Below are 57,671 nucleotides of genomic sequence, written 5' to 3' on the forward strand. Positions count from 1 at the left end.
TGCTTGTGTCTTTATCTGGTTGCCACTCATTTGAATTCTATACACACCCTAATCCTTTCTGTAAAATAAATTAACCTGAATTCGGGATAAATATGGCTTTATCTCGAATTCAGGTTTCTATGATGACGAATAATTATCGGTGACTATCGGCGGTCGGGCTTGCAATATACAGGCTTTTAGCGACTAACTTTCTAACTTATAAGCTTCATCCTCAGATGGCACGATGATCCACAATTGTGGTTTGCCAAATTCTCTAAAGGCATCCTCAATGATGCTTTTAAAGACATTGAAGTCCTCAGTGTTTATTCTTTTGACGTCTGTCAAATCCAGCCTTAAATGAATTACCTCACTGTCTGTTAGACAATCCCATGCACTGTCCCAGTTGTGCGAAAAATGACTAGGAAAATCACAAGCCTTAGCCAAACTCGTCAATAGCTCAGTTTTTTCGAGCGTGTCACCGACGGCTATAGTAACAGCCTGCGCAGGAATGCTAGTACCCAGTGCTGTACCGTTTTGGTTAATGTGGTCCTGATTAACATGGCTTTGACTAACATAGTGGATGGCTTGGTTCATACTTTCTCGATTCATATCGGCTTTGTCCGTATTCGCTTGTTTCATATCAGCTCGTTTCATATTAAGGCACCTGTAGTCTTTGGAAACTATCATAATGGTCGACAGTCAAGTAATAGACAGTAGGTGGGTTGCCACCAGTGACGATACGCCGTGCGCCGCGATGAGAGACACCAGGGGTGGGTACGGTATATTCGCGGTAGTAACCTTGTGACTGGGTGGGTAGTCTGCCTTCACGGTTATAAAATGTCGTGCCATCTTTATTTGGATACGGAAACGGGCCGCCTTGCTGAATAAGCGCAATCGTATTATCGACCTGTGCGTCACCTGTTATTCCTGATACTGCGGCCTGACTCGTATTATTAGCGACGTCCTGCGATACCGTTGTCGACTCGATGCTATCAGCAAGCAATGTCGAATTTAAATCGCCAAAGAAATAGAAAGCGACGGCGATTATAGCGATAAGGCTAAATAGCGTAGAGCCTAAGCTTCTTTTATTGGGTCTGCTATTGTGACTGCTACGATTTGAGTTACGAGTGCGTTGATTGCTATTTCTATTAGCATTAGTAGGTGTATAGTTTGGAATATCTGATGCAGTATCTTGGTCAAGGCTCAATGAAGACGAGGTCACTTCAGTGGCTCTTAATTGATTTTTGTCGTTACGGGCACTGTTAAAATAGACGTTTTGACCAACCGTTATAGGCTTCGCCAACTGTGCTTTGCTAATATGAAAGAACACATCTTCACTTTGATTATCTACATCGATAAAGCCATAGCCTTTATCTTCGTTCCAGTGCTTAATCTTGCCACTTTGCATGCTCGTACCGCTCCCTATAATTTAAATGCCTTAACTAAAATACTTATGATGCAAACGAAGAAACGCCAGCATAATTGCTGACGTTTCTGATTACTCGTTTCGATAGTCGATGCTAGTATGATTAAGCACGGGTTTCGCCATGACCATAAACGATCCATTTCTGTGAAGTCAGACCTTCGAGACCGACAGGGCCGCGCGCATGGATTTTGTCCGTTGAGATACCAATCTCAGCACCGAGACCGTATTCAAAACCATCAGCAAAACGGCTAGAGGCGTTAATCATAACGCTGGCCGAGTCCACTTCACGGATAAAGCGTTGCGACTTGGTATAGTTATCAGTGATGATGACATCGGTATGATGGCTGCCGTGCGTATTGATATGCTCAATCGCTTCGTCAATACCTGCGACCACTTTTACCGCTAGGATAGGAGCTAAATATTCAGTATCCCAATCCTCAGCCGTGGCAGCGGATAAATGACCTTCAAGCTTAGCGTTTTCATTTAGGATAGCTTGTGACTTGTCATCAAGGCGTAGTTGCATTGCATCATCAGCAGCGACGATGGCCTCTGCTATTTTAGACAATAGCTCATCTGCGACTGTTTCATCGACCAGTAGCGTCTCCATCGTATTACAAGTGCCGTAGCGATGTGTTTTGGCATTGACGCTGACCTTAATCGCAATCTCAGGATCCGCATCACTATCGATAAAGGTATGACAATTACCGTCTAAATGCTTAATTACAGGTACTTTGGCATCGTTGCTAATACGCGCAATCAGACCTTTACCGCCACGTGGTACGATGACATCGACATATTCAGTCATGGTAATCAGCTCACCAACGGCTGCACGATCGGTCGTCTGTAGCACTTGTACACTATGTTCCGATAGATCAGTATGACTAAGTCCTTTGATGATACATTTGGCAATCGCTTGGTTAGATTCAAATGCTTCAGAACCACCGCGCAAGATAATAGCATTGCCTGATTTGAGTGCCAGTGAGGCAGCCTCTAAAGTCACATTAGGGCGCGACTCATAAATCATACCGACTACGCCAAGTGGCACCCGCATTTTGCCCAAATGAATACCCGATGGCTGATAGGTCATGTCAGTGACTTCACCGATTGGATCAGGAAGGCCAGCGACGTCTTTAAGACCTTGTAGCATACCGTTAAATCGTGCTTCGTTTAGCTCCAAGCGATCGAGGAGTGCGCTATCAAGATTGTTTTTTTGACCGTTGTCCATATCGATTTTATTGGCAGCCAAAATATCTTGTTTGGCATTGACCAGCTCATCATGAATGGCCAAGAGTGCTGAATTTTTATCGCCAGTATTGGCAGCAGCGAGTGCGCGAGAAGCAGCTCGTGCTTGCTTGCCGACAGACTGCATATAGGTCGTAATATCCGTAGTATTCGATTGACTCATAAATTATTTTCCTTATGTGGTACAGGTTTTTTATAACTAAAAGCGCCCAGTTTTATATAGGTAAAAGTACCTAAAAAGGCGAAAAATGTCGCAAAAAAAGAAGTTTTGAATGCCTACTGAAATAGCGATAGGTCATTATGCTATTTAACATAGAGCAGATTGAGGCGATAGTAAAGATGATTTTGTGAACAGAATCCGCTTTGTAGCGCTCTTGTAGGGGCTTATTCAAAGTAATATTGTTCATGCTAAGCAATATTTATTTAAGATAGCCGCGTTATCAGTACTACACTATATCTTTACGTGTTTTTAACAGAATTGCGCTGTAAATACTAAGGTAGCTGCGAGATATCCTCAGTATAGTAAGCATTAAAACAGCAAGGCTATCAGTAGATAGTACTTAATCTTATTATGATGAGTGATGGAGAACGAACATGGCTACGAAAAATACAACTTATAAAAATTGGTTAACGGTTGGCTTGGTAGCAGGCGCTCTGGCATTAGGTGCTTGTAGCAAAAAAGACGAGACACCGATGGAGACTGAAGCTGATACTACTGTAGACGCTCAAACCTCTGTAGAAGAAAGTGCAACAGCAAGCGACAATGATGATGTGGCCGTTGCTAGTGCCGATGATGAAGGTATGGACGTTACCAATAACGATGATGTGGCAGTGGCGACAGCAGAAGATGCGGATGTGATGGATGGTACTGAAGACTCAGAGCATGTATCGACGTATTAATCGCATATTATAGAATATATTAGCTACATCATAAGTGTACTAACTAGATACTATAAATAGGCAGTTATCAGATAACACAACGTCTCGTATTCTAAAGTGATAAAATAAAGCCCAGAGCGATAAATGCAGTCTGGGCTTTTTTGTATTCGCGGTTTGCTAAAAACTGATTAACCCGTTGGTTAAATACAATATTTGCCTTTTTACTGTGTAATAAGAGACAATATGGCATTTTTCTCTTTGCCTCATCAGGCATATTACGATAATGCATCTAGATGCTTGTACTATATATAGATATAGCTCTTATTTTATTCGTGTTTTCACTCATATTTATTGGAAGTCTGCTGAACCATGCTTGATACTGCAAAAAACCCGACTCGGCCTATCGCCCTAGACTTACAAGACATCCATAAAAGCTACGGCTCATTAGAGGTACTAAAAGGGGTATCCCTGACTGCCTATGATGGCGATGTTATCTCTATTTTGGGCTCATCTGGCTCAGGTAAGTCGACGTTGCTGCGTTGTATTAATCTTCTAGAAAACCCAAATCATGGTCGTATCTTGATCGGTAATGAAGAGCTGATGCTAAAGCCTGCCAAATCAGGTGAGCTACAAGCGGCAGACGTGAAGCAGCTAGAAAGCTTGCGTGCACGCGTCGGGTTTGTCTTTCAGAGCTTTAATCTGTGGCCGCACAAGACCATTTTGCAAAACATCATCGAAGGGCCAACGCAGGTCTTGAAGATTAAAAAAGACCAAGCGATTAGCGATGCGGAAAAACTACTCGATAAAGTCGGCCTGCTCGACAAAAAAGACGCTTATCCTGCGAACTTATCTGGTGGTCAGCGTCAGCGTGTCGCTATTGCTCGTGCGCTTGCTATGCAGCCACAAGTTCTACTATTTGATGAACCAACCTCTGCGCTAGATCCTGAACTGGTCAACGAAGTACTTGCGGTAATGCGTGAGCTAGCAGAAGAGGGGCGTACAATGCTTATCGTTACTCACGAAATGCGCTTTGCCCGTGAAGTATCAAGCAAAGTCGTCTTTTTACATCAAGGTGTGGTTGAAGAAATTGGCACACCTGAGCAAGTCTTTGACAACCCTACCTCTGAGCGCGTCAAAGACTTTATGGCATCACACCGTCCTACTTAGTTATTAATTATTAGTTTTTCGCTTAATATCATGTCCAATACAAATGGTGGCAACACGCTTGCCACCATTTACCCTACCAAATGTAAAATCACTGTAACGTAACCATTGTTGACTGTTTATTGCCCAATGATAACTATGAGTATGCAAAACGTTTGTTTTTGATATTTTACTCAGGTATTATCAAAAGGTTTATAGGTCGTCACGTCTCGTGGCTGTCTGTTATTCTGCTATCTATATTGCTTGTCTGGCAGGGACGTCAGAGAACAAAATATCAGCACCCTAAGTCAGAAAATCCTGTCAAAAACTTATGTAAAACCCATCAGAATTTAAGGAACGTATGATGTCGAATTCTCGCCTATTGTGGTCATCGATGACCGTTACTGCTGCATTGATGTTGAGCGCTTGTAGCCAACCTGCCGATGAAACTACCGATACCAACGCTGACGCCCCTGCAGCAGAAACCACTGGTAAAACCATTCGTATCGCTACCGAAGGCGCTTACCCTCCATTCAACTATACCAACGCCGACGGCAGCTTGGCAGGTTTTGATATCGATGTTGCCAATGCATTATGTGATCAAATGCAAGCCAAGTGTGAAATCGTTGCACAGGACTGGGACGGTATTATCCCAGGTCTATTGGCACAGAAATATGATGCGGTGATTGCAGGTATGTCTATTACCGCTGAGCGTCAAGAAAAAGTTGATTTCAGCGAGCCATACTTTGCCAATACGATGGTATGGTTGACCAATACGGATGGTAGTTTTGATCCTATGGCGATTAAAGACGCAACGCTTGGTGGTCAACGTTCTACTACGCCAGGTGCTTATCTACAGGATAACTACGAAGGCAAAGAAGGCAACACAGTTCAATTGTATGACAACTATGACAATGCCTATCTAGATCTAAAATCTGGTCGTAGCGATGCCGTATTGGCCGAAAAAGTTTCTGCCAAATCATGGTTAGCAGAAAATGCAGCGGGCTTCGGTATCGTTGGTGATGAAATTGATAACGATGACAATATTGCCATTGCTGTACGTAAAGGTGACTCACTCAAAGCTGACTTTGACAAAGCATTGAGCGAAATCCGTAGTAACGGTGAGCTTGCACGTCTTGAGCAGATGAACTTTGGTCAATAATGACTCACTGAAGATTTATGCTTAGAACAAGTAACGTTTGATGCGAGTAATGCTAAAACTGGGCATTTTTCAAATAAACGGTGTTTATAATCATAAATCAGCAAGCAGTGATTGACGATACAGCTGGTAAATATATTAAGGAATAAAACTTATGACAATTTCAATGACATCATCAATGAGTAAAAAAGCATTGTGGCTAGCACCGCTTAGCGCAGCAATGCTAATGCTGGCAGGTTGTAACAATAGCTCAGCACCAGCAGAAAATGCTGAAGCTGATACCGCTACTGAAGCGCCTTTAAATATCAAAATCGCTACAGAATCAAGCTACAAGCCTTTTAGTTATACCGATGCAGATGGCAAGCTGATTGGTTACGAGATTGAGCTAGTTGACGCACTATGTGCACAAATGAAAGCTGAGTGTGAAGTCATCTCTCAAGATTGGGACGGTTTGATTCCAGGGCTTAACGCACAGAAATTTGATGCAGCTATCGCAGGTATGTCTATCACGCCTGAGCGTAAAGAAGTGGTTGATTTTAGCGACCCTTACTTCCATAGCGGTATCATCTTGATCGGCAAAAAGGGTGATGACTTAAGCGTTGAGTCGCTAACAGGCTTACCAATTGCCTCACAGCGCTCAACTGTTGCCTCGCAATACCTACAAGACGAGCATGCAGATGCTGATATCAAACTATACGATACGCAAGACAATGCCTATCTAGATCTAACCTCAGGCCGTGTGCGCGGTATGATGTCTGACAAAGTAACGGGTATCGACTGGTTAAAAACAGACGCAGGCAAAGGTTACGAAGTTAAAGGTGAAGAAATCAGCACCAATGATGACGCAATGGGTATTGCTTTCCGTAAAGGCGATCCGTTAATTGCTAAGTTCAATGCAGCATTGGCTGAGCTAAAAGACAACGGCACCTATGATCAAATCACGGGTAGCTATTTTGGTACTAGCTCAACGGCTGCTGCGCAAAAAGCTGTGGCAACAACTGATAGTGTCGAAGAAGTAATGGTCGCTGAAGAAGAAGCGCCAGCTAACTAATACGATATCTAGTAGTTTGACTGCTGTTGTTTGAAAACGTGTTGTTTACTCAAGAAAAAACCAAGGATGATCATGAGCAACCATTGTGCCCCAATCTGTGCCACGACTGGCAAATCTAACATTACTGTAGCCAGTCGTCTGTCTATGTCATTGCTCGCACTAGCGACGGCCTTTACCGTTGCTGGCTGTAGCAATAGCCAAGAGAGTGCAGCTGATACCAATCCAGAGGCTACCAAAACAACGGCAGCGTCTACAGGTGATGTATTACGCATCGGTACAGAAGGGGCCTATGCACCTTTTAACTATACCAATGCCGATGGGACACTGGGTGGTTTTGATGTTGAGATAGCAAATGCACTTTGTGCGGATATGCAGGTCACTTGTGAGATTGTGGCGCAGGACTGGGACGGTATTATTCCTGGTCTAAAAGCAGGTAAGTACGATGCAATCGTGGCCGCGATGTCCGTTACTCCAGAGCGTTCGCAGCAGGTGAGCTTCACCGATCCGTACTTTAGCAATGCCTTGGTTTTTTTGGCCAAAAAAGACAGCAGCTTTGATCCTAGCAACAACAGCGATATCGACTCGCATTCTATTGCTGCACAGCGTTCAACTATCTCATCGCAGTGGCTAGAAGACACGTATCCAAAAGCCGATATGAAGCTTTATGATACGTTGAGCAATGCGTTTTTGGATCTCGGTTCAAACCGTGTCGATGCGATGATTTCTGATAAGCTGCCTGCCATAGAATGGCTGAGCTCAAATGCTGGTAGCAAATATGCGCTAAAAGGTGATGAGATCGATATTAATGATAACTTTGCGATAGCGGTACGCCCAGGTGATCCGCTACAAGCAAAGATCAATCAGTCTCTTGCCAATATAAAAGCAAACGGTACTTACGATAAAATCAACCAAAAGTACTTTGCGGTGCCAGCGTCTGCAACGAGTACAGTTGATGAAGACGCAAATACAGGCACAGATACAAATACTGCCGAGCAACCAGCGACAGAAAACGCTAGTTAATAGCTAACAGTAGTTAGAGATAGCAGTCAAAAAATATTGTTTTGATCAATAAAAGGATATCGCCTTCATGGTGATGTCCTTTTTTATTTGTCGTTATATCAACAAATATACATCGTAGCGGCCTACCAATTTTGCTCAAACTTAGTCGGCTTATTGTATGTCTCTAGAGGCAAGTGTCTGTTTAAGTACGGTTTAGGCGCAGCTTTTACGCGTCAGTATTAACATCATGGCGAGTGAATATGATAAAATCAGCGCTCATTTCTACTGTGTCAATTATCGCAGCGTTAATCGTATTCTTCTGACGTCATTTTTTGATGCCGACCATCCCTATTGATTTGGTATAAAATACGGTGTTTTGCCGCGTTCAGCTATTGATGCTGATTCTTTTAACTCATATTTTGCTAGGGCGTGTCTTCATTTTAAAAATGGTAATAAAAATGAGATAAATTGCAGTCAAACAAGGAAAATAGCGCAAATAATATCGAGATATTAGTCAGCTATTTGACGCCGTTTGGCAAGATTTAGCCGTTTTTAAACCATTTAGATGTCTATCGATTGAATTGAAGACATGCCCTAACTGCTAATATAAAGAGACTGAGTGGATAATCGTGTTTGACTTACAAGGATTTGGCGCGCTTTTATTAAGCGGCGCTACCGTCACCATACAGCTAGCTGTGACCAGTTTAATTATTGGTCTGGCTTTAGGCTTGCTCGGCGCAACCGCAAAGATGTCCAATATCTGGTTGCTGCGTAAACTTGCGACTGTCTATACTGCGACGATGCGCGGTATTCCTGAGCTGCTATTGGTGCTCTTTATTTATTATGGCGGCTCTATCTTATTGATGAGCATCCTCAAAAAGTTCGGCTATAACGACTATGTCGAGATTAGCGCTTTTTGGGGTGGTGTCATGGCACTGTCTATTGCTTTTGGTGCATATGCGACTGAGATTTTTCGCATGTCCATTCAAGAGATTCCAGTAGGGCAGCGAGAGGCTGCGCAAGCGATTGGTATGCGTCCTTTTCAGACTTTTTATCGCATCACGTTGCCGCAAGTGTGGCAGATTGCTTTGCCAGGTTTGGGTAATTTATTTCTGGTACTGCTCAAAGATACCGCATTGGTATCGGTCGTGGGTCTCAAAGACATCATGTATCAGTCATCGCGTGCGGCACAGTCTACACAGCAGCCATTTACCTTTTATATGGCAGCAGCGATTATTTATTTGGGTCTGACCATGTTGATTACTGGCTTTATGATGTGGCTTGAGTGGCGCGCCAATCCTGCGGCACGCTATGCCAAAAAGATAAGCCGTCAATCCACTCACAGTCAATCGACCATAGGGTAGAGGAGAGATACTATGGATTGGAATTGGCAGGTCATTTTTGACCATATCCCTGATTTACTAGGCGGCGCGGTATTGACCGTACAGCTGGTTTTGTTTTCAGGTGTGATTGGATTGCTGTTTGGTTTGGTTTTGGCGTTATTACGACTGTCTAAGAATTGGGTGGTACAGATACTACCATTCCTGTATATCTTCTTTTTCCGTGGTACGCCGCTGCTGGTACAGATATTCCTGATTTATTATGGTTTAGGTCAATTTGAGGCCGTACGCGAGTCGTTCTTGTGGGAGCCGGTACTTAGCCAAGCATATTGGTGTGCCATCATCGCCTTTACCCTCAATACCAGTGCTTATCTCGCAGAGATTATACGCGGGGCGATTCAGACGATTCCGATTGGAGAGCTTGAAGCGGCTGATGCGCTTGGTATGTCAAAATGGCAAAAGCTAACACGGGTTACACTGCCGCGCGCATTTGGTATTGTGATTCCAGCGTACAGTAACGAAGTTATCTTTATGCTAAAAGGTAGTGCGCTAGCTTCAACTATTGCATTGATGGATATCACAGGTGTTGCTCGTACGATTAGTGCGCGTACCTATACCTTGATGGAGCTATTCTTTGCCGCTGGTATCGTCTATCTACTGCTGTCGTGGGTTATCTTGTTTAGCTTTAGAATGTTTGAAAAACGTATGAACCGCCACGCCAGTTATGTACCACCAGATGTCGTGACCAATACGATTCCATAGTTAGCAGTTAGCAGTTAGCAGTTAGCAGTTAGCAGTTAGCAGTTAGCAACTAAAAACCGTCAAAGTCACTGTAGACAATATAGTATGGACTGCTGATAAAATAGCCATCATTTACAGGGAGAGTTTAGTATGAGCCAATCGCCACACGAGTCATTAGCGAACGCCATTGCAGCTGGTGTCAATGCCGAGCAGGGCGCTATCAATCATAATAAAAGCCTACGTACCTCTATTGGTAAGGTAGTTTGTGTTGGTCGCAACTATGCGGCACATGCTGCAGAATTGGGCAATGAAGTACCAACCACGCCGATACTGTTTATGAAACCTGCGTCTTCAGTGGTCTCTATCCGTAGTGATGTGGTTCGCCCAAGTCCAGAGCTGTTTGGTGAGACTCACTACGAGGCCGAGCTATGTATTCAGTTATCAGCTGATTTATCTATGGCGACGATTGAGCAAGCTCAGCAAGCCATTGGTGGGGTGACATTGGGACTGGATTTGACCTTGCGTGATTTGCAAAGCAAGCTAAAAGAAAAAGGTCATCCGTGGGAGCGTGCTAAGTGTTTTGACGGAGCTTGCGTCCTTGCTGATTGGCTCGACCCGCAAGCGTTTGGCAATCTGCAGAATGTACAGTATCAGCTGTCTATCAATGATAAATTAACGCAAGATGGCGATAGTGCCTTAATGCTATTTCCTGTCTATGAATTACTGGTCAATATCAGTCACGCCTTTAGCTTGCAAGCAGGGGATGTGATTATGACTGGTACGCCAAGCGGTGTTGGTGTGTTGCAAGCAGGCGATCAGCTTAAGCTAAAACTGGGTGCTCATGAGTGGGTATCACAAGTACAGTGAGCTTGATTGCAATAACAGACGCATATTAAAAACCCTGAGCAATTGCTTGGGGTTTTTGCTTTTAAGACTTTATATTTATTTCTAAAATTTGCTAACGGCCAAACAATGCTAGCTATCTAATCATTCTATTTTTCAATAATCGTCAGTACATTCGATTGTCATCAGTTTGTCACCTATTGTTCAGCGTGCTGTCATAAAGGTTGAGTAGACTTAAGCGGAATTCGTATTTTTGTGGTCGTAATGATAAAGCCGCGATCAACTCTCTGCCAATCTAGCCTAATAGCAAGGTGACTGATAATGACATTATTGAACAATGAGCGAACGCTTGCCCACGAAGTGGTTGAAGACTCCAATCCTACTAATAATACTGACTTTCAGACGATTATCAATCGTCGATTGAACCGCCGTAGTATCCTAAAAGGTGGCACAGGGTTGACGGCTGCTGCGTTTTTTGGCGCATTACCTTTGGTCGGTTGTAGTGAAGACGACGATAGCAGTATTGTTGGTGATGACAATAATGCCGCTATCCCTGCACAAGGTGATCTAAAGCGTCCTAATACCCTAAAGTTTGAGGCAGTCGCGCATTCAACAGCTGATACGATGACCGTAGCAGCAGGCTACAAGGCAGAGATGATATTACCGCTGGGTACACCGCTGAACTCTGGTATTGAGGATTGGAAAGACAATCGCGAGCAATCAGCAGAGTCATTTGAATGGCGTATGGGTGACAACCATGATGGGATGTGGTTCTTTGGCAAAAACGGTAACGCTTACGATGCCAAAGCGTCAGAAAACAGCTTGTTAGTCATGAATCATGAATACGTTAATAGCAGTGAGCTTAGCCCATTTGGCTATTACGTCACTCAAGATAACGAAGCTGCGCCTATCTTTCAAAACCGCCGTCTCGCAAGCGACGTCCGCCGTGAAGTCAATTGTCATGGCGTCTCAGTGGTCGAGTTAACTCGCCGTGCAGATGGTATGGGTTATGAGATGGTACCTGACTCTAAATACAATCGTCGTATCACCAGTAGTACAACAGCACAATTGGCTGGCCCTGTGGCAGGCTCTGCTCTGGTCAAGACCAAGTTTGATCCGACAGGCTATCAGACTCGCGGCATCAATAATAACTGCGGCGCAGGTCTGTCACCGTGGGGTACTTATCTGACTACCGAAGAGAACTTCTTGGGGGTGTTTGCCCGTGGACAAGATGCCAGCCAATTGAGCGCTGGTGATAACTATGCGCGCGAGCGCTACGGTGCGGTGGAGGACTTCCCAGGTTGGGAGTATCTATGGCATACCCCAGAGGCAAAGGATGCCAAAATAGCAGACGAGTTCTCACGCTGGGATATGACAGCTGTCGGTGCGAGTGCTGCTGAAGATTATCGCTACGGCTTCAACACTTTTGGTTATATTACTGAGATTGACCCATTTGACCAAAACTCTATACCGCAAAAACGTACCGCACTGGGCCGATTCGCTCATGAAAACTGTGCGTATGCTCCTGTTGAGCAAGGTAAGCCAGTGGTGTTCTACATGGGTGATGACGCCCGAGGTGAGTACATTTATAAGTTTGTCTCCAAAGCGATGTGGTCAAACTCGGACATCGGCGGCGGACTAAAAGCAGGTGACAAATATCTGAATGACGGCACGCTATACGTGGCGGTATTTAACGAAGATGGTAGCGGTGAATGGAAAGCTCTCGTCCATGGTCAAAATGGACTGGATGCTTTTAATAGTGTACTGCCATTCAATGGACAAGATGAGGTATTGGTCTTTGCTCGTGCAGCTGCCGATGCTGCTGGTGCTACTAAGATGGATCGACCTGAATGGGTATCGGTCAGCCCTATGACGGGTGATGTCTATGTGACATTGACCAATAATAAATATCGCGGTGTGCGTGACGACCAGCCTGTCTCAGCTTCCAATCCGCGTAGCTATCAATCAAGCGGAAAAGCGCTTGGTAATGACAATGGTCACATTATTCGCTGGGCAGAAGCGGGCGGCGACCATGCCGCAACGAGCTTTGAGTGGGATATTTATCTGTTTGGTGCGCCAAGTGATTTATCGGCAGAAAACTTATCTCAGCTAAATGATAATAATGACTTTTCTTCACCTGATGGGCTATATTTTGACCCGCGCGGTGTCTTGTGGATTCAGACAGATGACGGCGCTTATACCGATACCAGTAGCTGCATGTTGCTCGCGGCTCTACCAGGCAAAGTCAGTGATGGCTCGATGACGACCACATCGGCAGGGCAGTCGACCCGAGTCGGCACATCTGCTAGCAATGACAATATTAAACGGTTCTTTGTTGGTCCTGAAGGATGCGAAGTAACAGGTATTACCATGGCACCAGATTTTAAGACGCTGTTTATCAACATTCAGCATCCTGGCAACACATGGGGCGCTGTCGCTGGCGGTAGTATACCTCGCTCAGCGACTGTGATGATTACTCGCGAGGATGGTGATGTCATACTGGCAGAATCATTTGTTACAGCTGATAGCACGACATAGATAGATAAGCTGTAAGCGAATAATAGAAATAACCAAAATGCTCACGACCATAAGAATCCCAAGTTAAGGCTTGGGATTTTTTATTGTCATATTGATTTGATGGCTAACGAGACCGTCTATCACTCATCTGGCTCTGCTAATCGTCATCTCGCTCTAAAGTCAAACCATTCACTTCTCTTTGCTGCCGTTACAGGATAATATAGACCATTACTTCTCTCGCTGAATGTGCAAATATTATGAGCAGTCCAAATGTGTTTTATAACAACGGTGTTAGTGACAGCGACGCTCAAAACGATAGCAGCTATACTCGTACTCACCATGAGCTCGATGCGCATTTTGTCCCAGATGCGAGTGTACCGCTACACAGTCATCTATATGAGCAAATCGACCAACTCGAAGCCATCGATATGGATGAACTGGTTAAGCTACTAGCAGATTCAGATGACAGTGATGAAATCAACAAAACACCTGTATCTCTGGCTGATTTTTTTGAAGGATTGGCGCAGCTTGCTACCATGGGTGTGGTTGAGGTTACAGAAATCGTAGAAGCCATCCACCGTGAAGTTATTCTGCGTCCGCTAGGCCGCTTCAATGACAAACATTTAAATAAATGGTCGCGCGGATTTACTGGACGTATCTATGGCACGATACGTCATGTCATGCAAATGGTCGGTAATAATCTGGCGTCTGTACTACGCATATACAAAAACCTGATTCTCCAAAAGTCAGTGCAGCCACTACCAGACTCACTAAAAAAACTGGTCAATGTACTCAATGGTGTCATGGGTGACCATCTTGTCAACAATCAAAATGCGCTCGCCATTCCGATGATGCTATACACTCAAGACGGCAAACCACAGAATGAAGTGCTATCAGGCCGTATCGCTATTTTGTGCCATGGTCTATGCATGAGTCATTTGAGCTGGCAAGCCCAAGCGGATAATGATTTAGGCGAGGCCATTCATGTCAGCCAGCCTGATACCACGGTGTTATATTTGGATTACAACACAGGTCGCCGTATCTCGCGTAGCGGCCGTAAGTTCTCTCAATTGCTACAAGCGCTGGTCGCTGACAACCCAAATATCAGTCAGATAGATCTTGTTGGACATAGTATGGGCGGTTTGGTCTCTCGCAGCGCACTGTTTTATGGTGAGCAAGATCGCCTAGACTGGACCAAGCGCGTGGGCAATCTCATCACGCTAGGTTCGCCGCATCATGGGGCAGTCCTTGAGCGTATCGGTAATTATGTGCAAGACGTCATTGCCAAGCTACCGTTTGCAGGCTCACTGGCCAAGCTCGGTGATATGCGCAGTGCCGGTATTATCGATCTGCGTCATGGCAGTATTCGTGATGCGGATTGGAAAGCATTAGAAGGACGTAGCGTACTACCACAAGACTTTCGCCATCCTGCACGGCTGCCAAGTGGTATCAAAACTTACTTTGTCGCCAGTGCGTTGCTTGAGACGCATTATGATTCTAAGGTAACGGATCTGCTAGGAGACAGTTTGGTATCCGTCGCTTCAGCATTGGGTGAAGATGACGCTGAGCATGCCTTATTTGTGCCAGATGGTAATAAAGCGGTGTTTTATGGTGTTAATCATATGAACTTGATTCATAGTAGACGGGTGCGCGAGCAGGTTGTTGAATGGCTACTTGATAATGGTCGAAATGACTACGCCGGACGTCCGTGCATACATTCTTATCCTAGAAGTTTGGATGTGGCGGTGTAGTGATTTAATGTGAAAAACAAAAACCCTCAAGCATGACGCTTGAGGGTTTTTTTATAAACATTGACTTATAGTAAGTAAGAAAACTTACTCAGCAAATATCGCTGCTACATCATCTTTATTGAATTTATAGACTTCACCGCAGAATCCACAATCCATCTCAAATGTACCGCCTTGCTCTTCGACGATGTCTAATGCTTCTGCTTCACCAATTTGCTCGATTGCCATTTCACACTTCTCGCGTGAGCAAGTGCAACCAAATGATAGAGGCGCAGGCTCAGGGGCAACAATGTTTTCTTCGTGATACAAGCGATAGAGTATTTCGTTAGCATCCAGTGTCGTTAGCTCTTCTGGTTTGACCGTGCGCGTCAATACAGACAAGCGCGTCCATAAATCATCATCGATACCCGCATCTTGGTTTTGCTCAACTTCAGACGTTTCTTCAGCAGTACGCGGTAGCATTTGTACCAAGATACCACCAGCTTGCAGGCCATCAGATGCCAAGTTAATTAACGTTGGAATCTGGGCTGATTGCTTTTGATAATGCGCTAAGCAGTCCGCTAGATTGTCATGGCTACGCTCAACGATACCTTGGTATGGCTCACCGCCATCAGGCTGAATATTGATAAACAATACGCCTTGTCCCATCGCACCAAGCTCAGCAAAGGCTTCTTTGGCATGGGTCATATTGTCCCACGCTTGTACTTGCTCATCCGTCTCGCCTTTCCAGCTAGCAAGCGCACGAATGATACCGTCTTGATCGCATTCTGCCATCGCCCAGTTTAGTAAGCTGTCACTGTCTGATGATTGCAACTGAATAGACAGGCGACCATTGATTTTGACCGTACTGATTAGCAAACTCGCTGCGGTCAGCATCTCACCTAATAAGCGTTTGATGGCTTCTGGGTAGGGCTTTTGTGCAATCGTGCTTGCGTAGCTGCGTGATAGACGTACCACATCACCGCGCACGGGAGAGTCTTCAACAAAGAAACGTTGGCGAATGTCGTTGCTGCCATGGTTGCCAGTAGTTTGGCTGTCCGTATTTGGGACTTGGATATCTTGAGTCATAAGTCATTTGTAATATAGAGAAGTTGTTTGCTTTATGGGGATTACTGCCGATTTATCAATCTCACTTAGCAGACTGTTTTGATGATTATGAGTAGTAATTGTCAATAATTAGCTTAAACAACCAAGCAGCTGTTTGTACAAAGTTCTGAGTAGATAGCCGCTATGAGCCAACATTTTATAGCCAGAATATAAACATATTCATAAATATGTACTCTCTCAAAAAAAATTCACCCTCTACTGCAAATTTGTTGTACAGTAACATTAAGTTGCATTGTGATAAACAACAGCAACAACCGTACGGATGCGGGGCAGTCGGGTCAATCAGACCTATGTCGTCCAAGCACTCACTCAATCTTGCGATAAAAGGATGTATTTCATGACATACTCATTTTCCAAACCGTTGACTTTAGCTGCTGTTATGGCATTAGGTTTAGCGGGATGTAATAACAGCAGCCAGACCAGTACTGATGCGCCAGCAGATGATGCAGCGACGACAGAAACCACGACCAACGGTACGCTACAGAAAATCAAAGACTCTGGCACTATTGTCGTCGGTCACCGTGATTCCTCTATTCCTTTTTCTTATATCGCTGATGATCCTAACCAACCGATTGGCTATGCACACGACTTGGAAATGAAAGTGGTTGAAGCCGTTAAGCAAAAGCTAAACATGCCAGACCTTAACGTTCGCTATAACCTAATTACTTCGCAAACTCGTATCCCATTGGTACAAAACGGCACAGTAGATTTTGAGTGTGGCTCAACAACCAATAACGAAGAACGTCAAAAGCAAGTCGCTTTCTCAAACGGTTTCTTTGAAATCGGTACGCGTCTGTTGACCAAAAAAGATTCTGGTATTCAAGATTTTGAAGACCTAAAAGGTAAAACTCTGGTAACGACAGCAGGCACGACTTCAGAGCGTTATATCCGTCAGTACAACGATGATAATAAAATGGATACCAACATCATCTCAGCCAAAGATCATGGCGAAGGCTTCCTAATGCTAGAGAATGGTCGCGCTGATGCCTTTATGATGGATGATGTATTGCTCGCGGGCGAAAAAGCCAAAGCAAAAAATCCTGATGAGTGGGTCATCGTCGGTACGCCGCAATCGTTTGAAATCTATGGTTGTATGATGCGTAAAGATGATCCTGAATTCAAAGCTGTGGTCGATGAAGCACTTGCTAATGTCTTTAGCTCAGGCGAAATCAATAGCATTTATGACAAGTGGTTCTTGAACCCAATCCCACCAAAGAACGTCAATCTAAACTTTGAGATGTCAGACAACTTAAAGGCCTTGATTGCCAATCCGCATGACAGCGCTCAGCCTAAAGAAGCAGCAGCGCAGTAACGCTCATTGTCCCTCAACATAGCTTGCCTATACGTTCAGATAACCAGTAATTTTATTTGACGTATAGGCTTATCAATCGTTGCTCGGAGAGACAACCATGAATTATAGCTGGAACTGGGGTGTGCTCTTTGAGCAGACTGGTATTGGCAACGAGCTCTACATCCATTGGATGATCACTGGTCTTGGCTGGCTGCTATTGATTGGCAGTATCGCATGGGCCATTGCGATGGTCGTCGGTACTATCTTCGGTATCATGCGTACTTTGCCCAACAAGACTGCTCGTGCAATCGGTACGGCTTATGTAACATTTTTTCGTAATATTCCACTGCTTGTTCAACTGTTCTTTTGGTTTTATATCGCGCCTGGCTGGCTCACGCCGACGATACAAGAATGGTGGTATAAGGATTTGTCTCCGAATACCTCAGCCATGTTATCAGCCAGTATTGGTTTGGGCTTATTTACCGCTGCTCGTATCGTTGAACAGGTACGGACGGGTATTGAGTCATTACCAGATGGACAGATTAACGCGGCCTATGCGTTAGGGTTTAGCATTCCACAAGTCTATAAAGAAGTGCTGCTACCGCAAGCATTCCGTATTATCTTGCCACCGCTCAGCTCTGAGCTGACTAATTGCTTTAAAAACGCTTCTGTGGCCTCGCTTGTGGGGGTAATGGAGCTGATTAGCCAAACCAAAACCATCAGCGAATATACTCAAAATAGTATCGAGATATATACTTACGCGACGATTATTTATTTGGTTTTCAATTTATCCTTAATCGCTATTATGGGATTGATTGAACGTAAATTGCGTGTGCCTGGGCTTATTGCGGGAGGTCAGAAATGAATATGACCGAATTGGCAACAGCCTATCCTGGTTTGATGGGTGGCATGCTTACCACTTTAAAAGTGCTGTTTTTGGCTATTTTAGGCGGTATCAGTTTAGGAACTGTACTGGCATTGATGCGCTTGTCAGGCATTAAAGCGCTTGAGATTCCAGCCAAACTATACGTCAATTACTTCCGCTCCGTACCGCTGCTACTGGTACTGCTATGGTTTTATTTTGCCGTACCGATGATTTATCTTTGGGTAGCGGGTAAGTACCTGCAACTCGATGCGGCATTTGCCTCTTGTGTGGTCGCATTTATGATGTTTGAGGCCGCTTATTTCTCAGAAGTAGTGCGTGCTGGTATTCAATCGATTGGTAGCGGGCAGGTCAATGCGGCAAAAGCGCTCGGTATGACTTATGGGCAGACCATGCGTCTGGTCATCTTGCCACAAGCCTTTCGTAAGATGCTGCCATTGATTTTGCAGCAATGTATTATTTTATTCCAAGATACGACACTGGTATTTGCCATTGGTTTGACCGACTTTTTCCGCGCAGCCTATGTTCGCGGTGAGCTAATGGGCTTACTCACGCCGTATATCCTAGGTGCTGGTGCTGTCTATTTTGTGATTAGCTTAAGTGCTTCTATTGGTGTGCAACAATTACAAAAGCGTTTGCGGTTTTAGTATAGTTATTTTAATACGGCTATCGCTTGCGCTTTTGAGTGTTAAAAGCTTGAGTATTTGATTTAACTTTTTTAAATAATGATTATCGAAAATAATGTGGTTAGGAGCCAGTGATGAGCAATGCTGATACGTACTTAAATGCCTTTGGCGGGCTGGTTACCAATAGTGGTCATGCTAGTGATGAGATGGTCATCGAGATATCTAATGTCAGCAAATGGTATGGAGACTTTCAAGTACTGACTGACTGTACGGCGCATGTACATAAAGGTGATGTCGTCGTCGTTTGTGGTCCATCGGGCAGTGGTAAATCAACTTTGATTAAGACAGTGAATGGACTTGAGCCTTTTCAAAAAGGTGAAATCATGGTCAATGGTATCTCAGTTGGTGCACCTAAGACCAACTTGCCTAAGCTGCGTAGTCGTGTCGGTATGGTGTTTCAGCATTTTGAACTGTTTCCACATCTAACGATTATTGATAATCTAACCGTTGCGCAAATCAAGGTGCTAGGCCGTAAAGAAAGCGAGGCCAAGCAAAAAGCCATGGTGTATTTGGATCGTGTCGGACTGACGGTACAAGCGGCGAAGTATCCGGCAGAATTGTCCGGTGGTCAGCAGCAGCGGGTGGCGATTGCTCGTGCGCTGGCAATGGATCCAGTAGCGATGCTATTTGATGAGCCAACTTCCGCACTTGACCCTGAGATGATTCAAGAAGTACTCGATGTGATGGTGGAGCTGACTCGTGATGGCATGACCATGATGTGTGTGACCCATGAAATGGGTTTTGCCAGTCAGGTCGCCAACCGGATTATCTTTATGGATGAAGGTCATATTGTCGAAAACTGTAGTAAAGATGAGTTTTTTGAAGGGGCGAAAAGTGAGCGCGCGCAGATGTTCTTATCTAAAATTCTCAATCACTAACGATGTTATTAGAAAAACCTTTAGATTTACATGATGAGAAGCGTCTATTTATAGGCGCTTTTTTGTGCCCGTAGCACATTTGACTATTCCATAAACCCTAGTCGATTTATACCGTCAACCATGATAGTGATATGAGTAATTACATTGTGAGCTGTATGGCAGAATAGATGAGTGAATGGCTGTTTACTGATACAATAAGGGTAATTATATTTGGCGAAATCTGATACACACAGTAATTAAGTTAATAGGAGCTTGTATGAGTGCAGAACGTTCATCTACATCGAAAGGTGTAGTAATTATTGGTGCAGGATTGGCCGGCTGGCATGTCATCGATGCGATTCGGGCGAAAGATAAAGACATTCCAATTACCTTGATTACCGCTGATAGTGGCGATCGTTATCATAAACCTATGCTAACAATGGCAATTAGCCAAAACAAAAGCGCATCAGACTTGGTGCGGGCTACGGGTAGTGAGGCGGCAGAAGCTGCGAATGTTAACTTGCTGGCTAATACGCAGGTCACTGATATTGACGCTAGCACTCAGCAGCTACAACTTGTCTCTGCGCTGCGATCGGACCCCGTTTATACCAATTACGCCACTATCAGCTATGACAAGCTGGTACTGGCAATGGGTGCTCATCCTATTTTTCCATCGAGCTTACCAGAAGATTTGGTCTGGCATGTCAATCATATTGAGCGCTTTGGACAGCTGCAAGAGAAGCTGGCAAGCGGTCGTCAGCATGTTGCCATTGTTGGGGCTGGCATGGTTGGGACAGAAATCGCTGAGGACTTGCTGAAGGCTGGTCATGAAGTAACGCTGATTGATTTAAATGATGCACCGCTTTCACAAATGCTACCGTCAAAAGCGACGGCACGTATTGCTCAAGCGGTCAAATCACAAGGGATTAACTTTTTAGGCGGCTACCAAGTGTCTGACGTCATACGTAATAGTGATGGTAAGTTGCAAGTCAGCTATGACTCAGTTGCATCAGATGCTGATAGTAATATTGCTCAGTCTCTCGAACCATTAGTCGTTGACCATGTCATTGCCAGTACCGGGCTGACGGTTGATGATAAATTGCCTGCCGCTGCTGGCGTTGAATTCAATCGCCGTACCGGTATCGTGGTCGATGCGACAACACTGCGTACTAATACTTCTAGTATTTACGCCATTGGTGATTGCATGTCTATTAATGGGGTTGCCTGTCGTTATGTTGCGCCACTGCGTGCGCAAGCTGCCACCATTGCGGATGATATTTTGGGGCATGAACATGACGGCTATGAGCATAAACCGCCGATGATTCGTCTTAAAAATAAAGCCATCTCTGTGATGGTTACTGGTGTGCCGCAAGCTGCTGGCAATTGGCAGGTAAAGACTGAAACGGATGAAGCGTTAATCATGGATTTGATAGATGATAACGATGCGGTTAGCGCGACAGTGACTATTAAAGCGCCTATCATGCCTAAAGGGTAACTATTAAAAATCTTTACACCATAGCCAATGCTGCAAACCTAATGCAGCACTGGCTTTTTTATGGCTATCGCATTTTTTGCATTAGTTATCGACTTGATAATACGTTGTATCAATCATAATCGATACGTGCTGTATCAGTTATGATTGACAGTCTTTTATTTTAGGCGCTATATTGGTTAGGAGGTAACTAGAAAGCTATAAATATAGCGATAAAGAGTATTCAAGGAAAAATATTTACCTTAGCAGCGCATTACATGCACATAAGGCAATAAAATAATAAAACTAACAGCAAAACGAAAGGATTCGTTATGACTCAGCACACCGATTTCGACAATATTCTCAATGAGAATACTCTTAATGACAGTATTCTCAATAATGTTCCCAAAGTCAATATAGGCGCGCGCTCAACGAATGCGCCACTCACCCAAAGCCATGATAAAGGACTTGATGTGCCGCTGATTGAAGCGACCATCGGTGACTTTTTCGATGCTATTGTTAATAAATATCCTGAGCGTGAAGCCTTGGTTTCTCGCCATCAAAATATCCGTTGGACTTATCGCGAGCTACAGGAAAAAGTTAATCAGTTAGCCAGTGCCCTGATTGAGATGGGGCTTGAGATAGGGGATCGTATCGCTATTTGGTCGCATAATAATGCGGAATGGCTGCTGATGCAATTAGCGACAGCAAAAATCGGCGTCATCTTAGTCAATATCAATCCTGCCTATCGTACCTTTGAGCTGCAATATGCGCTGAATAAACTGGGCTGCTCGGCCTTGGTATTGATGCGTCATTTTAAAACCAGTGATTATACGCAAATGATTCGTGAGCTATGTCCTGAAATTTATCATAAAGACTATACTCAGCTTGATTTGGTCGAGATTCCTACCATCGAGCGCATTATTTGGATTGATGAACCAGAGAGTGATGAGGACTTTAATTTTATGCAGAAGTTCTCTACGTGGATGGCAGAGGGTGATGCAAACGACCCTCGCGTAGCGGAACGCCAAGCCTCGCTTAAGAACACTGATGCTATTAGTGTGCAGTTTACCAGTGGCACGACCGGCACACCCAAAGGCGCCACCTTAACGCATCGTAATATCTTGAACAACGGATATTTTATGGGCGAAGGAATGAGGCTCACCGAAGAAGATAGGCTATGTATCCCATTGCCACTCTATCACTGCTTTGGCATGGTGGGTGGCAACTTAGCTATTTTGACCCACGGTGGTTGCGCGGTGTATCCCAATGATGGTTTTGATCCGTTGACAGTATTGCAAACAGTGGAAGCAGAAAAGTGTACTGCTCTGCTGGGGGTGCCAACGATGTTTATCGCGGAACTTGATCATCCGGAATTTGATAGCTTTGATTTATCTAGTCTGCGCACCGGTATTATGGGCGGCTCAAGCTGTCCCATTGAGGTCATGCGCCGTGTCATGGATAAGATGCACATGAGCGAGGTGACCATTGCTTATGGCATGACCGAGACCAGTCCAGCCTCTTGTCAGACCAGCTCGCAAACGCCCCTTGAAAAGAGAGTATCTACCGTAGGAATGGTGCTACCAGCGCTTGAGGTCAAAATCGTCGATACCGAAACGGGTGAGGTCGTCCCGATTGGAGAGACGGGCGAATTACTGACATACGGCTACGCGGTCATGAAAAGCTATTGGGGCAGCCGTTTTAAAACCCGAAAAGCCATTCAGGATGGTTGGATGCACACGGGTGATTTGGCAACGATGGACGAAGATGGCTATATTACGGTGGTTGGGCGTAGTAAAGATATGATCATTCGTGGCGGCGAAAATATTTATCCAGTAGAAGTCGAAAATTATCTCTATCGCCATCCAAAAATTCGTGATGTGCAAATCGTTGGTGTTCCTGATAAAAAGTATGGTGAAGTACTGGCGGCGTGGATTATTGCCAAAGAGCCGAGTGGCTTAAACGAAGAAGAGATAAGGCAATTTTGTCGTGACCATATCGCTCATTATAAAGTGCCGACCTATTTTCGCTTTGTGACTGACTATCCAATGACCGTGACTGGTAAAATTCAAAAATATAAAATTGTTGAGCAAATGATAGAGGAGTTGGGCTTGGAGTGATTTGAAACTCTTCATCACTGGAAAAGCCAGCTTTTTACTATTATGGTATAAAGCTGGCTTTTCTAATTTAGGTCGTATAAAAGACTCGTTGATTAGTCACCATTGAAGCATTACTCTTGTGTCGTTATTTTTAAATGATACATAATGTATTACTATTATTGACAGCCTTTCATTGATGGCGTTATAGTAGCTGCATGCTATGTAAGACCTGTTCAAGGAAGAACGCTATACCCACAGGCTATTAATAAGCACCGTATAAAGTAAAACGAAAGGACTCGTTATGACTAAAAATCCTGATTTTGATACCATTCTAAAAAATATTCCTAGCATCAATATGGGCGCGCGCTCAGCAAATGCGCCACTTACCCAAAGCTATGATAAAGGTCCTGATGTGCCGCTGATTGAAGCGACTATCGGTGATTTTTTTGATGCGATTGTCTCCAAATATCCAGAGCGCGAAGCACTGGTCGTGCGCCATCAAAATATCCGCTGGACGTATCGTGAGTTACAACAGCATGTTAATCAGCTGGCTAGTAGTATGATTGAGATGGGACTTGAGATTGGCGATCGCATCGGTATCTGGTCGCACAACAATGCTGAATGGCTCTTGATGCAATTAGCGACCGCGAAAGTCGGCGTTATCCTCGTCAATATCAATCCTGCCTATCGTACCTTTGAGCTGCAATATGCGTTAAATAAACTCGGCTGCTCAGCACTCGTGCTCATGCGTCATTTCAAAAGCAGCGACTATGCCAGCCTAATCCGTGAGCTGTGTCCTGAGATTTACCATAAAGATTATACTCAGCTTGATTTGGTCGAGATTCCAACCATTGAGCGTATCATTTGGATTGATGAACCAAACTCTGATGAAGAGTTTGGTTTTATGCAGAAGTTCTCTGCTTGGATGGCGGAAGGCGATGCCAACGATCCACGGGTTGCCGAGCGTCAAGCCCAGCTTAAAAACACGGATGCTATTAACGTCCAATTTACCAGTGGCACGACTGGTACACCAAAAGGTGCCACCTTAAGCCATCGTAATATCTTAAATAATGGCTACTTTATCGGTGAGGCCATGAATCTCACCGAGGAAGACAGACTGTGTATTCCAGTACCGCTATACCATTGCTTCGGCATGGTGCTCGGCAACTTAGCGATTCTGACGCATGGCGGCTGTATCGTCTATCCGAACGATGGCTTTGAGCCGTTATCAGTGCTGCAAGCAGTCGAAGAAGAGAAATGTACTGGTCTGCATGGCGTACCGACGATGTTTATTGCCGAGCTCGACCATCCTGAATTTGAAAATTTTGATTTATCGACTTTGCGTACTGGCATTATGGCCGGCTCTAGCTGTCCGATTGAAGTCATGCGCCGTGTCATTGATAAGATGCATATGAGTGAGGTCACCATTGCTTATGGCATGACCGAGACCAGTCCCGTTTCCTGCCAGACCAATGAGCACACGCCACTTGATAAGCAAGTATCAACCGTGGGATTGGTACAGCCTGCGCTTGAGGTGAAAGTCGTCGATACAGAAACAGGTGAAATTGTACCGCTAGGTGAGACAGGTGAGTTGCTTACACGAGGCTATTCAGTGATGAAAGGCTATTGGGGTAGCCGTTTTAAAACGCGTGAGGCTATCCAAGATGGTTGGATGCATACGGGTGACTTGGCCACAATGGATGAAGATGGCTACGTCAAAATCGTCGGTCGTAGTAAAGACATGGTGATTCGCGGCGGCGAAAATATCTATCCGGTAGAAATTGAAAATTACCTTTATCGTCATCCAAAGATTCGTGATGTGCAAATCGTGGGTATACCCGACGAGCGTTATGGTGAAGTGCTGGCAGCGTGGATTATTCCGAAAGAGCCTGGCTGCTTGACTGAACAGGAAGTCCGTGAATTCTGCAGCGAGCATATCGCTCATTATAAAGTGCCTGCTTACTATCGCTTTGTGACTGAATATCCAATGACCATCACTGGCAAGATTCAAAAATATAAAATCATTGAGCAAATGAAAGAAGAGTTGGGTTTGTAGTAAGCTTACTTATCTGCTCTAAAAAACAAAAGACTAACCATATTCATTTCACTATAAAAGTATTACAGCGTTAACCTCGCTTGAAGTATCACACATACATCTGCACTCGGTTGCCTTGTACTACTTTTAAATTGAATCGACTATATGTGAGCAACGCTTAAAAATAGCAGTTAGTATGATTTATATAAAAAGCTACTTACATCTACGTATCTATCTATGTATAAGAAAAAAAGGGATATCATGAGCGCTATCATAACCAGTAAACTGAGTCCAAACTCAAGCGATTTTCAGCAAAACAGTGCCGCGATGCAAGAGATAGTCGATGACCTGTATGTACACTTGCGTAAAGTTGCCCAAGGTGGCTCAGAGCGTGCACGAGCCAAGCATCTAGCGCGTGGCAAACTCTTGCCTCGTGAGCGTGTCGAGCGTTTATTGGATGTGGGTACGCCGTTCCTAGAAGTGGCGCCGATGGCCGCACATGATATGTATGGCGAAGAGATTCCAGCGGCTGGGGTGATTGCCGGTATCGGTCGTATCAATGGCGTTGAGTGCATGATTGTCTGTAACGATGCCACGGTAAAAGGCGGCACGTACTACCCAATGACGGTCAAAAAACACCTACGAGCTCAAGAGATTGCGCAAGAAAACCATCTACCATGCGTTTATCTGGTTGATTCAGGTGGGGCTAATTTACCGAACCAAGATGATGTATTCCCTGATAAAGAACATTTCGGCCGTATCTTTTTTAATCAAGCCAATCTCAGTGCGGCAGGTATTCCGCAGATTGCTGTGGTCATGGGCAGCTGTACGGCTGGCGGTGCGTATGTGCCCGCCATGAGCGATGAGTCTATTATTGTAAAAGAGCAAGGTACGATCTTTTTGGGTGGTCCGCCACTAGTCAAAGCAGCAACTGGTGAAGAGGTCACGGCAGAAGACTTGGGTGGTGGCGATGTACATACCCGACTTTCAGGCGTGGTTGATCATCTAGCGCAGAATGATACGCATGCACTATCGATTGCCCGTAATATCGTCAGTCACCTAAATCGCCCTGCAAAAAATATTCCTAATCAAATCACACCGCGTCCGCCACGTTACGATGCCAAAGAACTCTATGGTGTGATTCCAACGGACAAGCGCAAGCCATTTGATATCAGAGAAATCATCGCGCGTATCGTCGATGACAGTGCTTTTGATGAATTCAAATCACGCTTTGGTACGACGTTGGTTTGTGGATTTGCTCATATCGAAGGGATGCCTGTTGGTATTATTGCCAATAACGGTATCTTGTTCAGTGAGTCAGCGCAAAAAGGTACTCACTTCATCGAGCTGTGCTGTAAGCGCAAAATTCCATTAGTGTTCCTGCAGAACATTACTGGCTTTATGGTTGGCCGCAAATACGAGAATGAAGGTATCGCTCGTCATGGCGCCAAAATGGTAATGGCAGTGGCGAATGCAAAAGTACCTAAGTTTACTGTCATCGTTGGCGGCTCATTCGGTGCTGGTAACTACGGCATGTGTGGCCGTGCTTATAGTCCGCGTTTCTTATGGATGTGGCCAAATGCGCGTATTTCTGTGATGGGCGGCGAGCAAGCAGCATCGGTATTGGCAACGGTTAAGCGTGATAACTTTGATCGTAAAGGCGAAGCTTGGAGTGAGGAAGATGAAGCGGCATTTAAAGCGCCAATACGTGACATGTATGAAGAGCAAGGTCATCCTTATTATGCTACCGCTCGTCTATGGGATGACGGCGTGATTGATCCTGCTGATACGCGTAATGTGTTGGCATTAGCGCTTAGTGCCGCTCATAACGCTCCCATCGAAGAAACTACTTTCGGTGTTTTTAGAATGTAACCAGTTTTTAATATTTAACGATACTCAATAAATATCATTAGTAAAGATAGTAGATAGTGACTAAAAAAAGAGAAGACAATGCAACAAAATATAAATAACTATAAAAGCCTACTGGTTAACGTCGAGCAGCACGTGGCGACAGTGACGTTGAATCGTCCTGAGATACGTAATGCCTTTAACGACGAAATGATTGCCGAGTTAACCGATGCATTCAATACGCTTGGTGCTGATGATGAAGTACGTGTCATTGTGCTAGCAGCTACTGGCAAGGCATTTTGCGCAGGTGCTGACCTCAATTGGATGCGTGCCATGGCAGATTATAGCTATGAAGAGAATCTAGCGGATGCTGATAAATTGGCGCAAATGCTTAAGACTATTTATGAATGTCCTAAGCCAACAGTCGCGGCTATTCAAGGCGATGTATACGCAGGTGGCATGGGTCTAGTCGCTGCTTGCGACGTAGCCATTGCGGTCAAAATTGCTAATTTCTGCCTCAGTGAAGTGCGTTTAGGGTTGGCACCTGCCACTATCAGTCCTTATGTTATCCGCGCGCTAGGCGCTAGAGCATCGCAGCGTTATTTCTTAAGTGCTGAAGTGTTTGATGCCAAAAAGGCGCGTCAGCTTGGCTTTATCCATGAGCGTGTTAGCGAAGAGTGGCTAGGCGATGAAGTGGCTGCGTTCTGTAACAAGGTCGTCAAAAACAGCCCTGATGCAGTTAAGACCTGCAAACAGCTATTACACGATGTTGCTGGTGCGCCTATTACAGATGAGCTGATTGCTGACACGGTCAAAGGTATCGCTGATATTCGCTCATCAGAGCAAGGCCGCGAGGGTGTGCAAGCATTTTTGCAAAAGCGTAAACCTGATTGGCTAATGGCAGACTAACTAGTAGCAGAACAATGATAGGCAAATGGGTAAATAGACAAGACGTCAAATAATAACGACAAGACACAGGGATAGTTATGTTTTCTAAAATTCTAATCGCCAACCGTGGTGAAATTGCTTGCCGAGTGGCTGCGACTGCTAAGCGTCTTGGCGTCAGTACCGTTGCTGTTTATTCCGATGCGGATCGTGAGGCCAAACATGTGGCTGTCTGTGATGAGGCTATCTATTTAGGCGGTTCGGCACCGAAAGACAGTTATCTCAAAGGCGATGCTATTATTGCGATAGCGCTTGAGACTGGTGCCCAAGCGATTCATCCAGGATATGGGTTCTTGAGCGAAAATGCAGACTTTGCGCAGGCTTGCCAAGATGCTGGCTTGGTATTTATTGGCCCATCGGCAGATGCTATTCGCGCTATGGGCGGTAAGTCTGAATCTAAGCGCTTGATGGAGTCAGCTGGTGTACCGCTGATCCCCGGTTATCATGGTGACAACCAAAATGCACAGTTTTTGCAGCAGCAGGCCGATAGTATTGGCTATCCTGTCTTGATTAAAGCGAGTGCAGGTGGCGGTGGTAAAGGTATGCGTATCGTTGAAAAAAGCAGCGATTTTATTGACCTGCTAGACTCCTGTCGCCGAGAAGCGATTACCAGTTTTGGCAATGATCAAGTGTTGGTCGAAAAATACGCGCTAAAACCACGTCATATCGAAATCCAAGTATTCGGTGATACGCATGGCAATTATGTGCATCTGTTTGAGCGTGATTGCTCAGTACAGCGCCGCCATCAAAAAGTATTAGAAGAAGCGCCCGCACCGGGTGTCGATACTGCGATGCGTGAAGCGATGGGCACAGCGGCAATCGAAGCAGCACGTGCGGTCGATTACGTGGGTGCAGGTACGGTTGAGTTTATTGTGGAGCAGCGTGAAGACTCTATGAATTTTTATTTCATGGAAATGAATACGCGTTTGCAAGTTGAGCATCCTGTTAGTGAAGCGATTACGGGTGTCGATTTGGTCGAGTGGCAGCTGTTGGTTGCTGCAGGTCAGCCATTGCCAAAAACACAAGATGATCTGGCTATCAACGGTCATGCAATTGAGGCGCGTATCTGTGCTGAAAACCCTGACAATAATTTCTTGCCAGCGACAGGAACTTTATTCACTTATCAAAAGCCTGAGCATAGTACCTTTAACATTACCGATGTGCGTATCGACGATGGCGTACGTGAGGGTGATGTGATCAGTCCTTTTTACGACTCTATGATTGCCAAGCTTATCGTGCATGCTCCTACGCGCGAGCAAGCGTTGGCGAGACTAGACCATGCATTGGCACAGACTCGTATCGTTGGTCTGCCAAACAACGTGGCATTTTTGCGTTATATTTTAAATACCGATTCATTTAGCAAAGCCAATCTTGATACGGCCTTGATAGAGCGTGAGCAGGATAAACTTTTTGACCAGCATCCTCTTGAGTTATCGACGCTTGTGGTGACAGCTATTGCCCAGCAGCTTGCGAGTGAAGCGACCACGCAGGGCTCAGATCCGTTTAGCAAGCCGACGGGTTTCCGTGCTTATAGCAATTATACTCGTTCATTTAGCTTGGTTTATGATGAGCAAGCCTACAGTGCTCGCATCAGTAATTGGCATAATGCGAGTTGTGTTGATAGCAAAAAAGGCGGCGATAATCTCAGTAGTTTTACGCTCGTCATTGGTCAAGAAATCGTAAATACGCAGGATGATAGCAATATCAATGTAGCGGCTCAGACCGAAACGGTTTATGAAGGTGAGGTCAATTATGATAGCAGTGACGCGCACAATCATACTTTATGGTTAGATGGTGCACGTATCAGTGCCCAAAGCTGGGTAAATAACGAGACAGTCTACGTATTCACAGATAGCGGACGTGATGAAATTACGCTTATTGATATCATGGCACATGTGGGCGAAGACACAGCAGCAGTTGGCAGTTTGAAGTCACCAATGCCAGGACAAGTGGTTGCATTCAAAGTAGCTGTTGGCGATACTGTGAAAAAAGGCGAGCCACTTGCCGTCATCGAAGCCATGAAAATTGAACACACGATTACCGCACCGACAGATGGTGTGGTAGCAGAGCTATTATTTGCAGCAGGTGATTTGGTCGCTGATGGTGATGAGCTATTGCGAATCGATAGTGAAAAAGCATAGCTGACGTAGCTTAATAAAAAAGCCTCATCAAAGCGCAAATAACAAAAAGGACGACAAGTATGAGCCATTCGTATCCAAGCCATGTCAGCATTGTTGATGTCAGTCCACGTGATGGACTACAAAACGAATCCATGACGGTACCGACTGAGGTTAAGCAAGCGCTTATCAATGACTTGATTGCGGCGGGTGTCAAAAAGCTGGAAGCGACCAGTTTTGTCTCGCCAAAGTGGGTGCCACAAATGGGCGATAATAGCGCGCTACTTGACGCGCTAGCGCCGACACGGCAGACGGACGTTTGCTACTCGGTACTGGTGCCCAATATGCGTGGCTTTGAAAGTGCTATTTTGCATCGCCCAGATGAAATCGTTATTTTCGGCTCAGCCAGTGAAACCTTTAGTCAAAAAAACATCAACTGTAGTATCGATGAGAGTATCGAACGTTTTGCGCCAGTAGCTGCTGCAGCAAAAGCCCAAGGCATAAAGGTACGTGGCGTTATCTCTTGTACGGTTGGTTGTCCCTATGAAGGCGAGATTGACCCAAGCCAAGTAGCCTATGTGACCAAGCGTCTGGTAGAGATTGGTTCAGAGCAAATTGGCATTGCCGATACGATCGGTGTGGGTACGCCGCTCAAAGTACAACGAGCATTGCAAGCTGCACTTGAGTATGCTGATATCTCTATGCTATCAGGTCATTTCCATGATACTTATGGCCAGGCACTAAGCAATACTCTGGCTGCCTTGCAGATGGGTGTGAGTGAGTTTGATACCTCTGTCGCTGGCTTGGGCGGTTGTCCTTATGCCAAAGGCGCAACGGGCAATGTCGCCACCGAAGATGTAGTATATATGCTGCATGGTATGGGTATCAGCACGGGTATCGATTTGGATAAATTAGTCGTGGCAGGTGAACGTATCAGCGAGTTCTTAAAGCGTCCGAATGGTTCAAATGTGGCACGTGCCATCATTAATAAACGTCAGTCTTAATGAGTATAGTCAATCCACTGTGAAGGTATGACAGCGTTAACCTCGTTTGAAGTATTCGATATACATCTACACTCGGTTGCCTTGCCATACTTTCGCATTGAATGGACTATGACATCAAAGATGACATCGAAAATAATATGGCTTTAAAAAACAGATCAAAATTCGAAAACTAAATATTAAAATACAAGGAATGGTTATGAGTTTACCTGGATTGAATTTTCAACTTGGCGAAGATATTGACGCCCTACGTGATGTCGTACAGCAGTTTGCAGCAAACGAGATCGCTCCACGTGCTGCCGAGATTGATAGCAGTGATGAGTTCCCAATGGATCTGTGGCAGAAGATGGGTGACCTCGGTCTACATGGTATTACCGTTCCAGAAGAGTACGGCGGCTCCAACATGGGTTATGTCGCCCATATGGTCGCGATGGAAGAGATTAGCCGAGCTTCGGCATCAGTCGCGCTTAGCTATGGCGCACATTCTAATCTATGTATTAACCAAATCAAACGTAACGGCTCTGAAGAACAAAAGCAGAAATATCTGCCAAAGCTAATCAGTGGCGAGTTCATCGGTGCATTGGCAATGAGTGAGACAGGCGCTGGCTCAGACGTCGTTAGTATGAAGCTCAAAGCCGAAGAAAAAGATGGCAGCTATGTGTTGAACGGTAGCAAAATGTGGATCACCAATGGCCCTGACGCGGACGTGATGGTAGTCTATGCCAAGACCAACCCTGAGATGGGTGCAAAAGGCATGACGGCCTTTATCGTTGAAAAAGGCATGGAAGGTTTTGGTACCGCACAAAAGCTAGATAAGCTCGGCATGCGCGGTAGCCATACTGGCGAGATGACTTTTAATAATGTAAAAGTACCAAGCGAAAATATCTTGGGTGGTCTCAATGAAGGCGTTAAGGTATTGATGAGTGGCCTAGATTACGAGCGTGCCGTATTGGCCGCAGGTCCTATCGGTATCATGCAAGCGGTGATGGACAATGTCGTGCCTTATATCCATGACCGTAAACAGTTTGGTCAAGCGATCGGTGAGTTTCAGCTTATCCAAGGTAAAGTTGCGGACATGTATACCATACTACAAGCCGGTCGTAGTTTCTTATATACCGTTGGCAAGAATTTGGACATGTTGGACGCGCGCGGTGCGGGTCATAGTCGAGAAGTGCGTAAAGATTGCGCCAGTGTGATTCTATGGTGTGCCGAAAAAGCCACATGGATGGCAGGTGAAGGTATTCAAATATTTGGCGGTAATGGCTATACCAATGAGTATCCACTCGGTCGCTACTGGCGCGATGCCAAGCTGTATGAGATTGGCGCAGGTACCAGTGAAATTCGCCGTATGCTAGTCGGTCGTGAGCTGTTTAACGAGACCAAATAAGAAAGTATTGTGGCAATAACTAGAAACACGTTAGCTATTTTCTAATAGTAAAATAAAAAAGCAGCACGTTCAAAACGTGCTGCTTTTTTTGTGTCAACGTTAAACCGAATTATCTATAAGCGGTTAAGACTTATTGCGATAATCAAAGTATCTTGCCAAACCATTTAGTAATAAATCATCACGTAAGCGCACTGGACGATTAACATGCTGGGATATAATGGCTGCATCACCGCCTGTCATAATCAATTCAAAATTAGGGTGACGATGGCTAATCTCATTGATCGCGCCGACGATAGAGAGCAAAATACCGCGATGTACCGCGTCTTGAGTGGTTAAGCCTTGGTTGACGCTATCAAAAGTACCGTTCGAGATAGTGATTTGCTTAGTACCAGAGAACAGTGACTCACGCTGTAGATAGATGCTGGGGAAAATATAACCGCCCAAATGCTCAGCATGATCAATTAAATCAATGGTCACCGCTGTACCACAACCAATCACACACTGGCGTTTTTTCTTATCGACCGCACCGAGCATCTGTAGCCAACGATCACAGCCGAGCTGCTGATCATTGTAAGTACTTTTCATCAGTGCGTGTGCCGCATCGACATGGACAAACTCAAACGGAATATTCAAACGACTGAGTGTCTCTGAGACTTTGGCATTGAGATTGTCGCCCAATACCGATGAGATACCAATAAAGTCAGGCGCGTAACGCTCAAAGCGATCCGTCAGACCCATAAGTAGTTCGGCAGGCGCTTGCAGGTGCTGCTTGGCATCATGCGCGACTATTTGTCCGATATCATCGGTTAGCCAGTATTTTAGGCGGGTATTTCCAAGATCAAGCCAGAGCATAAAAGTCCCTTTATATAGTGCTCGTTAATGATGGTATTCATCAATATAGTTGTCTAAGCCTAATAAATAACGTCGATGCGTCCAGTAAAAAGCGTAGAAATCTTACCGCTATCTTGGCGCAATTGCAAACAGCCATGTGTGTCGACACCGCAAGCGATTCCCGTCACGACTTTTTCTTCGTTATTATAGTCTTGGGTGACGCGTAAGCACAGACCTGATAGCGCATCCATCGTCGCAAACTGCTCCAAAAAACTATTCAAATAATAAGTGTGACCCGTTGGCTGCTCTATGCCCAAATGCTCAAAGCGTGTCATCGCCGCCATCAATGCTTTGCACATCTGCTGATAGAGCATTGGTAGGTCTGGTAGGCTCGCAGGTCGTGTCTCTAAAGGTAGCATCTCATTAATGTCTTGTAAGCTAATCGCTTGGTAGCTCATACCCTCAGACGTTTGTGTGGTGAGCTTAGGTGCTGCCTGTACGTTTAGGCCAATGCCTAACACCACACCGACCAACCTGCCAGCTTTCGTCACTGGCTCTATCAAAATCCCAGCCAGTTTATTAAAGGGTAGCGTACGCTGATTTGCTACATCATTATCCAATACGGAATCCAATACCGAGCTGTCCGTTATGGATTGTTCTTTAGATTGCTCTTCAGATTGGCTCTGAGCTTGCTGATAAAAACCCAAGTCATTTGCCCATTTCACCCCAATTGGCGTCAGTCCTTGTGCTTGCAGTTGCTCGTTCAACATTTGAATGACGGGCATCTTCGCCAGCTCAAGACCAATGATTAGCGATAGCAAGCCACTGATTGGCATATGCACGGGATGGTATAGCGACAGATAGACATTGCCGCGCGGTGATTGCCACGAGCGTCCGTGCTGACCACGACCTGCGCTTTGGGTTTCCGCGGTCAAAACGTGTACGGTGGCGACATCTAACGCCCCGTTTTGCAAGGCTTCTATCAGCTCACTATTGGTCGAGGCGCTACTAGCCACATGACGATGATTGAGCTCGGATAAATAGGTAGAAAAACTAGTGAGTGGCGGCATAAGTTTAGTCGATGTGGTTAAAGGAAACTTTGATATACTGAGCGATTGTTGCGGTCAGACAGTACCGAGTAAACAGCATAAAGGTCGCGTTGAGATTTGGCAAATACAATTAAGCACGCCTAAGCGCTAGTGAGTACTATAGTGCCAGTCAGTATTATAAAAGGTTCGTTCTATGATGTTATATGTGTGGTTTGTGATTGCAGGCGCGTTTGCAGGTGTCAGCGCAGGCTTGTTTGGCGTCGGCGGTGGTATGATTATCGTGCCCGCATTGGTTTGGATTTTTACCGCTTATGACTTTTCGCCAGAAGTAATCACCCATTTGGCCATTGGGACGTCATTGGCGACCATCGTTGTGACCTCGATTAGCTCACTGACTGCTCATAATAAGCGTGGCGGTGTACGCTGGGAAGTATGGCGCAAGATGGCGCTTGGATTGGTCATCGGTAGTTTGGTCGGCGCTGGTATCGCGGATATGATTGATGGGCAAGCTCTACAGGCTATCATTGGTTTCGGTGCGCTATTGGTCGCGCTAAAAATGCTGTTTTTTTCGAATAAAGAACAAGTGGGTAAACCGTTACCATCGGCTGGTGTACAGTTTGGTGCCGGTACTGGCATTGGTATGGCGTCCTCTATTTTTGGCATTGGCGGCGGCAGCTTGACCGTGCCGTTCTTGAACTGGGCAGGGCTGCCGATGAAACAATCGGTCGGCACATCAGCGGCATGCGGTCTACCAATTGCCTTGGCTGGAGCAGCAGGCTTTGCTTGGTTCGGTCAAGACGTGGTCAATCTGCCTGAGGGTACGATAGGGTTTGTCCATGTCACAGGATTTTTGTTTATTTCAGTCGCCAGCTTTGCGATGGCAAAGGTGGGCGCCAAGCTTGCCCATATCTTACCTGCGCTCATGCTTAAGCGCGCATTTGGCATATTATTGATATTTGCTGGAGGGCAGTTGTTACTGAGTGGATTGGGTGTTTTATAGCAATAATGAGTTTTTATAAAATTAGTATGCAAACCGTGAGACATTATTAGTATGAAAGCTGCAGAAAAATACCGCCGTGTTTTCGGCTCAATGAATCATCTAAAAGACCAGTTATCATGGACGACGGGTCTCTCTAATATGGTAGAGTTTTTGGCATGGGAGCCGCAGCGTATTTTAGGTATTACTAAAAAGCAATATGTACGCCAAATCATTGAATGGGCGGCCCACCCAGAGTTAAAGGACAAAAATATAGAAGAGATTGAGCAATCAGTCATCAAAAAGCTCAATACAAAAATGAATGAAACTGAGCAGCTAGAGACGTATTCAACGCAAACGATGGGTATCTGTAATGCGAGAGAAGCCGTGCGCCGCGTAACGTTCTTTTCTGAAGACTATCTCAATAAAGAATTCGATATCTTTTTGAGTTTGTGCAGTGATGTTTATCTGAACTTATTTTATCAGCAATTTATCAGCTTTGAGCCGAGTGGATCATGGTCGACACATGGTAATAGCGGTATGTTTGAAAACAGTACAGAGCTAAAAGCCATGTATATGGACAACCTAGCCTATAACCATCAGGGGAATGTATTGATAGCGAATGAGTTAAAACTCGCTGGTCGGAAAAACCCAGACCCAATCCTAAAGTATTGTTTGATGTATGAGCACTTATTAGAAAAAGGCTTTATCGATAAAGGGGCAAAGTTTTTATTGTTATTTATCGGTGGTGACGCGCTAAAGCAAAACAAGCAAACGCTCGTAGATCGGGAGCTGGCTCTATGTCATAAACGGCCAAGAAAGTATCAGCATTTGCTAAGACCAGAGCTGTTAGAAATAGTCGATCACTTAGAAGTAGCAAGTATCTCTTGGTCAGCCTTCATCGAGTTTAATAATCGCTACTTAGCAGAAAATAGCGTCTGCCAAGTGGAGCAAAAACTATTACGAGGATTCCATCAAAGCCTAGAATCAAAATCGTTTATGCACTTAGCAGTTTAACCCTAAAAACCCACTACAATTTCAGGTAGAATAGCCGCCTGTTTTTGCTAAGTTTATTGACTCTTCATGCGTTTAAAATCCCTAAAGCTGGCAGGCTTCAAATCCTTTGCCAATCCAACCACTTTTACTTTTCGTCATGGTATCACCGCCATCGTCGGGCCGAACGGCTGTGGCAAATCCAATGTGATTGATGCCATCCGCTGGGTGCTGGGCGAAACCTCAGCCAAGCAGTTACGCGGCGGGGCGATGAGTGATGTTATCTTTGCTGGTACGCAGGATAAGACAGCAAAAAGTGTCGCCAGTGTTGAGCTGACTTTTGAGCATACCCAAGATGAGCAGACTGGCATTCGCCACGAGTTTAACTTGTACCAAGAGCTATCGGTTCGCCGTCAGGTAAATAAAGATGGCCCCTCAGATTATTTTATCAATGGTACGCGTTGTCGTCGCCGTGATGTGGTCGATGTGTTTTTAGGTACAGGGCTGGGTGCACGTAGCTATGCGGTGATTGAGCAAGGTATGATTGGGCGCATTGTTGAGTCTAGCCCCGTGCAGCTGCGTGAGTTTATTGAAGAGGCGGCAGGTGTCTCACGCTATCAGGCTCGCCGTGAAGAAACGCAAAAGAAATTAGAGAAAACGAAAGACAATCTAGCGCGTCTGCATGATATGCAAAGCGAATTACTACGCCAGCAGAAAACACTGTCTAAACAGGCAGCGAGCGCGCAGCGTTACGAAGAATTGGCATTAACACTAGCTGATATCGAGCAGCAGCTCGCCATCCAACAGCTCTATCAAGCCAAGCAAACACATCAACAGCAGAAAGTAGCGCATGAACGCAATGCTACTGAGGTGTCGACACTTCAAGCTGACTACGACACGCTCAAAGCTCAGCAAGACAAGCTCACTGCTCGTATCAATCAAGAGCAATGGCTCAAAGACGATGCCCAAAGCGCTCACTATCAGCAGCAGCTCGGCTATCAACAAGCGGAACATAAGCTAAGTGATGCTAAGTCACAGCTGGCTACTATCGAGCAGCAACTGTTTGGCTTGGCTCAACAGCGTGCGCAATCACTCGCTGATATCGAACGGCTCAACGCTGAACAAGCTGAACAGCATCAAGCGCTAGAAGCGTTGCGTCCACAGCTTGTTGAGCTAACAGATAAGCGCGATAACTATAAGCGCAATGAGCAGCCACTACAACGCGCGTGGCATGACGCGCAAAACAATCTGTCACGCTTACAAGATAAAGCCCGTTCGCTTGAACAGCAGCAAGCTATTAACGCTCAAGCACAAAAACGTCATCAGCAAAGCTATGATAAATGGCAACGCCGCGAGCAAAACTGGCAAAACCTGTGGCAGCAATTACAGCAGTCTATAGCGCCATCTGCATCTGACAGTGCTGATGTGAGTAAAACGAATAATGCGCAAGATCTCAGTCAAGTGCTAGAACAGCAAGTCACTGAGCTAAACACGCAGTTGCAGCAGATTGAGCGTCAACGCGAAGCCGTCGATGAACGCTTGTCCGAGATACAACCGCAAGCGCATAGTTTGCAGCAGAGACTAAACGCACAGCAGAGCGAGTTGAGCGATGATGAAAAGCGTCATGCGCTGTTGGTAGGCGAATACGATACCCTGCATCAGATATTGCATCCAAAACCTACACAACAGCAATCAGAAAAGACTCAATCTACCGCGACAGATAATGCAGATAGCGATGGCATATATCATCAGCCGATAGCCATTGCAACGCTACGTGAGCAAATTGAGCTAAGTGCGAAGGGGCAGGAGTATGCGCCGCTACTCGATAGTATCCTAGCATTGTGGCTAGATAGCCATGTGCTGGTTGCTAATCAACAAGCTAATCAAATCAAGCAATCAAGCGTTAATAATGCTACTGGCGTTTATCAAAGAGCCGATAGCTTGTGGCAAGCGCTTGAGCATGACGTTGCAGATTTACTGACTTATCAGACGGCACAAAATACGCCTGCCAGTGCAAAAGATAAAACTCTAATGGAGACGGGTCATAGCTTATGGTTGCCTACTGCGCAAAATAGCATCAGTGACCATGACCTTGTCAGTGAATTGCCAGATAATTTGATTGATAAAGTGTTGCCATTATCGCAGTTGATTACTCAGCCGCTACTCTCGCTATGGCAACAGTGCTATATATATACGGCGCAGCTTGAGACTAGTGAGCAGCATGAAATTGACACACTTACTGATGTACTGAAGTCATTACCACCATTAGCAATATTGCTCACCGCAGATGGTTGGCTGATCAGTCGTCATGGGACGATTAACTTAAGCAAATTCGCTGGTGCGCAAGATAGTCAAAGTGATAGCAGCAGTCAATTTCTCACGCAGCGTTTGCAGCAGCGCACTCGTTTGCAAGCGTTAGAAGACTTGCTTGATGAGTTTGAAACCAAAATACAAGAGCAGCAAAAATCTATTGCAAAAGACCAGCGCGATTATGATGCATTAATAGTTAGCTTGGAAGAAACGCGCGCGCAAGTTGAGCAGTTAACCCGTGATAAGCATCAATACCAGCAGCAACTGACGACCGAGCGAGCCAATGCTGAGCGGTTGCAAGCGGATAGCCAGCGTTTGAACGCTGATAAAGCAACGCTTGAGCAGGAAAAGCAAGAACTGGCGCAAGAGCAACAAACGCTTGAACAAGAACAACAGCACATTGAAAGCGAGATCGCTACGCTAACGCCGCAAATAGTAGAAGCACGAGCGACAACTCAGCAACTGCAAGCTGAGCGCAGCGAGCTAAACCGCGCGCGTCAAGCTGATGATGATGCGTGGCAAGCATTGCAGCTGCGCATTCAGCAATACGAGATGCGCTTGGAGCATAGTATTAGTAGTCTGGCTCGTACGACTGAGCAATATGATAAGTCGTTAGAGAATGAGCAAAGTCTACAGACGCGTCACGATCAGCAGCAGGCTAAATTGCCAGAGCTACAAGCAGCACTACAGTCTGCACAGGTAACGCGCGATGAGCAGCAAGTGCTATTGAACGAGCGCGATACTGCGCTAATGGCATTAAAACAAACGTACGCTGAGCAGCAGACGGCATTTGATACATTGCAAAATACATTGCAAACGCAGCAAAGCGAGCTTGCCCGTCATGCTACTGAGTTGGCATTAAGCGCGGCACGGTTAGAGGATGCTAGCGCACACACGCAGAGCGCTTTAGATGCTTATTATCGTGTAAGTCATAAATATAAAGCGCAAGCAGAGCAACCGCGACAAAGCATGAGCGTCTCAAACTTGCTAGCAGATTTTATCGCTCATGATCGCCGCGTCCGTCCAGACAAAATCGCTGAGCTAGAGTCCGAGCGCGCCAAGTTGACCCAGCAGTTGAGCAAGATTGGGCCAGTGAATTTGGCAGCGGTCGCAGAGTTGGCCGAGGTAAACGAGCGCCTAGAACCACTCGCACAGCAGACGGCAGATATCGCGGCCAGTATGCAGACATTGACCGAAGCGATTGCCTCTATTGATGAGACGACCAAGACACTGTTTATGCAGACGCTTGATGCGGTCAATAATGAGTTGGCCAATTTATTTGCCAAAGTCTTTGGCGGTGGACAGGCTAGCCTGACGTTGAACACTGACGAGATGCCAGCCAATACGCCAAAGTCCGAACAATGGCGGGCAGGGCTTACCTTGATGGCGCAGCCGAAGGGTAAACGCAATAGTCGCTTAGCGGTATTATCGGGCGGTGAAAAAACCCTTACAGCGCTGAGTTTGATTTTTGCGATATTTAAGCAGCATCCCGCACCGTTCTGTGTGCTTGATGAGGTCGATGCACCGCTTGATGATGCCAACGTCGCGCGCTTTACCAGTCTCATTCATGAGTTAGCAGATGATTTGCAATTTATTTTTATCAGCCATAATAAATTGACGATGCAAATTGCTGATGAGCTAAAAGGTATTACCATGCCAAGTGCAGGCATTTCTACACTAGTCAGTGTGTCGCTTGATGAAGCTGCGCGTTACGTAGAGAGCTAAGAGTGAAATAGTCGACATTAAAAGTGCTATGAGAATCAGCGCGATGCAAATATAATCAATCAATTGGCATAAATGCAAATAAGCTTGACCTCAGTCCAGCATACTGGTTATAAAGTACACAATGTGGTGACGATATAGGTCAGCCATGCTAGAATATTGCCATTTATGCTCGTTTGTGTATTCCCTTTTGTTATATATACTAGGATGTATTTATCATGACCGTTATTCAGTTTATATTGATTGCCATTGCCGCGTTTATCGTGCTCGCAGGGCTGTTTATGGTCATTCGTAGCTTTAAGCGCCGCGGTGCTACCGAAGCTGCTGCGGTCAATTATGATAAAAATGGTATTCCGATCATACCGCGTCACGAGCGCAACATCGTCGATCAGCCAGATCTCGATGATACAGTCGCAGGCGAGACGAGCATCGGTCCAGATCGTAGCTACTTGGATGCTGTGGTTGAAGAAGAGCCATTGACGCAATCGCATACCAACGTTGATGCCCAACTAACGGCTGAGCGTGACCATGTAGCAGCTGACGACTATGACGTCATCGATGAAGCCGACTACGCGCGCTGGCAAGAAGAGCAACGCCGTGCCGATAGTGCTGAGTTTGTAGAAGTCGCCGATCAGATGCATATCGAGCAAGAGCCTGATGCGTTCTCTAGCCTAATGTCAGCGACTGATAGCCTGATGCCAACCATCGATACGGCAGAAGAGCCGAGCTTCGATGACAACAGCCCGATACTGGATCAGCATCTATCAGAGTCAGGTGATGATGTGCAAAATGGTCCTTTGATTAATGCCAAAGACAATATCAATATCACTATCTTGCCGCACCAATATCGTGACCGTCCAGCGGCGATTATCCGTGGTCGTGACCTATTAGCATTGATTGATAAATATGGTCTACGCTATGGTGCGATGAATATGTTCCATCGCTACGAGCAAAAAGACGGCACGGGTATGCTGTGGTTTAGCATGATGGGTATCACCGATAGCGGTATCGCGCCATTTGATCCGCATAGTGTCGCGACCAACACTTATAACGGTGTCGTCGTATTCTTGTCATTGCCACATCCACAGGCCGTGCGCAGTTTTGATAGTATGATGAGCATTGCTTATATGATGGCAAGCGACCTTGACGCCATTATGCTTGATGAAGAGAATGAACCAATCACGCCTGAATACAAGCAGCAACTACGTAACCAAGTTCGTGATTATGAGGGCTAGGTGCTTGAGGATTAGAAGCTCGAAGGATAAGCGCTGAAAGATAAAAGCTGATTAGTATCAGAAATCATAAAAAGGCAAATAGCGATTAACGTTATTTGCCTTTTTTAATGGGCTATAGTTTCCGAAAAGTGCTAACCATAGTAGACTGAGCGAGCCTAACACAGTATCTGATTTATATAGGATTGACTATACCGAGCTTCCTACAAACTTGTTATCATATCAACATCTTGAATTGCGAAAAAGACGCCGACTATGACTGACTCTACCTCATCAAATAATTCTAAAAATCCATCTGCTCAAGTAGAAAACCAAGCACCTGCCAAATCTAATGTATCTAGTTCGACTGACAGTAGTACCAATAATAGTGCAGAGATTGTCTCAAAAATGCGTGCGCTTATTGAAGCGATTAAGACGCATAACTATGCCTATTATGTGCTCGATAATCCGATATTAGAAGACAGTGAATACGATCAGTTACGTCGCTCGTTGCTTGAGATTGAAGAAGAATATCCAGATTTGGTACAGCCAGACAGTCCAATCAATCAAGTCGGCGATATGCCGCTATCAGCCTTTACCCAAGTTACGCATGATATTCCGATGCTGTCGTTAGGCAATGTGTTTGAATATGATGATTTGCGCGATTTTATGCGCCGTGTCAATGATCGTCTCAGCGACTCACAGCAAAACCCTGAATACGAGATGGAGCTAAAGCTCGATGGACTGGCCGTCTCACTGAAATATGAGCACGGAAAATTTGTCCAAGCGGTCACGCGCGGTGATGGGCAGACGGGTGAAGATATTACCCAAAATGCCAAAACCATCCGTAACCTGCCACTATGGATAGCTGATGCTGCTGATATTGAGTTATTAGAAGTACGCGGTGAGGTATTGATGCCAAAGGCGGGGTTTGAACGTCTTAATCGATTGGCAGAAGAGAACGAGGGCAAAACCTTTGCTAATCCGCGCAATGCTGCTGCTGGTAGCTTACGTCAGTTAGATCCAGCCATTGCTGCTAGTCGTCCACTGGCTTTCTATGGCTATTCGGTCAATCAGGGTTTGCCAGATACTATCGACACCCAATCAGGAGCGTTGGCATGGCTTACCGAGCTTGGATTTACAGTCAGCGCCGTAGAAGTAGTCGCAAATCCACGCGCCGCCCAGGCCTACTATGAATCAGTGATAGAAGGGCGTAGCGATCTGCCATTTGAAATCGATGGCATGGTGATTAAGGTAAACAGCCTTGCGTTACAGCAGCAGTTAGGCTACCTATCACGCGAGCCACGCTGGGCGACTGCCTATAAATTCCCCGCTGAAACGGTAATGACACGTCTCAACGATATCGAATGGCAAGTTGGCCGTACGGGTCAAATCACCCCAGTCGGTAAGCTTGAGCCTGTCAAAGTCGGCGGCGTCACTGTCAGCAATGTCACCTTGCATAACTTTGGCGAGATTCAGCGTTTGGACGTGCGCGCAGGCGATACGGTCAGTGTCCACCGTGCAGGCGATGTCATCCCCAAAGTCACTCGTGTCTGGCACGATCAGCGCCCAGCCGATAGTACGCCTGTCACGCTACCCTCTACTTGTCCTGTCTGCGACTCTCCCGTCGTGCTGCCAGAAGACGAAGCATTGGCGCGCTGTACGGGTGGACTGTTTTGCCCAGCGCAGCAGCAAGAAGCACTTATTCATTTTGTCTCACGTCGTGCCATGGATATCGATGGGCTTGGTGCGAGTTGGTTGATTAGCTTCTTTGAGCATGGTCTGGTCAAAACGGTTGCTGATATCTATCAGTTGCACAATCATGCAGATGAGATGGTCACCTTTGAGAAATTGGGTGAAAAATCGGTCCAGAATATCATCAATGCAATCGAAGCCAGCAAGCATACGACATTGGCTCGTTTTATCTATGCGCTTGGTATTCGTGGTGTCGGTGAAGGTACGGCACAGAACTTTGCTCAGCAATTTGGTGGTTTAGATAGCCTAATGGCGGCCAGTATTGAGACTTTGATAAAAACCCCAGATGTCGGAGAAATCACTGCCGAGCTGACCTACAAATTCTTCCGTGCGCCGCACAATATCGAAGTGATTAATTCGTTGCTTGAAGCTGGCGTCCACTGGGATAAAGTCGAGCAGGTTGCATCAGAAGGGCTACCACTCGATGGGCAAACGTGGGTCATCACAGGCGCACTCGATAGCATGGCGCGTGATGAAGCCAAAGCCAAACTACAAGCGCTGGGCGCAAAAGTGTCGGGTAGTATCTCGGCTAAGACTACGGCATTGTTAGCAGGGGAAAAAGCAGGTTCGAAGATGGCGAAAGCGGAGAAGTTAGGCGTAAAGGTAGTGGCTGAGGAAGAGTTTTTGCAATTGATTAAAGAATGAGGGTGAGTCTAATTTAAAGTAGCAGAAGACAATAGCGAAAACAATTAGCCTCAGCATCACGTGCTTTAATACATAGAAATATGCGGGTCATGAGCCGTCTTTCTTTAATAGTTCACTCGGCGCTCGTCCCTCGCAAGAGCAGAGCACAGCTCTCGCCTTGCAGACGGGCAGAGCAGTGCTCTGCTATTTCCGTCCTCACTTGCGCAAGAGCCGAAAGTAGTCATTATGCACTGTGAAGTACAGATCTAAATAAGAAACACTCTACAATCTTCTAAATTTACACTCATGCTAATTCGGGTTCTCTATGCCTACCAAATCAAAGATTAAGATTACAGACAATCTAGAGTTGCGAGCAGAGATAGACAGTCTCTTTGAATCAACAACACAGGCAACACTAGCAAAATGGGCGATTGAATGTGCAAAACACGTTTTACCATTAGCGAATAGTGAAGATATTGATATTACGGATATACAAGAGGGCATGTTAACCAGTCAGCTTTGGCAAGACAGTAAAGCTAGCGTTAATGCGGTCAGAAAAGCAGGATTCAAGATTCATGTTGTCGCAAGGCAATGTCAGACTGAAATAGCCAGAACGGTTTTTAGAGCTGTGGGACACGCGGTGGCGGTTGGGCATATGACAGAGCACACCATGGTGTGCTCAGATTATGCCATCAAATCAATACAACTTGCCTTTCCAAACGATAGTGAGATGATAACAATTGAAAGGCAATGGCAGTTAGATAGCTTGAAGGTGTTAGAATCAAATGCATCAACATAGCTAACTTGTTTTATCTAGCGTATAGGTATGGCGTTATTAATCATAAAAGCTACTTTCAAACTCAGATTGTAAGTTATCCATTTCAGCATTGAACTCTTCTATAGCCGCATCAATTTCCTTTTCAGCAACGAACAAAAAGGCACCTGGCTGTGCTTCCCAAATGGCATTATATTCAAACATATCACCTTCGGCATAAACATCGAGCGGTACGGTGTGTAACTCGTCATCCAAATAAACTTCAGCTAAGGCTTTATATTGACTGTCGTTTACTTTAATAAGATCAATATTACCCACTCTTAAATTATAATTTGCGAAGTCTGTATCAGTGCTTAATGTTTCTTGTAACGACTCTTTAACAGTGTCATTAATATCATCAGGCGAGGGACTACAAGCGCTTAGACTCAATGTCAAGAGAATGCTAGCTACTATCACTTTTATGTTCATAAGGTGGAGATCACTCTTTTAAGGTATATGAATAAACTATAGACTGGCGTTTTATATTCTGAATTTAGATTGATAAAATAAACAATTGTTAATGATATTCTGCACTTAATCGACAAGGACGTCAAATGAATCAACACGAGAAACTAAACTATGTAGAGTTTGCTGCTAAGGATTTATCAGCGACCAAAGGCTTTTTTAACGCGGTATTCGATTGGACGTTTACCGACTATGGCGACGGCTATACCGCGTTTGATAATCAGGGATTGGAAGGCGGGTTTTACCAAGCGGACAAATCCAGCTCAGCTGAAAATGGCGGAGCGCTACTCATTTTTTATAGTAAGCATTTACCCGCAACTCGTAAGAAGATCGTAGATAACAACGGAGTGATTACTCAAGATATTTTTGAATTCCCCGGTGGCTTTCGCTTTCATTTTACCGAACCTAGCGGCAATGAGTTTGCTGTATGGTCAGAGAAAAATATATAAGCCAAAACAAGCTTACACTAGCAATTATATAATCGAAACTCAGGAATGCTATGACACATCGGACTAATACTCAAATAATGCGTCATGTAGGCATCATCGCCTGTATAAGCGCGGGCGTCGAGTATTTGACAGATAGTGTGAGCTTATCCCTTTTAATACTCTTTATTGTCGTCATGAGCTACTTGAAGTGGCTAGGTGTATTTGAATCAGTCAATTCTCAAAAAATAGATATCAGTGCCAGTATACAAAATTTAAAAAATGCTCATATTCAGGCTGGATCAAAATTACCAAGTTTCGAATTTAGAGCAAAAGAGTACAATGCTGGATTTTTCTTAACGATAGCTATTTTTGCACTAATGATATGGCTGAGCACTAAACTGATTATGTCATGGCTACTACCATTATTCACAAGCCAAACATTTGATCCCTCTGATATCATTTGGGCAGTGATACCGATTGGTGCAGCGATACTCTGTTATTTGGTAGCCAGGAATGAAGATAAAAATAAAATACCGTTAGTATCGATATCTAGTCTTAAGTTATTACCAGAGAAACTACAAATCATTCAATCCAATCAAGTCTTAGATATACCATGGCGATCGATTAAGGATATTCATGAAAAACGAACACGTTCACGTGCTTTACTAAAGATAGTAGTAAGCGAAGAGGGTAGTGAGGTGAAGCCAAACTATGGCGAGTATTCATTTGATATATATCACGTACCTTATAAAGCAACAGATATTGAACAGCTTGCCATTGTTTACTGGGTAAAGGCAGAGGGTACAGAGGTTAAAGATATACAATAGATGAGAGTTGACGTAAGGTGCGCCTCGCGTAACACTAACTCGCGCAAGACTAAGAAATGGATTTTGAATTTATATGTGCAATTTGATGGTATCTATCATTCTCTTTCGCCGATAAGTATGAACGCGCGATTGAGAATAGAAATATCAGAGTACTGTTCTGGCCGTCCGCAAGGGGAGAGCTTTGCTTTGCTTTTGCGCGAGGGACGAGCGCCGAATGTACCAGTAAAGAAAACCGCGCTATGATAAGCATATTTGCCCCTCATGGAAGCAAGCGATGCTGAGGCTAAGCTTTTAGGGTTTTTGTCTTTGACTTATTTCGATAAATAAACGTTGATTTATCAGGCATATACAAAGACACAGATAAGACAATTATTCATCAACTGCCAACCCTTGTATCTCACTATGCGGCTGTCTCTCACTTTTTTTAGCATCAGGCTGAATAATGATAGGCAAAACCAAACCCTTTGCAAAGTCATCGCCAAACACGTAATCATAGCGACTCGCTTCAATATCAGGCGTCGTATGAATAATGAGGGTCATATCTTCGCCATCGTTCAGCTCATGTGAGGTATAGTGCTCACCGATCTGATCGAGAACCTTTGATAGTGCTTCATTACTTGCCATGCTTAGGGTCAGATTGTGCTGGGCGGTAGCAGCGTCCACTTTGAAGTAATCTGCATAGTCTCGGACGTTTTGACTATCGATGGCAAACGGATACTTATAATTGGTAGGGTCAGCAGGCTTTTCACCACTATCTACCAGTGACCAGTCGATGGTGTCGGCTGCTGGTGTGGATGGATCTGATGCTGTCTCCGCAGTTTGCTCAGTGGCATCGACAGAATCGGTAGCGTTATCGCAGCCCGTCAGCGCCCACATGCTTGCCGTTGCAATTACCATCATACTTATCAGACGCTTTGCCATCGAGTTACCCTTTTGATTGTTGGTCATGATTGATTTTCTTTACCTGCTATTTTGACAGCTTTCTTTGTGCTTCTCTAGCGAAATACATCAGTTGGTAAGTTTTGATATAGTCGATCCTCTATAAAAGAATGACAACGTTAACCTCGCTTGCAGTATTACAGTTATATCTGCACTCGGCTGCCTTGTACCACTTTTAAATTGAATCAACTGTATAGTCGAGTCTATATAAGTCCGCTACATTGTCATCCTCGCTAAGCATACTAATGTATAACTTGCACTCGGTTTCCTTGTATCGAAATTATGTTGAACTAACTGTACAACTATCTATCTGATACTGATTTTTATAGCCATTTCTATACGCGTATCAAACGAACACGCATAAAAAAGCAGCCACCATATAATGACTGCTTTTTGTCTATTACGACTATTTGTCTATTACGATATGAGCGTATCTCTAGCTGATTAGATTTGGCAGTTTACTTGATATTCTTTACCGTCAGCCCACTTCATCGCAAAGATACCTTTGTCACCTTTCATGTGCCATGCATAGATGACTTCTGGGTTTGAGTCGTTTACATAGCTTGCGACTTCGCCTTTCACTTTACCGTTTAGGATGATTGGCTGCTCGGCCCATTTTACTTTCGGCAAGGTGACGTTGAGCATCACTTGTTCTTTGTTGATAGATTGCTTTGCCATGATTTTGCTGTCATCGGTACAGGTGTATGGTGCTGGTGCCATACGATCATAGGCAGCGGTTACTTTTTCTGGAACTGGCGTATCAGTTGCATCTGGGGTAGTTGGTGCGGTAGTCGCACAAGCGCTCAATAGGGCAAGGACTGGTAGGGTAGTCGCAATTTTAGTTATCATTTTCATAGTGCTCTCCAAAGCTTTTCGCTGATGTCATTTACTTGTTCTTAATGATGCGTTTAGCATATGAGGGTTATAGTAGCGAAAACGAACCATTTCAGTGTTAGAAATTGTTCGTTACCTGTTAGCTTCGTTACCCAACCGCTGTCTAATGTAACTTGCAATTTGCGACATGGTGAAAAGTAAACAGTGTTGATTATGAAATCTGCATCTATAAAATTAGCGCGTAAAAAAGCGCCTATCAACGAGTGGCTGATAGCCGCTTTTTTTACTTAACACGCTCTAGATTGAGCATGCATTTCTATACTATGAACACTACTTGCTATGAATACTACTTGCTATGAATACTACTTAGTTTTACGTGGTGGTAGACCAGTATGCTGAGTCTGGAAATTGCCTTTGCTGACTTTCTTCTTACTGTTTTTACCGACAGCATTTTTACCCGCTGCACCTTTAGCTGACGCATTGCTGTTTGGCGAGCCATTACTGCGCTTCACTGAGTCATTGCCAACACGGCTATTCTTTTTACGCGCTGACTGATAAGTATCTTGCGCGGCATCACGCCCTTCTAAACTGGCGTTAAATGGTGGAATCAAGCAACCACGATTTTTACCAATCAAGTCACTACGACCCATGTCTTGTAGCGCTTTACGTAGTAGTACCCAGTTTTTTGGATCATGATAGCGCAAGAACGCTTTATGCAGTTTGCGCTGCTTACCAGACTTGACGATATCCATGTCACCTTCATCACGGCTGACCTTATGTAGCGGATCTTTGTGCGTGTGATACATGGTAGTCGCGGTCGCCATTGGGCTTGGATAAAACGCCTGTACTTGATCAGCACGATAGCCATTACTTTTGAGCCAAAGGGCAAGGTTCATCATATCTTCATCTTTGGTACCCGGATGGGCGGCGATGAAGTAAGGAATCAGATATTGCTCTTTGCCCGCTTCTTGGCTGAACTGTTCAAACATGGCTTTGAATTGATCATAACTGCCCATGCCCGGCTTCATCATCTTCGATAGCACGCCTTCTTCAGAGTGCTCAGGCGCAATCTTGAGGTAACCACCGACGTGATGACTGACCAATTCTTTCACATATTCAGGATCTTTCACTGCCAAGTCATAACGCAAGCCTGAAGCAATCAGAATTTTTTTCACGCCTTTGATATCACGTGCTTTGCGATATAGCTTGGTCAAGTTGCTATGATCGGTCAGCAAGTTTTCGCAGACGTCAGGATAGACACAAGACGGCTTACGACAGTTCTTCTCAATTGTCTCGTCTTTACAGCTGAGGCGATACATATTGGCTGTTGGGCCACCAAGATCAGATATCACACCAGTAAAGTTCGGTGCAGTATCACGAATCGCTTCTACTTCGCGCAAGATGGAATCTTCTGAACGGCTCTGGATAATACGGCCCTCATGCTCAGTGATCGAGCAGAATGTACAACCACCAAAACAGCCACGCATGATATTGACTGAGAATTTAATCATGTCATAAGCAGGAATGCGCGCATCGCCGTAGCTTGGATGTGGCAAGCGTGCGTACGGCAAGTCAAACACATAATCCATCTCTTCTGTCGAGAGTGGCACTGGTGGTGGATTGAGCCAAACATCGATAGAGGTATGTGAGTTACCAGCACCGCTACTATGACGCTGTACAAGCGCACGGGCGTTACCTGGATTGGTTTCTAGATGCAGGATACGACTTGCATGAGCATAAAGCACAGGGTCAGATTTGACATGCTCGTAGTCAGGCAGACGAATCACTGTCTTTTCACGTGGTGGCATTTTTAGCTTATGCTTACGTGCGGTCATTGGCTTATCAAAGCCGCGCATTTGTACCACTTGCGTCTCTTCGTCGACTTGTTCAGCGTTGATGACTTTATTGGCAACTGGCTCAGCGACAAAACCCTGATATTGCGATGACATAGATGAAGGCATGGCTTGGCCAACAGGCGAGTCCGATGGTTTGTTCTGCTCAATTGAACAGCTATCAACGTCTTCGGTCATCACATAAGGGTTGATGATAGGATCGACACGGCCGACGGTATCGACATCATTACTCGCAACCTCGGTCATGTCTTCTTGCCAATGACGACGAGTCGGAGTCAATAAATAAGCCGTACCGCGCAATTTACTCATCTGCTCAAAGCTATAGCCTTTAGACAGACCATGTACCACATCGACGATCGCACGCTCAGCATTACCATATAATAAGACATCAGCACGCGCATCCAGCAGGATACTACGGCGGACTTTGTCTGACCAATAATCATAATGAGCGATACGGCGTAGACTGCCTTCAATGCCGCCTAAGATAATAGGCACATCAGGATAGGCTTCACGGCAGCGCTGGCTATAGACGATAGCCGCTCGGTCAGGGCGTTTGTTTGCCACGTTGCCCGGAGAGTAAGCATCATCGCTACGGATTTTGCGATCGGCGGTATAGCGGTTGATCATGCTGTCCATGTTGCCCGCGGTCACGCCGTACGCATAGACAGGTTTGCCTAATTCCATAAAGGCGTCTTTGCTCTTCCAATCTGGCTGAGCGATGATACCAACACGGAAGCCTTGCGACTCTAATAGACGACCGATGATGGCCATACCAAAGCTTGGGTGATCGACATAGGCATCACCTGAGATGATTATGACATCACAAGCATCCCAGCCTAGATCGTCCATCTCTTTGCGGCTCATCGGCAGATAAGGCGCCGGCTCGTAGCAGCTCGCCCAGTGTTTGTCATAATCATAAAGTGGCTTGGTGCCTTGTTTAAAGGCAGTGCGGGCGATGGTATCGGCAGACATGGGCGGACCTGTTAATTAGAAAAATGGCACTAAAAATACAGCCCTTATTACCCAATGATAATAAAGGCGAATTTAAAAGCGCTCATTTTAACATGAATCGCCTTCACTATGCGACCTATTCTATGAGGGGTGATTGCTGATAAGTTATTGATAGCGTGAGATAAACTGCTCATGCAAAGTAAGCTATCCGCACAGCAAAATAATGGCAAAAACAGTCTAGACAGAACAGTCACATTATCAGTTCAATCAAACTTACTTCCAACAATCATTCTCTACCTTAGTTCAACTTATAGCTACATTCTCGCAAACGTAATTATCAAAATACCGACTTGGCTGTTACTGGTCATTTGTTTTCTCATGTTGATAAGTTTCTTTAATTTCTAATGATAGGTTTTGGCACAGGTTTTGCTCCACCCTTATTAGGGCTTATTTGTGTGCATTAATGAGTAAAAATAGTGCACCGATAAAATTTGAACGGATAGATAAGTGTTTGGAGATAAAATGAGAACATCATCTGTTGGACTGGACACGATAAAGACATTATTAAAACTATTACAACCATTAAAATTATCGCTAAACAATAGGCTGGTGCTAAGTACAGTATCGTTTGCAATGATAAGTAGTGCCCAAGCTGCTGAGACTGACACATTGACCGTGGCACAGCTGCTCGAATATCAAAACATCGCTTGGATTATCTGGGGCGGGGTATTGGTGTTCTTTATGCAGGCAGGTTTTGCTCTACTTGAAAGCGGATCGGTACGTGCGAAAAATGCGGTAAACGTGATGATGAAAAACTATACCGATATGTGTATCGGCGGTCTAGCGTTCTACTTGGTTGGTTTTGGGCTGATGATGGGTACTAATCACTCCGGATTCGTCGGTACGGATCACTTTATGCCAGTCGCGTTGTCTAATATGGACTGGGCATTGATGTTTTTTCAAATGATGTTTGCAGCGACAGCGGTGACGATTGCGAGTGGTGCGATGGCAGAGCGCGTCTCGTTCATCGGCTATGCGGTGGCGGCATGTTTGATTTGTTTGTTTATCTATCCCGTGTTTGCCAGTTGGGTATGGGGTGGTTACTTCGGCGGTACAGGCTGGCTAGCTGAGCTTGGTTTTATTGATTTTGCTGGGTCTACTGTAGTGCATTCTATCGGTGGTTGGTTGGCATTGGCAGGCATCTTGGTCATTGGCCCAAGGTTAGGCCGCTTTGCACCTGATGGTACGCCAAGACTCATCGCAGGGCATAACATGACGTTGCTAGCGCTTGGCGGATTTATCTTATGGTTTGGTTGGTTCGGCTTCAATGCTGGATCGACATTGTCTATCACTGGCAATATTGGTCTAATCGCAGTCAATACTTTTGTTGCAGCAGTCAGTGCTGTGGTGAGCTACATGCTGATCTCCCGATCGCTTAATAAAGCTATTTTGCTGAGCGATAGTGTCAATGCCAGCTTGATTGGTTTGGTATCGATTACTGCAGGTTGTGCGACCACAACGCCTGTATTTGCCATTATCATCGGTGCGATTGCTTCCGTGGTTTATATCCTATCGTCGCAAGCGTTATTAAAATTCAAAGTAGACGATGTGGTCTCGGCAGTGGCAGTACATGGCTTTGGCGGTGCGTGGGGTACGATCGCTGCAGGATTGTTTTATACAGGAGATTTGTTTAACTTATCACGGCTTGGCGTACAAGTGCTGGGCGTCGGCGTGGCATTAGGCTGGGGACTGGGACTGGGTCTAGTGATGTATAAGCTGATCGATCTAAGCTTTGGGTTAAAAGCAAGCCGCTTACATGAGCAGCGTGGCCTTGATTATACCGAGCATGCAGAGCTCGGTTACCCTGAGTTCCAGAAGCAAATGTTTGATTCCAAGAGTTTAACCGAGCGGCATTTATAGGAGAGAGCTGATGAATATTGATACTCAATCCGTAGACCAAGCTGTGACTGCGATGGCAGAGGTGCTTGCCGACTATCTACATCCTGAGGAGGTGCGGCTGCTTAAATCACAGTGGCAGCGATACTCAACGGTCTCTGTAAAGATGATGCAACAGTGCGTCTTGGATGCGACAAGGCGCTATCCTGAGCTGCAAGCTTATAAGTCTGATATTAGGAAAGGCTTTTGGGCTACGTTGCAAGCGGACAGTCAGCAGACAGTAGAGGTTAATAGTCACAATAGCCATAATGGTCATAATAAAGCAATCAAAGCGCCAGTTCCTGTCTCTGAGTTGGTTTTGGCATTTTATACCGTCGTAGAAGCGCTGCGCAGTCAGCTATCAGAAACAGAAAGTCGCAACCTATTTCTGACCATGCACCAAACTGTTTCGCAAGAGCGCACCTTCAAAGGGCATGGTCTTAACATCAGTCAATTTTTAGAAGGCAATCGCCCGTCTGTACCTGATAATGAGCACCTGTTAAATAATTTGATGCAGTTGGCTTATGTATGCTTATGCGATGTTGCAGGACCTGTCGAAGCAGATGAGATGATGTTTCGAGCGGCAGAGAAGGCAAAACAAAATTACCCGAAAACACTGGTCGAAAAGTTATTCTAAAATATTAAGCAGGCACGTTACGATTTAGTATGGAATACCTTTCGATAACGTACCTTATATAAAGGGGCTTTTATAACGCAGCTTTCAAGATGTAGCTTTCAAGATGTAGCTTTCATGACGTAGCTTTCATGACGTAGCCTGAAACTTGATACTAGACGATGAGCGGTATAATAGTTAACTATCTAATCTAATAGCTGAAACGGGAAAGTAACCACGTCAAAGGCGAGGGCAAAGGGTAGCAGTACCAGTTTTTGTGCGCCATTTGGACCGCTACGAGTGACGACATCTTGCTGAGTTTGTGTATAAAAACTCACCGTATATGGTTTGGTCAATGCGCGATAGTTTGACTGAATTAACCCCAAGTTACTAACTTGCGGATAGATAGCGCCTTTGACAGGAACGCTAAAACAAAAGCGCTGAGCATTGATACGTTGATCGCTCGCTGAGGTACACTCTTTACCGTTGTTTTGCAAAAAGAACTGATAGTCTGAGCGCCCAAACTCATCTTTTAATTTAGCATAAGACAGTTTCATCTCACCTTGGAAGTACCCATCGTTATTGGGTACATGAAAGCTCATGTCGTTATCCACTTGAATATTTTTTTGAGACAGATTACTCAGTAAGTTCACCATTTCTGTCCCACCTTGGGTGAGAACGTAGCTGTTCTTCTCTCCTACGATAACCATTGACGCGTTTGGCATTTTTGGTAACGCCTGAGCAGGACGACCAAAGGCAACAATTTGATCTTCAGACAGTATCTGCTTCGTTGTGTTCGTGGTGACGTGTCCACTATTGTCTAATAGTGAGCTGGTCGCACAGCCCGAGCTGGCTAGTACCGCGGCAAACAAAGCGCCTGCTATCACCTTTTTTGAATTTAATGGTTTTAGTGACGCTTTCATATTCTTGTTATCAGCGTTTGTATGGTCAGTCATGATTAGGCTTCCTTGTCTAACAAATGGGCTTACGAAATTAACTATCGAGTTTTTATTTCTTCTCGGATGTCTGGTGAATATCGTACAGTGTTTATATGTAACTTAGCTACTTATCATCCATTGTTATATGATAGGTAAGTGTAGCGGTGAATAACTAATTATAATTAATCTAGGGTGATTTTAGTTCCACTCTTAGTAAAGTTCATCACAAACTGGCTTTTGAAATTGCGTACATTATTTTCGTAAGTCAGTAAGCTGCGAGTGAACTGATGATAGTCGCTCATGTTTTTTGCATTGACCATCAACATAAAATCAAAATCGCCCGATACTTCATAACAGCTCATGATTCGTGATTGCGCGTCCATCAGGCGCTCAAATCGATGTTGCATTGAGGTATTAGAGCGCTCCATTTCTATCATTACTACTGCTGTCAGGCCATAGCCCACTTTGTCAGGATTGACAATGGCGACTTGTTTGGTAATCACGTCACTATCTATTAGCGCTTGTATACGCCGCTGCGCCGTCGCAATGGATACGTGCACTCGCTCTGCGACAGTTTTAAGCGGTAATGTCGCATCATCTTGCAGCAAGTTCAAAATAGCTTTATCAATGTTATCTAAAGTATGGCTCATATCAGGACATCCTTAACAGCAGAGTTTTTTATCTATTTTTATAAATATTATCACTAAAAACACTAATATAAGAAAATAATCATTTATAGGATATATATATGATATTTTTATTCATAAGTACATCTATATAGAGATAATATATCAAAGTACCCTAGTAAAATAGACCATACCAATCAGACCTGCTTCAAAATAAGAGCTAGCAATTGGTTTTTTATCATCTATTAATAGCTACGGTGCCTATCATGTCTATCTCAATGTTCTCCAATGTATTCGCTAATACGCTAGCAACGACTGTTGCACGTTTGCCACTACCTGCGATTTGGACGACAGGTAGCGCACAACAACGCACATTAATACTAGGGGTGTCTTTTGCCATATTGTCCAACGTGCTATTTGGTGTACTCTATGCGTATAGCAGTTTTTTGTCGCCATTATCAGGGACGCAAGTTTTTATCTGGCGCATGCTCGCGATGTGGGCAGCGTTGGTCGGATACTTAATGGTAAGTGGACGTCTGGGATTGCACATCGATAAACTAAAAGCGCTCAAAGGCGCTAAGCAATGCGTTTGGCTGCTACTACCTACACCGATATTCCTGAGTCAATTTTGGTTATTTATGTGGGCGCCAGTGAATGGACAAGGTGTGCAAACCGCGATGGGATACTTTCTATTCCCGTTAATGATGGTGGTGTTTGGTTGTGTCCTCTTTGGCGAAAAATTAAGCCGTTTGCAATGGTTGGCAGTGGCCTTTGCTGCATTGGGCGTGGGTAGTGAAGTTATCCGTACGCAAAGTGTCTCTTGGGCGACGCTATGGGTATGCGGTACGTATCCTGTTTACTACATTTTACGCCGACTGCAGGGAATTGGCGCAGTAACTGGTTTATTGGTTGATTTAACGATATTTGCGCCCTTTGCGCTTGCTTACTTGTTCTTCTTTGCCCCAAGCAGTTTGGCATTGGTTAGCGGCTCGGGTTTCTTTATCATGATGCTAGTAGGTTTAGGTGTGCTCAGTGTCTTGGCAATGAAGACCAATATTGATGCCAGTCAAATGCTACCAGTCAATGTCTATGGCATGATGAGCTATTTGGAGCCAGTGTTACTATTTATCTTGGCAGTGACCGTACTAGGCAACCCATTTGAGTCAGCGATGATTTATAGCTATGGTCTGATTTGGCTAGGTATTGGGTGTTTGATTGCTCATGGTGTTAGGCAATTGCGTCAGGCTAGTAGAAAGACAGCATTATCTCTAAAAGAGCAAATGGCATAGAAAGCCACTGGCTAGATGTTATAAAGGTTTCTATTTTATTAAACGTCACAAACAACAAAAAAGGACGGCTCAGTAAATATTGAGCCGTCCTTTTTTATATAGATTAAATAGTGCTTAATCTAAATGCTGTTTGAAACCGCGCTGCTTATCACGTTCCCAGTCACGATCTTTTAGTGTTTTACGCTTATCATGTTGCTTTTTACCCAAGGCTAGGCCAATTTGGCATTTCACCAATGAGTTTTTCCAGTAGCAAGACAGCGGTACGCAAGCGTAGCCTTTCTGGTTAATTGCCCCAGATAGTTTCTCGATTTCACGACGGTTCAGCAGCAGTTTACGAGTACGAATACTGTCTGGACTAACGTGCGTTGAGCTCGATAGCAATGGCTGAATGTGCGCCCCAAACAAGAAAGCTTCGTTATTGCGAAATATGACGTACGCTTCAGTAATCGTCATTTTTCCTGCGCGAATGGCTTTGACCTCCCAGCCTTGTAATGCCAGTCCTGCTTCAAAGGTTTCTTCGATAAAATACTCATGACGTGCCTTTTTATTGGCACAAATCTGATTGTCTGGCTTTTTTGATTTTTTTGACATAATCTCTCCATAAGGGTGACCTAAAACACAGGCTCCTTATTTAATCAGTCCCACTAATTCCTCATCCTAATCCAATAACTAGTCTTGTTTTTTATTTCGATTATGAGATGGATGAGTCGAACTGCCTATTGTATCAAAGCCTCTGATGAAAAGGTAAATCAGCTGTTAGGACAAATGTAGCAGATAAGTATTAAGTTTGAGCAAAATTTGCTAGCATATGGCCTAATATCACCGATTATATCAGTCATGCTATGAGCCACTCTATTTCTCCCAATTCCTCAAAGCTACATACCAAAATTCTAT

47 protein-coding genes (1 of these 47 running past the window's edge) are annotated in these 57,671 nt (G+C 44.9%); 34 read left to right on the forward strand and 13 right to left on the reverse strand.

All coding sequences use genetic code 11. The annotated features are described in order from the left end of the window. Window positions 1–183: 183 nt before the first annotated feature. The 3 genes from CXF62_RS12040 to CXF62_RS12050 form a co-directional block, all read right to left on the reverse strand. Window positions 184–618 carry a barstar family protein gene (locus CXF62_RS12040; RefSeq protein ID WP_228153232.1) on the reverse strand — a complete coding sequence of 145 codons (435 nt, stop codon included), beginning with the start codon at window positions 616–618 and terminating at the stop codon, window positions 184–186. A 16-nt stretch (window positions 619–634) separates the two neighbouring features. Further along, window positions 635–1,387, reverse strand: coding sequence for a ribonuclease domain-containing protein (locus CXF62_RS12045; RefSeq protein ID WP_102094547.1), 753 nt, complete (start codon window positions 1,385–1,387; stop codon window positions 635–637). Between the two features lie 121 nt (window positions 1,388–1,508). Further along, window positions 1,509–2,810, reverse strand: coding sequence for a glutamate-5-semialdehyde dehydrogenase (locus CXF62_RS12050; protein ID WP_102094548.1), 1,302 nt, complete (start codon window positions 2,808–2,810; stop codon window positions 1,509–1,511). A 431-nt stretch (window positions 2,811–3,241) separates the two neighbouring features. Here CXF62_RS12050 and CXF62_RS12055 point away from each other — a divergent pair, with 431 nt between their 5' ends. From CXF62_RS12055 to CXF62_RS12100, 10 genes are all read left to right on the forward strand, one after another. Next, window positions 3,242–3,547 (forward strand): hypothetical protein, encoded by a 306-nt coding sequence (locus CXF62_RS12055; protein WP_102094549.1) that lies wholly within the window; start codon window positions 3,242–3,244, stop codon window positions 3,545–3,547. Between the two features lie 348 nt (window positions 3,548–3,895). After that, the gene (locus CXF62_RS12060) at window positions 3,896–4,693 is read left to right on the forward strand and encodes an ABC transporter ATP-binding protein (RefSeq protein ID WP_102094550.1); all 798 of its coding nucleotides are present in this window, start codon (window positions 3,896–3,898) and stop codon (window positions 4,691–4,693) included. 337 nt (window positions 4,694–5,030) lie between these two features. After that, complete coding sequence (locus CXF62_RS12065) at window positions 5,031–5,831, forward strand: transporter substrate-binding domain-containing protein (RefSeq protein ID WP_185156656.1); 801 nt, start codon at window positions 5,031–5,033, stop codon at window positions 5,829–5,831. A 151-nt stretch (window positions 5,832–5,982) separates the two neighbouring features. After that, the gene (locus tag CXF62_RS12070; RefSeq protein WP_102091643.1) at window positions 5,983–6,879 is read left to right on the forward strand and encodes a transporter substrate-binding domain-containing protein; all 897 of its coding nucleotides are present in this window, start codon (window positions 5,983–5,985) and stop codon (window positions 6,877–6,879) included. Between the two features lie 72 nt (window positions 6,880–6,951). Further along, on the forward strand, window positions 6,952–7,899 hold the full coding sequence (locus CXF62_RS12075) for an ABC transporter substrate-binding protein (protein ID WP_102094552.1): 948 nt from the start codon (window positions 6,952–6,954) through the stop codon (window positions 7,897–7,899). Window positions 7,900–8,507: 608 nt separating this feature from the next. Next, on the forward strand, window positions 8,508–9,242 hold the full coding sequence (locus tag CXF62_RS12080; RefSeq protein WP_057758316.1) for an ABC transporter permease: 735 nt from the start codon (window positions 8,508–8,510) through the stop codon (window positions 9,240–9,242). 12 nt (window positions 9,243–9,254) lie between these two features. Further along, window positions 9,255–9,980 carry an ABC transporter permease gene (locus CXF62_RS12085; RefSeq protein WP_101205569.1) on the forward strand — a complete coding sequence of 242 codons (726 nt, stop codon included), beginning with the start codon at window positions 9,255–9,257 and terminating at the stop codon, window positions 9,978–9,980. A gap of 129 nt (window positions 9,981–10,109) precedes the next feature. Then, complete coding sequence (locus CXF62_RS12090; protein ID WP_102094553.1) at window positions 10,110–10,826, forward strand: fumarylacetoacetate hydrolase family protein; 717 nt, start codon at window positions 10,110–10,112, stop codon at window positions 10,824–10,826. Window positions 10,827–11,123: 297 nt separating this feature from the next. Next, entirely contained in the window at window positions 11,124–13,340 is a 2,217-nt protein-coding gene (locus CXF62_RS12095; protein WP_102094554.1) for a PhoX family protein, read from the forward strand. 236 nt (window positions 13,341–13,576) lie between these two features. After that, window positions 13,577–15,070: a PGAP1-like alpha/beta domain-containing protein gene (locus tag CXF62_RS12100; protein ID WP_102094555.1), complete on the forward strand. Its 1,494-nt coding sequence runs from the start codon at window positions 13,577–13,579 to the stop codon at window positions 15,068–15,070. A gap of 84 nt (window positions 15,071–15,154) precedes the next feature. Here the strand turns inward: CXF62_RS12100 and CXF62_RS12105 are convergent, their stop codons facing one another. Then, entirely contained in the window at window positions 15,155–16,135 is a 981-nt protein-coding gene (locus CXF62_RS12105) for an Hsp33 family molecular chaperone HslO (RefSeq protein ID WP_102094556.1), read from the reverse strand. 376 nt (window positions 16,136–16,511) lie between these two features. On the opposite strand from CXF62_RS12105, the gene CXF62_RS12110 reads away from it, so the two are divergent. The 12 genes from CXF62_RS12110 (at window position 16,512) to CXF62_RS12165 (ending at window position 32,794) form a co-directional block, all read left to right on the forward strand. Beyond that, on the forward strand, window positions 16,512–17,486 hold the full coding sequence (locus tag CXF62_RS12110; protein WP_180958124.1) for a glutamate/aspartate ABC transporter substrate-binding protein: 975 nt from the start codon (window positions 16,512–16,514) through the stop codon (window positions 17,484–17,486). 97 nt (window positions 17,487–17,583) lie between these two features. After that, complete coding sequence (locus CXF62_RS12115) at window positions 17,584–18,330, forward strand: amino acid ABC transporter permease (protein WP_057758328.1); 747 nt, start codon at window positions 17,584–17,586, stop codon at window positions 18,328–18,330. Beyond that, the gene (locus CXF62_RS12120; protein WP_101205580.1) at window positions 18,327–18,995 is read left to right on the forward strand and encodes an ABC transporter permease subunit; all 669 of its coding nucleotides are present in this window, start codon (window positions 18,327–18,329) and stop codon (window positions 18,993–18,995) included. Before CXF62_RS12115 ends, CXF62_RS12120 begins: the two co-directional genes overlap by 4 nt. Window positions 18,996–19,180: 185 nt before the next feature. Next, window positions 19,181–19,912 (forward strand): amino acid ABC transporter ATP-binding protein, encoded by a 732-nt coding sequence (locus CXF62_RS12125; RefSeq protein WP_185156658.1) that lies wholly within the window; start codon window positions 19,181–19,183, stop codon window positions 19,910–19,912. Window positions 19,913–20,168: 256 nt separating this feature from the next. Next, window positions 20,169–21,386, forward strand: a complete 1,218-nt coding sequence (locus tag CXF62_RS12130; protein ID WP_102094558.1) for an FAD-dependent oxidoreductase — start codon at window positions 20,169–20,171, stop codon at window positions 21,384–21,386. Between the two features lie 308 nt (window positions 21,387–21,694). Next, window positions 21,695–23,482: an AMP-binding protein gene (locus CXF62_RS12135; RefSeq protein WP_102094559.1), complete on the forward strand. Its 1,788-nt coding sequence runs from the start codon at window positions 21,695–21,697 to the stop codon at window positions 23,480–23,482. A 280-nt stretch (window positions 23,483–23,762) separates the two neighbouring features. Beyond that, window positions 23,763–25,517, forward strand: a complete 1,755-nt coding sequence (locus tag CXF62_RS12140; RefSeq protein ID WP_102094560.1) for an AMP-binding protein — start codon at window positions 23,763–23,765, stop codon at window positions 25,515–25,517. A 240-nt stretch (window positions 25,518–25,757) separates the two neighbouring features. After that, the gene (locus CXF62_RS12145) at window positions 25,758–27,368 is read left to right on the forward strand and encodes a carboxyl transferase domain-containing protein (protein ID WP_102094561.1); all 1,611 of its coding nucleotides are present in this window, start codon (window positions 25,758–25,760) and stop codon (window positions 27,366–27,368) included. Window positions 27,369–27,446: 78 nt separating this feature from the next. Then, on the forward strand, window positions 27,447–28,253 hold the full coding sequence (locus CXF62_RS12150; protein WP_102094562.1) for an enoyl-CoA hydratase/isomerase family protein: 807 nt from the start codon (window positions 27,447–27,449) through the stop codon (window positions 28,251–28,253). A gap of 77 nt (window positions 28,254–28,330) precedes the next feature. Continuing rightward, a complete protein-coding gene (locus CXF62_RS12155) occupies window positions 28,331–30,430 on the forward strand; it encodes an acetyl/propionyl/methylcrotonyl-CoA carboxylase subunit alpha (protein ID WP_102094563.1) in 2,100 nt (699 codons plus the stop codon). 59 nt (window positions 30,431–30,489) lie between these two features. Continuing rightward, window positions 30,490–31,410 carry a hydroxymethylglutaryl-CoA lyase gene (locus tag CXF62_RS12160; protein WP_102094564.1) on the forward strand — a complete coding sequence of 307 codons (921 nt, stop codon included), beginning with the start codon at window positions 30,490–30,492 and terminating at the stop codon, window positions 31,408–31,410. A gap of 196 nt (window positions 31,411–31,606) precedes the next feature. Then, entirely contained in the window at window positions 31,607–32,794 is a 1,188-nt protein-coding gene (locus CXF62_RS12165; protein ID WP_102094565.1) for an isovaleryl-CoA dehydrogenase, read from the forward strand. A gap of 123 nt (window positions 32,795–32,917) precedes the next feature. On the opposite strand, the gene CXF62_RS12170 is transcribed toward CXF62_RS12165, so the two are convergent. Together CXF62_RS12170 and CXF62_RS12175 are read right to left on the reverse strand one after the other, a co-directional pair. After that, the gene (locus CXF62_RS12170; RefSeq protein ID WP_102094566.1) at window positions 32,918–33,646 is read right to left on the reverse strand and encodes a pantothenate kinase; all 729 of its coding nucleotides are present in this window, start codon (window positions 33,644–33,646) and stop codon (window positions 32,918–32,920) included. 59 nt (window positions 33,647–33,705) lie between these two features. After that, window positions 33,706–34,695, reverse strand: a complete 990-nt coding sequence (locus CXF62_RS12175) for a biotin--[acetyl-CoA-carboxylase] ligase (protein WP_102094567.1) — start codon at window positions 34,693–34,695, stop codon at window positions 33,706–33,708. Window positions 34,696–34,870: 175 nt separating this feature from the next. Here CXF62_RS12175 and CXF62_RS12180 point away from each other — a divergent pair, with 175 nt between their 5' ends. The 6 genes from CXF62_RS12180 to CXF62_RS12205 all read left to right on the forward strand — a co-directional run bounded on the left by CXF62_RS12180 (window position 34,871) and on the right by CXF62_RS12205 (window position 45,064). After that, on the forward strand, window positions 34,871–35,674 hold the full coding sequence (locus CXF62_RS12180; protein ID WP_185156659.1) for a sulfite exporter TauE/SafE family protein: 804 nt from the start codon (window positions 34,871–34,873) through the stop codon (window positions 35,672–35,674). 51 nt (window positions 35,675–35,725) lie between these two features. Beyond that, a complete protein-coding gene (locus CXF62_RS12185; protein WP_102094569.1) occupies window positions 35,726–36,667 on the forward strand; it encodes a hypothetical protein in 942 nt (313 codons plus the stop codon). A gap of 66 nt (window positions 36,668–36,733) precedes the next feature. After that, complete coding sequence (locus CXF62_RS12190) at window positions 36,734–40,678, forward strand: AAA family ATPase (protein WP_102094570.1); 3,945 nt, start codon at window positions 36,734–36,736, stop codon at window positions 40,676–40,678. Window positions 40,679–40,893: 215 nt separating this feature from the next. Further along, a complete protein-coding gene (locus CXF62_RS12195) occupies window positions 40,894–41,910 on the forward strand; it encodes a cell division protein ZipA (protein WP_102094571.1) in 1,017 nt (338 codons plus the stop codon). 384 nt (window positions 41,911–42,294) lie between these two features. After that, window positions 42,295–44,286 carry an NAD-dependent DNA ligase LigA gene (ligA, locus tag CXF62_RS12200; protein ID WP_102094633.1) on the forward strand — a complete coding sequence of 664 codons (1,992 nt, stop codon included), beginning with the start codon at window positions 42,295–42,297 and terminating at the stop codon, window positions 44,284–44,286. A 304-nt stretch (window positions 44,287–44,590) separates the two neighbouring features. After that, complete coding sequence (locus tag CXF62_RS12205; protein WP_102094572.1) at window positions 44,591–45,064, forward strand: putative immunity protein; 474 nt, start codon at window positions 44,591–44,593, stop codon at window positions 45,062–45,064. A gap of 36 nt (window positions 45,065–45,100) precedes the next feature. On the opposite strand, the gene CXF62_RS12210 is transcribed toward CXF62_RS12205, so the two are convergent. Beyond that, entirely contained in the window at window positions 45,101–45,508 is a 408-nt protein-coding gene (locus CXF62_RS12210) for a hypothetical protein (RefSeq protein ID WP_102094573.1), read from the reverse strand. Window positions 45,509–45,633: 125 nt separating this feature from the next. On the opposite strand from CXF62_RS12210, the gene CXF62_RS12215 reads away from it, so the two are divergent. Then, complete coding sequence (locus CXF62_RS12215; RefSeq protein ID WP_102094574.1) at window positions 45,634–45,993, forward strand: VOC family protein; 360 nt, start codon at window positions 45,634–45,636, stop codon at window positions 45,991–45,993. A gap of 125 nt (window positions 45,994–46,118) precedes the next feature. Continuing rightward, window positions 46,119–46,799, forward strand: a complete 681-nt coding sequence (locus CXF62_RS12220; protein WP_145990559.1) for a hypothetical protein — start codon at window positions 46,119–46,121, stop codon at window positions 46,797–46,799. A gap of 369 nt (window positions 46,800–47,168) precedes the next feature. On the opposite strand, the gene CXF62_RS12225 is transcribed toward CXF62_RS12220, so the two are convergent. The 3 genes from CXF62_RS12225 to CXF62_RS12235 form a co-directional block, all read right to left on the reverse strand. Beyond that, window positions 47,169–47,747 (reverse strand): hypothetical protein, encoded by a 579-nt coding sequence (locus CXF62_RS12225; protein WP_228153233.1) that lies wholly within the window; start codon window positions 47,745–47,747, stop codon window positions 47,169–47,171. 435 nt (window positions 47,748–48,182) lie between these two features. Continuing rightward, on the reverse strand, window positions 48,183–48,593 hold the full coding sequence (locus CXF62_RS12230; protein ID WP_102094576.1) for a hypothetical protein: 411 nt from the start codon (window positions 48,591–48,593) through the stop codon (window positions 48,183–48,185). A 341-nt stretch (window positions 48,594–48,934) separates the two neighbouring features. Beyond that, window positions 48,935–51,397 (reverse strand): YgiQ family radical SAM protein, encoded by a 2,463-nt coding sequence (locus CXF62_RS12235; protein ID WP_102094577.1) that lies wholly within the window; start codon window positions 51,395–51,397, stop codon window positions 48,935–48,937. 612 nt (window positions 51,398–52,009) lie between these two features. On the opposite strand from CXF62_RS12235, the gene CXF62_RS12240 reads away from it, so the two are divergent. Further along, window positions 52,010–53,296, forward strand: a complete 1,287-nt coding sequence (locus CXF62_RS12240) for an ammonium transporter (RefSeq protein ID WP_102094635.1) — start codon at window positions 52,010–52,012, stop codon at window positions 53,294–53,296. Between the two features lie 10 nt (window positions 53,297–53,306). Then, window positions 53,307–53,948, forward strand: a complete 642-nt coding sequence (locus CXF62_RS12245; RefSeq protein WP_102094578.1) for a hypothetical protein — start codon at window positions 53,307–53,309, stop codon at window positions 53,946–53,948. A gap of 182 nt (window positions 53,949–54,130) precedes the next feature. Here the strand turns inward: CXF62_RS12245 and CXF62_RS12250 are convergent, their stop codons facing one another. Continuing rightward, window positions 54,131–54,880, reverse strand: a complete 750-nt coding sequence (locus tag CXF62_RS12250) for a YidX family protein (protein ID WP_102094579.1) — start codon at window positions 54,878–54,880, stop codon at window positions 54,131–54,133. 164 nt (window positions 54,881–55,044) lie between these two features. Next, window positions 55,045–55,512, reverse strand: coding sequence for an Lrp/AsnC family transcriptional regulator (locus CXF62_RS12255; RefSeq protein WP_101204277.1), 468 nt, complete (start codon window positions 55,510–55,512; stop codon window positions 55,045–55,047). 242 nt (window positions 55,513–55,754) lie between these two features. Here CXF62_RS12255 and rarD point away from each other — a divergent pair, with 242 nt between their 5' ends. Next, the gene (gene rarD / locus CXF62_RS12260) at window positions 55,755–56,777 is read left to right on the forward strand and encodes an EamA family transporter RarD (protein ID WP_228153234.1); all 1,023 of its coding nucleotides are present in this window, start codon (window positions 55,755–55,757) and stop codon (window positions 56,775–56,777) included. Window positions 56,778–56,891: 114 nt separating this feature from the next. Here rarD and smpB read toward each other — a convergent pair whose 3' ends face one another. Further along, window positions 56,892–57,368 (reverse strand): SsrA-binding protein SmpB, encoded by a 477-nt coding sequence (gene smpB / locus CXF62_RS12265; protein WP_057758370.1) that lies wholly within the window; start codon window positions 57,366–57,368, stop codon window positions 56,892–56,894. Between the two features lie 251 nt (window positions 57,369–57,619). Here smpB and coaD point away from each other — a divergent pair, with 251 nt between their 5' ends. Then, window positions 57,620–57,671: the 5' end (the start) of a pantetheine-phosphate adenylyltransferase gene (gene coaD, locus CXF62_RS12270; RefSeq protein WP_102094580.1), read on the forward strand. It continues 467 nt past the right edge of the window; the window shows 52 of its 519 coding nt (coding positions 1–52); it begins with the start codon at window positions 57,620–57,622; its stop codon lies off the right edge, out of view.

It is taken from the genome of Psychrobacter sp. MES7-P7E (genome assembly GCF_002863645.1).
GTDB lineage: Bacteria > Pseudomonadota > Gammaproteobacteria > Pseudomonadales > Moraxellaceae > Psychrobacter.

What these genes read in the sequence shown, in the direction of transcription:
- CXF62_RS12040 (WP_228153232.1), bottom strand. Translation starts at nt 618, where the DNA reads ATGAAACAAGCGAATACGGACAAAGCCGATATGAATCGAGAAAGTATG.
- CXF62_RS12045 (WP_102094547.1), bottom strand. Translation starts at nt 1,387, where the DNA reads ATGCAAAGTGGCAAGATTAAGCACTGGAACGAAGATAAAGGCTATGGC.
- CXF62_RS12050 (WP_102094548.1), bottom strand. Translation starts at nt 2,810, where the DNA reads ATGAGTCAATCGAATACTACGGATATTACGACCTATATGCAGTCTGTC.
- CXF62_RS12055 (WP_102094549.1), top strand. Translation starts at nt 3,242, where the DNA reads ATGGCTACGAAAAATACAACTTATAAAAATTGGTTAACGGTTGGCTTG.
- CXF62_RS12060 (WP_102094550.1), top strand. Translation starts at nt 3,896, where the DNA reads ATGCTTGATACTGCAAAAAACCCGACTCGGCCTATCGCCCTAGACTTA.
- CXF62_RS12065 (WP_185156656.1), top strand. Translation starts at nt 5,031, where the DNA reads ATGATGTCGAATTCTCGCCTATTGTGGTCATCGATGACCGTTACTGCT.
- CXF62_RS12070 (WP_102091643.1), top strand. Translation starts at nt 5,983, where the DNA reads ATGACAATTTCAATGACATCATCAATGAGTAAAAAAGCATTGTGGCTA.
- CXF62_RS12075 (WP_102094552.1), top strand. Translation starts at nt 6,952, where the DNA reads ATGAGCAACCATTGTGCCCCAATCTGTGCCACGACTGGCAAATCTAAC.
- CXF62_RS12085 (WP_101205569.1), top strand. Translation starts at nt 9,255, where the DNA reads ATGGATTGGAATTGGCAGGTCATTTTTGACCATATCCCTGATTTACTA.
- CXF62_RS12090 (WP_102094553.1), top strand. Translation starts at nt 10,110, where the DNA reads ATGAGCCAATCGCCACACGAGTCATTAGCGAACGCCATTGCAGCTGGT.
- CXF62_RS12095 (WP_102094554.1), top strand. Translation starts at nt 11,124, where the DNA reads ATGACATTATTGAACAATGAGCGAACGCTTGCCCACGAAGTGGTTGAA.
- CXF62_RS12100 (WP_102094555.1), top strand. Translation starts at nt 13,577, where the DNA reads ATGAGCAGTCCAAATGTGTTTTATAACAACGGTGTTAGTGACAGCGAC.
- CXF62_RS12105 (WP_102094556.1), bottom strand. Translation starts at nt 16,135, where the DNA reads ATGACTCAAGATATCCAAGTCCCAAATACGGACAGCCAAACTACTGGC.
- CXF62_RS12110 (WP_180958124.1), top strand. Translation starts at nt 16,512, where the DNA reads ATGACATACTCATTTTCCAAACCGTTGACTTTAGCTGCTGTTATGGCA.
- CXF62_RS12115 (WP_057758328.1), top strand. Translation starts at nt 17,584, where the DNA reads ATGAATTATAGCTGGAACTGGGGTGTGCTCTTTGAGCAGACTGGTATT.
- CXF62_RS12120 (WP_101205580.1), top strand. Translation starts at nt 18,327, where the DNA reads ATGAATATGACCGAATTGGCAACAGCCTATCCTGGTTTGATGGGTGGC.
- CXF62_RS12125 (WP_185156658.1), top strand. Translation starts at nt 19,181, where the DNA reads ATGGTCATCGAGATATCTAATGTCAGCAAATGGTATGGAGACTTTCAA.
- CXF62_RS12130 (WP_102094558.1), top strand. Translation starts at nt 20,169, where the DNA reads ATGAGTGCAGAACGTTCATCTACATCGAAAGGTGTAGTAATTATTGGT.
- CXF62_RS12135 (WP_102094559.1), top strand. Translation starts at nt 21,695, where the DNA reads ATGACTCAGCACACCGATTTCGACAATATTCTCAATGAGAATACTCTT.
- CXF62_RS12140 (WP_102094560.1), top strand. Translation starts at nt 23,763, where the DNA reads ATGACTAAAAATCCTGATTTTGATACCATTCTAAAAAATATTCCTAGC.
- CXF62_RS12145 (WP_102094561.1), top strand. Translation starts at nt 25,758, where the DNA reads ATGAGCGCTATCATAACCAGTAAACTGAGTCCAAACTCAAGCGATTTT.
- CXF62_RS12150 (WP_102094562.1), top strand. Translation starts at nt 27,447, where the DNA reads ATGCAACAAAATATAAATAACTATAAAAGCCTACTGGTTAACGTCGAG.
- CXF62_RS12155 (WP_102094563.1), top strand. Translation starts at nt 28,331, where the DNA reads ATGTTTTCTAAAATTCTAATCGCCAACCGTGGTGAAATTGCTTGCCGA.
- CXF62_RS12160 (WP_102094564.1), top strand. Translation starts at nt 30,490, where the DNA reads ATGAGCCATTCGTATCCAAGCCATGTCAGCATTGTTGATGTCAGTCCA.
- CXF62_RS12165 (WP_102094565.1), top strand. Translation starts at nt 31,607, where the DNA reads ATGAGTTTACCTGGATTGAATTTTCAACTTGGCGAAGATATTGACGCC.
- CXF62_RS12170 (WP_102094566.1), bottom strand. Translation starts at nt 33,646, where the DNA reads ATGCTCTGGCTTGATCTTGGAAATACCCGCCTAAAATACTGGCTAACC.
- CXF62_RS12175 (WP_102094567.1), bottom strand. Translation starts at nt 34,695, where the DNA reads ATGCCGCCACTCACTAGTTTTTCTACCTATTTATCCGAGCTCAATCAT.
- CXF62_RS12180 (WP_185156659.1), top strand. Translation starts at nt 34,871, where the DNA reads ATGTTATATGTGTGGTTTGTGATTGCAGGCGCGTTTGCAGGTGTCAGC.
- CXF62_RS12185 (WP_102094569.1), top strand. Translation starts at nt 35,726, where the DNA reads ATGAAAGCTGCAGAAAAATACCGCCGTGTTTTCGGCTCAATGAATCAT.
- CXF62_RS12190 (WP_102094570.1), top strand. Translation starts at nt 36,734, where the DNA reads ATGCGTTTAAAATCCCTAAAGCTGGCAGGCTTCAAATCCTTTGCCAAT.
- CXF62_RS12195 (WP_102094571.1), top strand. Translation starts at nt 40,894, where the DNA reads ATGACCGTTATTCAGTTTATATTGATTGCCATTGCCGCGTTTATCGTG.
- ligA (WP_102094633.1), top strand. Translation starts at nt 42,295, where the DNA reads ATGCGTGCGCTTATTGAAGCGATTAAGACGCATAACTATGCCTATTAT.
- CXF62_RS12205 (WP_102094572.1), top strand. Translation starts at nt 44,591, where the DNA reads ATGCCTACCAAATCAAAGATTAAGATTACAGACAATCTAGAGTTGCGA.
- CXF62_RS12210 (WP_102094573.1), bottom strand. Translation starts at nt 45,508, where the DNA reads ATGAACATAAAAGTGATAGTAGCTAGCATTCTCTTGACATTGAGTCTA.
- CXF62_RS12215 (WP_102094574.1), top strand. Translation starts at nt 45,634, where the DNA reads ATGAATCAACACGAGAAACTAAACTATGTAGAGTTTGCTGCTAAGGAT.
- CXF62_RS12225 (WP_228153233.1), bottom strand. Translation starts at nt 47,747, where the DNA reads ATGACCAACAATCAAAAGGGTAACTCGATGGCAAAGCGTCTGATAAGT.
- CXF62_RS12230 (WP_102094576.1), bottom strand. Translation starts at nt 48,593, where the DNA reads ATGAAAATGATAACTAAAATTGCGACTACCCTACCAGTCCTTGCCCTA.
- CXF62_RS12235 (WP_102094577.1), bottom strand. Translation starts at nt 51,397, where the DNA reads ATGTCTGCCGATACCATCGCCCGCACTGCCTTTAAACAAGGCACCAAG.
- CXF62_RS12240 (WP_102094635.1), top strand. Translation starts at nt 52,010, where the DNA reads ATGATAAGTAGTGCCCAAGCTGCTGAGACTGACACATTGACCGTGGCA.
- CXF62_RS12245 (WP_102094578.1), top strand. Translation starts at nt 53,307, where the DNA reads ATGAATATTGATACTCAATCCGTAGACCAAGCTGTGACTGCGATGGCA.
- CXF62_RS12250 (WP_102094579.1), bottom strand. Translation starts at nt 54,880, where the DNA reads ATGACTGACCATACAAACGCTGATAACAAGAATATGAAAGCGTCACTA.
- CXF62_RS12255 (WP_101204277.1), bottom strand. Translation starts at nt 55,512, where the DNA reads ATGAGCCATACTTTAGATAACATTGATAAAGCTATTTTGAACTTGCTG.
- rarD (WP_228153234.1), top strand. Translation starts at nt 55,755, where the DNA reads ATGTCTATCTCAATGTTCTCCAATGTATTCGCTAATACGCTAGCAACG.
- smpB (WP_057758370.1), bottom strand. Translation starts at nt 57,368, where the DNA reads ATGTCAAAAAAATCAAAAAAGCCAGACAATCAGATTTGTGCCAATAAA.